Raw genomic sequence first — 57671 nt, forward strand, 5'->3', positions numbered from 1 at the left:
GTTTATCTAATGCTCATACCATTTATGATGGTAATGTAATTTCTCGCGTACGCAATTGGCAAGCAAGCCATGGTTTAAAAGCTACTGGTATTGTTGATTATAATACCTGGACACATATGGGCTTCAGCGGCAAAGATTGGTACGATTTAGATAGTTATGTTGCGCCTTTAAGAACCAATATTAATAGCAGCCGCAGCGATCATATCGAAGCGATGATTGCCCAAGCCAAAGAATATCTAGGTAAACCGTGGATTTCTGGAGCAGCTTCTTCACCAGCTTATGGCGTTGATTGCTCTGGATTAGTCACCCAAGCTCTATATGCTTCTGGTATTGATCCTCAACCTACCAGCAATATCCAGCATGCTCAACCTGGTAATGAATGGAATTGCCAACTCTTATACAGCAGCCCTTATGTTCACAGTGTTGCTTATTCACAAAGACTTCGTGGTGATTTAATTTTCTATCAAAGCCCTTATGATGGCAGCATCTGGCACGTCGGTATCTACTTAGGAAATAATCAAGTCTTAGATTCTTGGCCTGATTCTGTCGCTGTTCGGCCAATTACTAACTGGCAGCGGAACATTGTAGCTAAAGTTGGTCGAGTATTCTATTAAGAAATTTTTACCCAACAAATGTATATGCTCAAAAAGCCCTTAGCATTTTTTGCTAAGGGCTTTTTAGTTATAAAATTTGAACTTTCATGCTAATAATTACCTAGGAAATATACTCATAAAAGTTATATAGAGCTTTTACCTCCACTCTTATAACTAGAATGCGACAACGAATATTATTAGTATTTGCCAACATAATTTAATATTTGTGAGTGTAATTACGACCTGAAATTTAAAAAGCAACAATCTATTAATTAGACTGTTGCTTTTTAGACAGGAGGATATATCATTATTTAATCAATTAGGAGAGGTTCAATTCACCTAAACATTATCCTCTGTAATAGTATCACATTAATTAGTAATACTATTACTGTATTTTATGCTCTTAAATGAGAATTTCAAGCTATTTTTTAATATATTTATAATTTTAAAGCTTCTTATGAAACTTTAAAATCAACAAGAGCCATAGGGACAAGATGATACAGATCACTACAATTATTATCCAAGCAAAAGAAACTTTCATCCATGGCAAACCTACATTCATACCAAAAAAACCAGTTACAATTGTCGGAACTGTTAAAATCAAAGACCAAATTGTTAAAAATTTCATTGTGTCATTCAAATTATTATTGGCAATAACATTAAAAGTTTCTGTGATTCTTTGAACAATATCTAATTCTGTTTCAACCATTTGTTTAACCTGACGACATTCCACTAGAACATCCTCTAACATCTCTGAATTGGCAGTTTCTTGGCTTGTACGCATAAAGGGCGTTTGAGCTAAGCGACAAATAATTGATTCATTTAAAATGATAGCACTAGAAAAAAATGACAATGATTGTTCTAAACGTGAAAGCTCTACTAATTTTTCATTAGTAATTTTTTTGTTAAGCTCTTGATCGAGTTGATTACGCCGATGGGTGATTTGACGGATCACAGGCAAAAAAGTGTCAATCAATTCAAATAATAAAGCCAAAACTACTTTCTCATTAGTAAATTTGCTTAAGTTTAGTTGCAGCTTATTCAAAGACTTCTTGACAATAGAACTGTCACAGGGATTAAAAATAAACAAAGTATCTTGATGAATTAAAAATTCAATTGGCTGGGTGACATAATGCAAATCATCTTTATCTAAAAAACGGGGTATTTGAATGATTAATAATTGATCACTTGTAGTTTTATCGTAGATATAATTAGGGCTTTCATCACGATCAGTTCCATAAGCAATGATTTCATCATCAATATGAAAGTCGCGTTCTAAGTCTGAGATTTCACTGGCAGTTAAGTGGCTGGTATTAATAAATTTATATTGAGGATTCAGCGCAATGTTTTCAATCAATTTTATCACCCTCCATATTTCCCGGGAAATATTAGAAATATTTTTTCCCTTCATTATTTGCTACAATAGCGCCTTGCTATTTAAGGGGCCTCTTTAGTGTTTTAAGTGATTTATTTTCTTTTAAAGATAAATACCTTACTAAAGACATAATTAGCTATCACCACGATGATATTGTCGATTAATTTAACAATGAGGCTATTAGCATGCAGCATGCCAATACCTATTTGTAAAACTACAAAATCAATTAATAGACTCAAAATTCTAAAGAAGAAAAATGCTTCTAATTCTTTTAGTACGGCTTTTTTCGAACTTTGATGCGAATTAAAAACAAATTGTTTATTTGTGATATAGGCAAAAAGTACTGACAATAACCAAGCAACAAAGGTGGCCATTTGATAACCCATTATATGATTCCAAGTGTAAAGTTCATAAAATACTATTAAATTAATTAAGGTGGTTAATCCCCCAAATATCAAATAAGAGATAAGCGCCCAATATTTTTTTATTAAAGTAATTAGCTTCTCCATAAAGACTCCTGTATAATTGAAGAGTTGCTGTATAATGCAGCTTGTAGGTTTATTATGACTATTTTACAATATTTAGACAAGGAGATTCTATGGAAAATCAAAAACAACTGCGTTGGTTTAATATTGCCCTGGTTAGTTTTACAACTGTGTGGGGATTAACTAACGTTGTCAACAATTTTGCTAATCAAGGCTTAGTAGTTATTGTTTCTTGGGTTTTAATTATGTTGCTTTATTTTATTCCCTATACGTTAATGGTTGGACAATTAGGTGCCACCTTTACCACAGACGATGGCGGAGTAGCTTCTTGGATTAAAGAATTGGCCAATAGTAAATTAGCTTATTTGGCAGCTTGGACCTACTGGGTGGTACACGTGCCTTATCTGGCGCAAAAACCGCAGATTATTATTGTAGGCTTTAGCTGGCTACTAAAAGGTAATGGAAATTTTGTCAACCAAGCGCCGGCTTTCTTAGTTCAAACTCTTTGTTTAGTTATTTTTCTAGCCTTTTTATGGCTGGCATCTCGGGGCGTTACTACTTTAAATCGTGTGGGCAGTATTGCGGGGATTGCCATGTTTTCCATGTCCATCCTTTTTATAATTTTGGGCATTGCGGCTCCATTTATGACCAAAATGACCATTCAAACTGCGCAAATGAATCAATTAGACACCTACCTGCCCAAGTTTGATTTGAACTATTTTACTACTATTTCTATGCTGGTTTTTGCTGTCGGCGGTGCGGAAAAAATTTCTCCCTATGTTAAGCAAACTCATAATCCCAGCCGCGAATTTCCTAAGGGAATGATTGCTCTAGCTGTTATGGTGGCCATTTCTGCGATTTTGGGATCATTTTCCATGGGAATTATTTTTAATGCCCATCATATTCCCGATGATTTAATGGCTAATGGTGCTTATTATGCCTTTCAGTTATTAGGGCAATATTTTCATTTAGGCAATATCTTTATGTGGCTGTTTGCATTGGCTAATATCCTCGCTTCTGCTGCTGCTTTGGCCGTGTCAATTGATGCACCCTTACGCATGCTTTTAGATGATGCAGATCGTAATTATATTCCCGCTAAACTTAGCCAAAAAAACCAACGCAATATACCTATCTACGGCTATTTAATGACTGGAATTCTAGTCGCAATTTTGATTATAGTTCCGGCCATTGGTATTCAAGGAATGAATGATCTCTACAAGTGGCTTTTAAATCTAAATTCAATTGTTATGCCATTAAGATATTTATGGGTTTTTGTAGCCTACATGCTTTTAAATCAGCAGCTCAAAACTTATCAAAGCGATTATCTCTTTGTTAAGAATTCTCATGTTGGCTTTGATATTGGTTTGTGGTGCTTTATTTTTACCGCTTTTGCCTGCATATTAGGAATGGTTCCTAAATTGTCATATAATGCTAATCCTCAGAGTTGGTGGTTTCAATTAGGGCTCAATATATTAACACCGTTTGTCTTAATGATTTTAGGTTTGATCCTGCCCGCAATCGCCCGCCGTCAGAAAAATAAAGTTTGATTGTAATTTTTATTGTGCGCTAGCACGCACCGTGTGGGTTTTTATCCTCCTAGCATCTATAAATATATATAAATCCGGGACAAAATACATGTCCCGGATTTTTTCTGTATAGGGCTTAAAAACCAGCTAATGATTAATTATTTTAGTTGACTTCAATGACTGGATCACTAATATTTCCGCCATAACTGCGAATTTCATTAATTAAATCTTCAAGTTGGGCTTTTAACTGTGTTTTATTGCTGTCATCGTTTTGATAAGCCTCTTTGACCTTGTCTAACAAAGGCTGATATTGTTTCATTAGTCGCTCTACTGTGGCTTGTCTTTTAGCTTCTCGTTCCGCCTCAATTTGACTCTTTTGGGCTTCAAAACGGGCTAAACGATTGTTTTCTTTTTGAGCTTGCAGTTGGGCCTGTGTTAAGTTCAATTCCCGCTGTAACTCCATGATAGTCCGATTAAACTCAGCTTTTGCATTCATACGTTTAACATTTTCATTTTTATAACGAATTTTTTGTAATTGGGCAATTTTGTTATCATATTGGGATAACTTAGCAAAAGGCTCCTGTTGATAAGCCGTAATGGCTTGTTGCACAACGCGCTCGCGATTTTGTTCCTGCTTTTTAGTTAGATGATAGATTAAGCGATAATCAAGATTATTCAGCCGCTTTTGATTGGCATTAATTTCCGCACTATTAAAGGCTAAATAATTTTCGGAAATTATTTGCGCAACACTTTTTTGAACAGCTTCTTGACGTACATAAAGATTATCTCCCACCTTACGAATACTGCTAGGAACTTTAAAGTCCGTATTAGGTTCTTTCAAATAATCAACCAAATATTCCCCTTCAGCACGAAATGTTTTAATAGTGAGCTGCAATTGATCATCACTTAATGGCTGTTGATGGTCAAAACCTGTCCAGTTAGCAATGGTAAACCAAGGCGTCATGCCGACGAAATAACTATCATGATTAAAATCTGTAGTTCCGGTTTTGCCTGCCACATGCGCATAATTATGCAAGGCAGCTTCTTTGCCTAACCCATTAGTTACTACACTTTGCATGGCATTAATCATCATGTAACTTGCACTTGAAGTATAGACGCTAACTTGTGTATGGGGGTTTTGATAAAGGGTGCGCTCATTAACAGTGTCTTCAATACTTTTAAGATTGTTGGGTGCAACGAACTTTCCACCCCGGGCAAAAGAACTATAGGCCGAAGCCATTTCGGTAGTAGTTACTCCTTTAGTAAAACCACCCACTGACAGAATAGGATTATTGTCAGCTGGATAAAGTCCTTGAAATTGCATTTTACCTAATAATTGGTAAAAGGATTTTTCTTTATCACTTAAGGCTAATTTAAATGCCACTGTATTAATAGAATCTGCCAGAGCTTGTCTTAAACTGACCGCCCCCCGATAGCCACTATACCAGTTATGAATATTACCTACAGGACCATCTATTACTCGACTTTGTGGTGCATATCCCCGTTCAAAAGCCGGTGCATAAGCAATCAAAGGCTTGGCCGTAGAACCTGGCTGACGGTAAGCATTAATAGCACGATTTAATTGATCGCCTTGAGTGGTGCGACCACCAATAATTGCTAAAACATCACCCGTGCGGTTATCTACAATAGTACTTGCTACTTGTGGTTCTAATTTACCTTCAGCATCACGTTGCTTATAAGCAGCATATTGCTGATCTACAATTTTAACTAGCTGTTTTTGCAAATCTTGATTGATAGTAGTCCGAATAATAAATCCACCATTAAGCAATTCACCATAGTATTTATCATAAATTTGGGAATAGCGGCTGCGATAATCATTTTTTTCTTGATCATTTTGAAAAAGATATTTCATTTCAAATCCATGAACCATCATCAGTTGTTTGACGGCATTGTCTACTGCATAATTCAAAGCATAATCCTGTGAAATATCATTATCATAAGTAAAATTATGAATTTTCAATTTAATAGCAGGCTGCGAATAACGCTGAAAGTCCGCTGCAGAGATTAACTTTTGTTGATACCAAGAATACAATACCGTATTGCGGCGATTTTTAGCAGCAGTTGGATGTACTACTGGGTCATAGAGTACTTGATTGTTGGGAATACCAACTAAAAGTGCAATTTCTCCTATATCCAGCTGATTTTGATCCTTAGAAAAATAATACTGGCTGGCACTGCCGATCCCATAACAGCCGTGTCCTAAATAGACATTATTAAGATAAAATTCCAAAATTTTTTTCTTGGAAAATTTTGCCTCGAGTTGTTGTGCAATGACCATTTCCTTAATTTTGCGGTCAAAACTTTGTGATTGATCTTTTAAAACAATATTTTTAACTAATTGCTGCGTCAAAGTTGAACCACCCTGCACTTGCCGATGCCATAAAGACTGCCAAATGGCTCTTAACACACCTGTTAAATCCACACCATGATGTTGGTAATAACGGCGATCTTCTACGGCAATTATCCCCTTCCGCAAACGCGGATTGATTTGGGAATACGATACATAATTTGCTTGACTGTGAGTGAGAGTCTTTATCGTTTGATTAGAGCCATCTTTAATCGTGGTGGGCTGTTTAGGATGAAAATTATTTTCTCGGATATCGTCACTAATAACATAGCCATCTGTGATATCCTTTTGAACTTCACCTAAATATTTGTGACAAATAAATATCCCTAAAATTACAATTAGTAATAAAAAGATGAGAAAAATATACTTTAAAATCTTTCTTATTGGATGTGCTTGAAAATTCTGCAGCCAATGCCGCCATCTTGCTTGCAATAATATTCTCCTTTGCTCTTAGTTGATAAAAAGTGTTGTTCCGCTATTAACTAAGTTTGTCAGAGTAATCAAATCCGAATTATCCAAGACCATACCATTATTTAAAGCTGATCCGGAACTATAGATAAAGCCCAATCTTTGGTCATTGCTAAATAATATTGAAGTCTGTAATGCAGGATTGTTTTTCAGCCAAAAAGTTGGTTGAGCACGATTATAATCACTCACACTATTAGTAGTAGAATCAACGCTTGTAGCATCAGGATAGTAACGGCCAAAAGTTGCTTGGCTTGGATCTGTTACGACGCCAGCAGTATCTGGGGGATTGATAATTAATTCTTGTAGACGATAAATTCCTCGCGGCACCCGGCTTGCTATTACTTGGATTAAAGAACTTGTAGTGCGATAATGGCTCCCTACTCGCCGCAACAGTGACAACGTTTGATCACTTTGAGAAAAATACAAAACCTGGCTTGCAGTAATACCCGCTGCTGACAAAGTACGATTAGCATCATCAGCCACTTGAACATTGTCAATAATGGTTACATGAGCCGGTTGATAGCTTTGCGTCAAAGGCGCATTTTTTAAGGCTGCCAATTGCTCTTGCTCTTGAGCTAACTGATTTTTATCACGATTACTTTGAGCATTTTTAAAATAGGTCAAGAGCTCTTTAATTTGTGGCTGCCAGTAATGCTGCCAGTGGCGGTTTTTAATTAATTTATAATACGCATTAGCTTGGGAAACCTGCGTCAGATCTAATTGATCATGATTAGTTTGAAATTTTCCCATGGCTGTTTTTAAAAATTTATTGGCATCTTGGGTTTGATCAAACCATACCCGAATGGTATCCAGCCGATTCTTCTGCCGCTGATAGACAGTTTGATTTTTTTCTTTCAAAAGATTGTTATCGGTTCCGTCGAGCCGCTTTTTGCTAACGCGATTAGCATAATAATGGGGACCATCGAAATAACTTTTGACTTGTTCCTCATTTTGACGACGCGCATTTAATAAAAGCGTGATTTTTTGAAAATCACGGCGAGTTTGCTTACTAAAAACCAGATGACCTGCATCTAATTTCATTAATTTGGTAAACATTTGTACTTTTTTAGTATCAACTTGCGTTATTAAAGCTTGATGCTGTTGATTTTGGTACTGATGCCTTACAAAATCCTTAGCAGCCACATCGACTCCTCCACCGGCCAATAGTAATAAAAAAGCAAGTGCTCCCAAAACAAGTATTATTTGGCTGGTGCGTTTTATCAAGCGAAATTTTTCTCTATTAATCTTCATACAAGCCAATCTTTCTCCAAATAATTTTGTTGTCATTAGCCCTTTTGATTGTTGTATAGTATAAAATATTATTAAGGACAAAGCCACAAGCAACATGGCTATTATAATATCATTAACCAAATAATTTCATTGAGGTAACTAACTTGAACAAATTAAAAAAGCATGTCGCTTTATTAAGTACAGTATTAATCCTTCTGATTACTTTAACTACAGTTTATTATAGTCGAAAGCCCCTCCTTCAAGCCACCTCAAACTGGCTAACCGCTCAAACTATTCCTTTTAATTGGTTAGTAAACCCTCAAAAAGTCAATAAAAATATTCACCCACATGCAATTACCTTGAATGAAATAGATAATCAAGAATATCAAACTGAATTAGCTCATGTTGATACGCTCATTCACTCATTTAACCGGCAAAAGCAAAAATCCACCTGGCTTTCACCAGCACAATTCCACCAATTACAAGGCTGGGTCCACCAAAAACCACATCGCTATATCTATAGCGTGACCCCCTTACTAATTGGCTACGATCATCAGGGAAAATATACTGTTTTAAGTGCCAATCGTTATGATGATACCAAGCAAATCCGTAGTTATCGTTATCAAGTATACTTTAGGCAACATCAAGTACTCAAAACATCTTATCTTGGATCAACTAGCAATAATAAGGCTCCTAAATTTATTGGCTTCACTAATAAATTGGGTAACTCTGGCATTTCCAAAGCTCCTAACTTTCTTGATAATATTAACACTACACTTACTAATTCTGATATCATTAACCAGCCCAATGCTTCTACACAACAATATAGTCAATTAGGAAAAAATATTGGTTTAAGTACTCATAGCGGTGCAGCGCTTCAGCGCTATGCGCAAATGGGCACAGCTAATCAAAAAAATAGTGCTATCATCGGTTATGAAATTTCCGATGTTCCACGTGAAACATTTTTCTTCATTACCCAAATTAATAAGGAAAAGACCTATTACTATACCCTGATTTATAACCGTAATCAAAACCGTTTTATTGCTTTTGAACAAGGAAAAAAATCTATTGCAAACCGTCCCTAATCTGCACAGCAGCGATAATTTTCAATGAATCAACTTATTAGACTAGTTTATCTAATTTTCATTCTTAATATCAGTAAAATTAGCGGGGCTGGGACAAAATTACGTCCCAGCCCCGTACTTGTTATCAAAATTGTAACTGCCAAACTCAATTCTTAAACCCAAAAATTAATTTTTAAGATAAACTAATTTTCCCAAATATCTTTTAAAACAATAGTTTCGTCACGATTTGGTCCCACAGAAACGCTCACAAAATCTAAATTAGTTAACTCTTTGATTTTTTCAAGATAATTGCGAGCAGCCTGAGGCCACTTAGTAATGTCAGTCAGTCCACGTAACGGCTCTTGCCATCCCGGGAGGGTAACATAAACTGGTCGACACTGATCTAAAACGTTTAAACTAGCCGGATATTCATCAATTATTTGTCCATTTGGTAATTGATAACCAGTACAAATTTTCACTTCATCTAAGCCACTCAACACATCAATACTATTTAAAGCTAAATCAGTAATTCCAGCTACTCTTTGTGCATGCTTAAGTACCACGGCATCTAACCAGCCAATCCGACGTGGACGCTTAGTTACCACACCGTATTCATGCCCAGCATCTCGAATAAAATCGCCTGTATCATCAGTTAGTTCCGTAGGAAAAGGTCCGGCACCCACACGCGAGGTATAAGCCTTAGCTACTCCCACTACTCGTTTAATTGCCGTCGGTCCGACACCTAAACCAGCAGTAAAGCCGCCTACAGGATTAGAAGAAGTTACAAATGGATAGGTACCATGATCAATATCCAGCATAATGCCTTGAGCGCCTTCAAATAAAACTTTACTACCCTTTGTTAATTCCTCATTTAAAATTTTAGAAGTATCCCAGACATAAGGCCGAAGTTGTTGACCATATTCATAGTATTCAGCAAAAATATCTGCAAATTCTAAGGGCTCACTATGATAAAGCTGAGTGAATTCGCGATTTTTACTCTCTAAATTTGCCTTCAGCTTAGCTGCAAAAGTATCTTTTTCAATTAAATCAGCCATTCTAATCCCGACACGTGCAACTTTATCCATATAAGCTGGTCCAATCCCACGATTAGTTGTTCCAATTTTATGTTGGCCTTTACTTTCTTCTTGTAATCCATCCAATTTAATATGATAGGGTAAAATAACTTGTGCGCGATTAGAAATCTTAAAGTTCTCAAAGCTTACTCCCTGCTCTTTTAAAGCAGCCATTTCCTTAACTAAAGATTGCGGATTGACTACCACGCCATTACCAATCATAGCAATCTTTTCTGAGTTTAAAATTCCTGATGGTACCAAGCGCATTTTGTAAACCTTATCATCAACTTCCACCGTATGTCCAGCATTATCACCGCCTTGATAACGGGCTACGATTTGCGTTTTTTGACTCAAAAAATCGGTAATTTTGCCTTTACCTTCATCGCCCCACTGCATACCAACAACCACTACACCAGTCATTAATCCATCATCCTTTACTAATTAGTTTTTACTTCTCTAGTTTACCAATTAAGAACATTATTGGCAAAGTCTATTTAATTAATTCGGCTTTTGTAAAATAGGAATTTAAATAACCAAAAGTGATTCGAGCAATATCAGTATATTGAACTTCTTTAACTTGTGTTGAACGTGTTTGAAAATTATCAAAGATAGCTAATTTTACACTCTTAGCACTCGCACCTAAACTATAGGCCAAGATATCCGTAGATAAATTACGCAATTGAATCCGCAGCATCGCTTTAGTTTGCGTTAATTGTGTAAAGGCTGATTGCCACAGATTATCCGAAGCAAATTGCATTTTAGCATCCAAAACCGGCTGGACAAACGTATTTTGCTGCTGTTGCCAGCGTCGATAAGTTGCAATCAAACGTAAATAATCTGTTTGTGCCGAAACAAAGCTCACTTCACTAAGCCGAATTACCGCATAACCACCAAAATAGCCATTTTGATCGACCAGCGATAAAGCTATTTCTTGCGGTGTGACATTAGTAACCTTACCTACATAAAAATTACTGTTGGAAGTGTTCAAGTAAATCATTATTAGCGTTTGGCTACCAACTAATTTTTGGAGGCTGGGCAAAAGATAAGAGTTGGCTTTAATGATTAATGGAAGACAGTGAACATGCGGCTGTAAAAAATATTTTGTTGCTTGATTAAGTTCTTGGCCGCCAAATTCCAAAGCTTCTAATTGATCTTGAAAAAAAGTTTCTGACAAATGGTTATAAGAAAAATCAAAAAAATCATAAACTTCAATATTAACCTGTCGTCCAGCTACTTGCTTAATTTTGGCCTGCTGATATTGATAAGCGCTGACCCCAATCGTTAAAACTAGACTTTGCTGTTGGGCTAGATGCTGTAATAATGCTGGCAATAACGGTGACGTCAATTGTGCAAGCGGTTCGTCTACAGGTGCCCATAAATGTTGCTGTTGGGCTATTTGGATTCGTTTTTGAATGCGCTGTAAGTCGGCTCCTTGGCTGCTAATTACTGCAATTGCACGAATTGTCACTAATACATACCCATTAGGCAACCCATAATCACTATAAACCTTCAGGATGATATGTTTCTGATCTAATTGCCAAATTTTGCCCGTATAAATATCTTTAGTTGAGCGCATTACAACATCAATTAATTGGTGTTGATAATAAGCTTGTTGTAATTGGGTGTATTTGCTCATGATTGTCCTTCCGTCAATGGCGAAATAGCAGCAAATTTATTATAAGATTTAACAAATAATAACTTCACTGTTCCCCGAGGCCCGGAGCGGTTTTTACCGATAATAACTTCTACTTCGCCAGCATTCGTATCTTCAACTTGTTCTTCACCGTCAGCATCTTCATTGTAGTAATCATCACGATATAAAAAAGCAACCACATCAGCATCTTGCTCAATAGAACCAGATTCACGAATATCCGATAAAATGGGACGTTTATCCTGACGTTGTTCCACTCCCCGTGATAACTGTGATAAGGCAATAACTGGTACATGTAATTCTTTCGCTAATTTTTTTAATTGCCGTGAAATTACTGAAACTTCCTGCTGCCGATTTTCTTGGCCAGTACCTTCAATTAATTGTAGATAATCGACAATAATTAGGCCTAAATTGCCCGTTTCTTTAGCTAAGCGCCGGCATTTAGCCCGAATTTCTGCCATTTTTACTCCGGGAGTATCATCAATATACATCGACGTCCGCGATAAAATTCCGGTGGCTACAATCAAATTTTGCCACTCTTCATCATTTAAATCACCGGTCCGTAAATGATTAGCATCAATACTTCCCTGAGCACACAATAAGCGACTCGCTAATTGCTCAGCTCCCATTTCTAAACTAAAGATTGCCACCGTCGTTGGAGTATGCACTGCCACATTTTCCGCCACATTCAAGGCAAAAGCTGTTTTTCCGACTCCCGGACGCGCTGCTAAAATTATTAATTCATCTTCATGCAAGCCCGCGGTAACTTTATCTAACTCTGAATAGCCAGTCGATAAACCTGTCACCTGGGAATCTTCTTGGGCACGTTGATCGATACCTTCAATTGTGGCATTTAAGATATCACCAATCTTTTTAAAGCCACCACTAGCCTGCTCTTCACCAACATTCATAATTTGCCGTTCAGCAGTATCTAAAATATTAGTAACATCATCATCTTGTTCTTCATAGCTTTGAGTTACAATATTGGTTGCCGCTTCAATTAAGCGCCGCAATAAAGCTTTATCAGCAACTATTTTAGCGTAATACACCACATTAGCAGCCGTAGGAACTATTGCTGCTAATTCTGCTAAGTAACTAACACCGCCGATATCTTCGAGTTGGTTTTTATCATCTAAAGTGTTTTTAACAGTAACAACATCAATGCCTTGATCATTTTCATTTAATTCAATCATTGCCGCAAAAATTAATTGATGTGCATGCTGATAAAAAGAATCAGCTGTTACATATTCTAAAGCTTCAATTAAAGCCTCGGGCCGCAATAAAATTGCTCCGAGAACAGATTGTTCGGCTTCCTTGTTATTTGGTGGTATTCGTTGAATAAGATCGCTATTCATAAATTAATTCCTCACACTTCTAATTCCTGTTAATTTTAACATAGAACCAAATAGTGAGATAGCAGAGTACTATGTTTTACATTATTGTTTAAAAACGTTACTTAATATGTACAAAAATATTAAAAAGATGGATTTGAGACGAGTTGTTGTCTCAAATCCATCTTTTTATTTTTAATATTATATCTATTAAGCTTAAATGCTCATAATTTTAGCAAAAATTGGAATTACTAAGTTATCAATTACTCCAATTAAAACTACAGCAACAGCTGCCATAGCACCTTGAATAGAGCCCATTTCTAAAGCAAAAGCTGAGCCGACAGTATGACCAGCTGTTCCTAAGCCTAAACCTAGGCCTAGAGGATCTTTTTGCAGTCTAAATATTTTAATAACAAAACTTCCAAAAGCATAAATAGCAACAGAATTTAAAATACAAGCCATGGCAGTAATGGCTGGAATCCCACCCATAGCTTGTGAAAGCGGTAAAGCAATGGCCGTTGTTGCTGATTGGCTCAGCATGGATGCCACTCCAGCACGGCTTAATCCAATTGCTCGGGCCAAAAAAGTAATTGCAAATAAAGAAATAATAACTCCAATAATTAAACTTGCTAAAATAACAAAGGCATTTTTCTTAACTATATCATTTCTTTTATAAAGCGGTACTGCAAAGGCAATAGTTGCAGGTTGGACAAACCAGAAAATAATATCGCCACCAGGTTTATAAGCCTTGGTGTACATTTCACTAATTGAAACGTGAAAAATCTGTGCTAACAATGCTAAAATTGCAATACCAGAAATCATCGCAAAAAACAAAGGCTGAGCTAAAAAAAAGCCTTTGGTCTTTTTAAATAACCATTCACCTAGTTCATAAACAGCAAGGGATAAAAATACACCAAATAATGGGTTCGTTAAATACTGCATTATTGTTCCTCCTTGTTTTGCAAACTATCAGTAGCATTACTCTCTTTATGAAAAATTATATTAATAAGTCCATTGATTAAAAGAGTTGTATAAGCTGTTACTACCAGTAAGATGACGGTTGCTAGCAAAATAACAATAATAATCTTTATCCCTTCAGCTTGCATAACTTTGAGATTGGCAGCTAAGGAAATTCCAGAAGGTACAAACAAGGCTCCAATAATACCAATTAACGCTGCTCCAAACGAATCTACCCATTGCACCTTTATAACTTTAAAAGTCAATAATAAATACATTAAAACTAAACCAACAACTGCTGGCGGTAAAGGAAAGGACTTGGGCATTGCCGTAGATATTAACTGTGCTACAAATAAAATCGTTGCATAAATTAACATTTGAATTAAGATTGGCGCCGATTTTTTTATTTCTTGGGGTTCTTGCATGATAAATCCTCCTCAAGTTATTATTAAACGTTTACATTATAATATTGGAATCGCTTTTATAGAGCAAACTATAGCTAAACTACCGATATTACTATCTAAAATACCATTATTAGTATCTAAACTGCCGTTAAATAGTGAAAAATCACAACAAACGTTATCTTAAAGTTTGTGAATTGTTTATCATTTTCTGAAAATCAGACTATTATCTTGAATAAATATTTCATAAATAGTTTACCTTGAATTGAAGCCAAAATCGTACCTATCAAATCTCATTTTGAACATAGAAAAAGAGAGACCAGGACAAATTTTATCCCAGTCTCTACTAATGGAAAGTCTTTACAGATATTTACTACTACTTTATTAAGTATTAATTACAACCCCATCAAATGGGCAAATACTGGCACAGCTAAGTTATCAATTACCCCAATCAAAACTACAGAAACTGCTGCCATCGCTCCTTGAACTGAACCTAATTGTAAGGCAAAAGCTGAACCTACTGTATGACCAGCAGTCCCTAAACCTAAACCTTCACCAACAGGATCTTGTTCCAGCTTAAACCATTTTACCAAAGACTTGCCCAAAGCATAAATAATAACTGCATTTAAGATGCACGCCATCGCAGTAACCGCCGGATTACCCCCAATACCTGCTGACAATGGCAAAGCAATCGCTGTTGTAGCTGACTGACTTAGCATAGAAGCAACCCCGACTTTGCTTAAACCGATTAACTTCGCCATACCGGTAATTGCAAACAAAGAAATGAAAGTTCCAATTAATAAACTAAATAAAATAATAGCCCCATTTTTTTTGACAACATCGTTACGTTTATAAAGCGGCACTGCAAAAGCAATGGTTGCCGGATTTAAAAACCAAAATATTAAATCACCGCCAGGTTTATAGGCTTGCGTATAAAATTGCGCTGTAGTCATATGAAAGCTTTTAGCCAGTACTGCTAAGATAATAATACCCAAAACCATAGCTACAAACAAAGGCTGCGTTAAAAAGAAACCTTTTGATTTTTTAAAAAGATATTCACCAATTTCATAAACCATTAATGATAAAAACACACCAAAGAGTGGATTAGTAAGAAAATGCATTATTTACTAACCTCCTTTACTTTAGGATTGGTTATTTTGCTTTTTATCATATTCAATATACGTGTAGTATAAGCTGTAACCACCAATAAGATTACTGTTGCAATTAAAATGACAATCACTAATTGTACTCCTTCAGCACGCATAATTTTTAAATTACCTGCTAAAGAAATTCCTGATGGTACAAACAAAAAGCCAATCATACTAATCATTGCTGAACCAAAAGAATCTACCCACTCAACTTTTATCACCTTAAAAGTCAACAGCAAATACAACATCACTAAGCCTATAACTGCTGTCGGTAAAGGAAATGATTTGGGCATGGAATCAGAAATGAATTGCGAAACAAACAAAATCGCGGCATATATCAACATTTGTATTAGTAATGGTGCTGATTTTGCTTTAGTATTTGTTTTTTCCATTATCAGGACTCCCCTCTGATTTATTAACCGCTTACATATTAATCCTAAAACGGCTATTTGCGGGGATTTTCAGAGCCAATTGCCTTAATTATTTTCTAAACTGCAAATATCCAGAAGTGAAATACTTTACTAAACTCCTAAACGACGCTTTAATTCCTTTTGATATGACCGTCCGACTTGAATTTTATCATTATTAGCCATAACTAAAATAGTAGTGTGATTAAACCAAGGTTGAACTTCCTTAACAGCTTCCAAATTAACCAAAGAATTACGGTGCACTTGCACAAACTTGGCCGCAGTTAAACGCTGTTTAATCCAAGTCAAAGTATTTTTGGTTTGATAGCGATTAGTTTTAGTTGTTATAGTTAAAACTCCACTATTCACTGTGGCGGAGATTAAATTGTCCTTTTTAATAACAATATTGCGATCATTAAGCTCAACTGTTAATAAGTTTTCTAATGATTCTTTTTGACTGTCATGCCGGTTTCCTAAAGCTCTAATAGCCTTAGTAAGCGCCTGGTTAATCCGTTCAGGTTCAAAAGGCTTTAGGATGTAATCCAAAGCATCGACACTAAAAGCTTTGACAGCAAATTCATCATAGGCAGTCGCAAAAATAATTAGGGGCGCATAAGGCAGTTGATGTAACTGCTGAGCTAAAGAAAAGCCATTATCTCCATTTAAAGAAATATCTAAAAAAATAATATCAATTTGTTCTTTAATCAAAATCCCCAAACCGGTTTTGACATCTTCACTTTGAAAAAGTTTAATCTCCATGTTTTGCAGACAAGGACTTTTTTTAATTAAATACGATAACTCTGCCCGTGCTAATTGTTCATCATCTACAATTAAAATCTTCATAGATCAATTTCCTCCTTAGATAACTGCCAGGGAATTAAAACTATAAAACTAGTTCCTTTTGCGCTAGTAGTAATTTTTATTTGGCTAATACTACCATATAAACCTAAGAAACGGCGGTTAAGGTTATATAAGGCAGTACCAGTACCATGTGACTCAATAATTGGTTCTTTTAAAATCTGAGTTTGAATTTGTTGTTTGATACCCTGGCCATTGTCACTTACTTTAATTTGAAAATAATCATCATCATAGGGAACAATTTCCACTAGAATTTGATTATTATTTTTCTGACCTTTAAAAGCATGCCTGACTGCATTTTCAACAAATATTTGCAAACAAAAGGCTGGAATTAAGACTTTTGATGATACTTCTACATGATATTGAAGCTGAAAACGGTTAGGAAAACGTAAATTTTCTAAATTCATATAGGCATCCACGTGCTTTTTTTCTTGTTGTAGGGTTACTTCTTTTTCCTGGCCGTTTTGCAGACTAGAACGAAAGAAAATACTCAATTGCATTACTGCCGTTCGGGCCTTATCTATATCTACCCGCATTAAAGCTGCTATTGTATTTAAAGCGTTAAAAAAGAAATGCGGGCTTATTTGGACTTGCAAAGCCTTAATTTCAGCTTCAGTAATTAAAGAAGTTTGTTCCTCGGCGATACCAATCGCTAATTGTCCTGAAAAAATCGTGGCTAATCCGGCAACTAAGTTTTCTTCAACAACTGTCAATTTTTCTGGATCAGTAAAATAGACCTTCAAAGCACCAATTGTCTGCTGATTAACTTGTAAGGGAATAACGATTGCCGCAGCTAAGGGACAATGAGGATGAGGACAACCAATTTCAGCTTTACAATGTGCTAAACGTCGTTTACCCGTTAAAATTACCGTTTTAGATAAATCGGTTAAGACTGGTTCATTAGCAATATGATGATCAGCCCCGGCGCCGACATGAGCTAGAACATTTACTTTATCAGTAATTCCCACCGCGTCAAAGTTAGTATATGTTTTAATAATTTCACAAACATGGTGAGCCGAATCAACATCTAAACCCTTTCGAAAATAAGGTAAGGTCTTATTAGTCAATTCCAAAACATCCTTAGTTTGAACAGCTCGTAATTGACGTTCGTTGGACATATACGTTTTCAAAATTTCAATAAATAAACAAGAACCGACAGTATTTAAAAAAGCCATCGGCACAATAACTAATTTTACCAAATCAAATCCCCGAAAAATACAAATAAAGGCCATTTGAATAAACTCCGCACCTAAGCCTAAGATTCCCACCCAAAAAATCGAAGGATACAACTGTTTGCCTCTTACTTGGTCACCAATTTTACCAACCAAAAAGCCAATCAAAACCGAACTAACTATGTAAAATGAATCTGAAAAATTACTGAAAATAAAACGATGTAATCCCCCTACTAAACCAACAACCATCCCCACACCCGGTCCAGCGGTCAAACTAGCGGTGGTGATTACCAAAGTTCTAGTATTAGCAATAGAATAAGATTGTGACAAATTAGTAATAATTGTGGGCATTACTACTTCTTTCGAATTTGTAATTTCGACACCAGTTAAATTAGATATTATGACAAAAATTGAAAAAATCAGCGTCAGCCAGATTTGTGCCTTAGAATTACGACTTTTAATCAGATTGCGAAAAAAGCTCGTATTCACTAACAAAAACGCTAAAATCATAATAAAGCCTAGACGTTCAGCCAATAGGATTAAAAGGTTAAACACGACAGTCATCCTCCCTTGACAGCTCTTATTCTAATAAACTTTAATTATAGTAATTTCCAGTTAAAAAAAGGATTACTTTTGCTAAGCTGCCAATATTGAAACTTTAACTTCTTTTTTTTAAACCTTAATTACCGCTTTAAAAGAACAAAAAATCTTCTATCAATGCTATATAGCACTTCGAGAAGATTTTTAGCAATTATTTTTCTGAAACATGAACCCGAATTTTAGCTTCAATGCCTGGATATAGTTTAACTGGAACATTAGTATACCCTAAAGTCTTAATCGGCTCTGGCAAAACAATCTTGCGTTTGTCTAAATCAATCTTAAATTGCTGATTTAAAGCTTGCGCAATTTGCTTACTAGGAATAGATCCAAATAATCGACCATCACTGCCCGCCTTGGAATGTAGTTCCACGACCGTCTCATCTTTTTCCAAAAAATTCTTAATCATTTCCGCACTAGCGTATTCCTCATCTTTTTCACGCTGTTGGGCGGCTTGTTGCGCTTGCAGTTCTCTCATGGCTGCGGGGGTAGCTTTTTTAGCTTTGCCATTTTTAATTAAATAATTTTGTGCGTAGCCATCAGCTACTTCCTTTACTTCTCCGCGTTTGCCGCGTCCACGAACATCCTGGGTAAAAATTACTCGCATAAAAGTTCCTCCTAGCTATTACTTTTTTTAGTTATGGACATATGTTTATCTTCCACTTTTTGGTGAATAATTGCAATCAATTGTTGCTTCACTTGAGCAATTGTAGTTGCACTTAATTGGGTAGCCGCATTGGACAAATGACCACCGCCACCCATTTCTTCCATAATGACCTGAACATTAAAGTCTCCTAAGCTCCGTGCCGAAATAGATATTTTATCATCTGCACGCTTAGTGATTACAAAAGCGGCATCAATCTGATCCAACGTTAATAAAGTATCTGCAGCTTGAGCCGCAATCACTGAATCATAAATCTGGTCTTCAGCTCCGTTGCATAGTGCAATATGCGGTGTGACCATCATAATCGAATCAATTAAATGACTCCGTTGAATATAAGAGTCAACTTTTTCCTTTAATAAATTCTGTACTAAAGTGCCATCAGCTCCGACGGAACGCAAATAACTAGCGGCATCAAAAGTTCTCGTACCTGTTCGTAAAGTAAAAGAACGAGTATCAACAGAAATTCCGGCTAACATCGCCGTTGCTTCTAATTTGCTTAAAGAAGGACCTGTTTGGGGTTGATATTCTACCATTTCTGTAATCAATTCACTGGCTGAGGAAGCATAGGGCTCAATATAAACTAAAATAGGATTCGGTGGAAATTCTTCCCCCCGCCGATGATGATCAATTATGACCAAATGTTCCGCTAATTTTTGGCAAAGTTGGGAACTAACTGAAATAGACGGCTTAGAGGTATCAACCATAATCAGCATACTATGTGCAGTTGCTTGTTCTAAGGCGGCTGCTGGTGCAATCAGGTCCGTTTTTAACTCTTGATTTTGCGTGATAAGGTTTAAAAGTCGCGCAATGTCAGTATGCAGATTTTTTTGTTCAACCACAATATGACATTTTTTATTATTCATTTGGGCGATACGATGAATTCCTAGACAAGCGCCTAAAGAATCCATATCTGGATTTTGGTGGCCCATCACATAAATATCATCAACTTGATTAAATAGTTCCCGCAATGCCTGGCTAATCATCCTTGCCCGCACCCGGGTTCTTTTTTCCATAGGATTAGTATTACCGCCATAAAAGCGCGCACGCTCATCACCCATTTTAACTACGGCTTGATCACCACCGCGTCCCAAAGCTAAATCCAGATTTTTTTGTGCTTCGCGAGCTAACTCGCTTAAATCATCCCGTCCATAAGCAAAACCAACGCTTAAAGTTAAAGGATAGTTCTTTTTTGAAGTATCTTGTCGAATCTTATCTAAAATTGCAAAATTGTCCTTTTCTACCTGGATTAAAGAACGCGCATAAGCAATTATAATAAACTGATCTTCGCTCACCCGCTTAATAAACATCGAATTATTTTTTGCCCAATCTGTTAACTGATTTGTTACATAGTTTGTAAGATTAGATTGGTCACGATCAGCCATGGTCTGCGTTAATTCATCATAATTATCTAAAAAAACTTGCCCAATCGCAATTTTTTCATCTTCATATTGCTGCTGAATACGAGCATAATTAGTAATATCCAAAAGATAAATCACTCTTAGGTCAGTTTGGATATAGCACTGAAACTGAGATTCTTTAATCTTAATGAGTCCTTGTGGCTGGTCTTGGGGAGATTTAGCTGCAAGTAATTGCTCTAATTGCGGATTAACTTCTCCTAAGGTCTTACCAATGATATCTTCTTTACCAAAATAATTTTGCAGTTTGGGATTAATCCATTGAACTGTATTTTTAGAATCATCATTGTATAATAACATCCCTAACGGTATGTTGATTAGCGCTTCTTGTTCTCCACGACCCTTGCGAAAGGCCAAATCCTCTAAATACTTATTAGCCTGCTTAAATAAGGTGTCAAAGGCATAAAAACTTATTACTAAAACCAATAATACTAAGACAATTTCTAAGATTGCTAAAAGCGGATGGGCAAAAAATCCCACTACAATCGCAATTGCTGCTAAAAGTAAAACGGCAACTAGACACAATTTTAAAGGCCATTTTAAACCTAATAAACCGCTTCTAGTTAATTTATTTTTATCCATATCTTCCTCTTTTTTAATTAAACCTGCCCTTATTTTACCATATTTAGCAGTTAAACAAAAAAGCCTGCCTCTAGGGCAGACTTTTTAACAAGAGTTATTAAATTGCAATAAATATTAGCGAGTCAAATCCAGTTAAAACAAATTAATCTTCTGCAACAAAAGGCAGTAAACCCATAATCCGGGCACGCTTAATTGCAATTGTTAACCGACGTTGGTTTTTAGCACCAGTACCAGTTACACGACGAGGTAAAATCTTGCCTCTTTCGGAAATGAAACGTTTCAATAAATCAGTATCTTTGTAATCAATATAATCAATATGATTAGCAGCAATGAAGTCAACCTTCCGGCGACGACGGCCGCCACGACGTTGTTGTGCCATAATAAGCCCCTTTCTGTAATACTTTTAAAATGGTAAGTCATCATCTGAAATATCAATCGACTGAGTGTTATCCGCAAACGGATCCTCATTCGGATCAGCTGTCGGTGCCTTAGTCGAATTATTATTGTTATTGCTCGATTGATTAGGATTAGGAATATTATTACTTGATTGTGAAGGATGATTATTGTTAGCAGATTTTGGTTCTAATAAAGAAAAATTATCAACGACAACTTCTGTTACATAAACCCGCTGTCCCTGCTGATTTTCATAGTTCCGAGTTTGAATGCGTCCATCAACCCCTACTAATGAACCCTTATGGGTAAAATTAGCAAAGTTTTCAGCAGCCTTACGCCAGATTACGCAGTTAATAAAATCAGCATCGCGATCGCCATTAGAGTTTGTAAACTGACGATTAACCGCTACTGTAAAAGTAGCCACAGCCGTTCCATTAGCAGTATAACGTAAATCAACATCTCGAGTTAGTCTACCAACCAGCACACTTCTATTAATCATTTATCCGCTCTCCCTTAAAGTGTTTCACATGAAACAATTAGTCTTCGCGTTTAATAATCATATGGCGAAGAATGCTGTCATCAATCTTAGAAAGCCGATCAAATTCGTTGATAGCAGCTTGATCAGATGCTTTAACATTAACAATGTGGTAAGTACCTTCAGTATAACCACCAATTTCATAAGCAAAACGCCGCTTTTGCCAGTCTTTAGAATCCATGACTTCAGCACCGTTATCTTTGAGAATGTTGTCAAAACGTTCGATCAAAGCTTTTTTATCTTCTTCAGCAATATCCGGCTTAATGATATACGTAATCTCATAATGAGTTTGAGCCATATTGCACACCTCCCTTTGGACTAATGGAAAATGAATCTTCTCATTTTCAAGGAGCATTTAACTTTTAAAAAGTTTAATACTCACAGAATAAAATTCTACCATTCTTTCGGATTAATTTCCAGATAAAAAAGCTTTTTGCCTAAATAATTACTAAACGTCTAATTTAGATTACGCAAAAAGCTTTAAATTGTTTATTCTAAATCTAGATTTATTTCAGTTTCCTCATGATCAACTTTCGCCATGGTTGAAACATGAGCATCGTCGCTAATCTTCATCAGCCGAACTCCCATAGTTGCTCGCTTGGTCTGAGAAACTTTGGCTACTTCAAATCTAATTAACACACCATTGCTGGTAATTACCATAATATCTTCGGAGCCGTCAACGGTGGTAATTCCAGCTAAAGGTCCATTTTTAGCGGTAATATTAGTAGTCTTGATTCCTTTACCACCACGGCCTTTAATTGGATATTCTTTAGCGGCTGTCCGCTTACCATAGCCATTTTCTGAAATAACTAGTACTTCACTTTGAGGAGTCAAAATTGCTGAACCGACCACATAGTCCTGTTCGCGCAAACGAATACCGCGGACACCTGCTGCAGTACGGCCCATGACCCGCACAGCTTTTTCAGCAAAGCTAACCGCATATCCTAAATGTGTACCAATTAAGATATTTTGCTGGCCATTAGTCAAAATAACATTATCCAAAGAGTCTTCATCTTTTAAAGTAATAGCCCGCAGCCCATTCTTACGAATATTTTGAAATTCGCTCAAAGCAGTTCTTTTGACCGTACCAAAGCGTGTAACAAAGAATAAATAAGCATCTTGAGGTGATTGCTGACGCTTAATATGAACCACTGTTTGAATACGTTCTTCGCTGGCAATTCCTAAAAGATTAATAATAGGAATCCCCTTAGCACTGCGGCCATATTCGGGAATTTCATAGGCCTTAGAATGAAAAATTTTCCCGGAATTAGTAAAGAATAATAAATCATCATGCGTTGAGGTATAAAGTAAATGTTCAATAAAGTCGTCTTTATTAACACCCATCCCCTTAATCCCACGGCCGCCGCGGTTTTGGACTTTGAAATCATCAGCTGGCAAACGCTTGATGTAACCATTATGTGTCAGCACAATCAACACATTTTCTTCTTCAATTAGGTCTTCATCTTCTAGGCTGAGAACTTCACCGACTAATAATTCAGTCCGCCGTGCATCGCCGTATTTATCGCGGATTTCTACTAATTCTTGATAAATAATCTGATCTATTCGTTCCGGTTTAGCCAAAATATCCTGATAATCATTAATTTTAGCCATTAATTCTTGATATTCAGCTTCAATTTTATCTCGTTCTAATCCGGTTAAGCGCACCATCCGCATATCCAAAATGGCTTGGGCTTGTTTATCCGATAAATCAAATTGAGTCATTAAAGCACTTTTAGCTACTTCAGCGGTTTTAGAACTCCGGATAATATGAATAATGGCATCAATATTGTCAAGCGCAATTCTTAAACCTTCTAAAATATGCGCGCGGTTTTTAGCTTTCTTTAAGTCAAATGCTGTCCGGCGGCGGATAACTTTTTCTTGGTGTTCCAAATAATACTGTAAGATTTCTTTTAAGGATAATACCTTAGGAGCACCATTAACAATAGCTACCATATTAAAGCCAAAAGAAGTTTGTAAGGCCGTAAGCTTATATAAGTTATTTAATACTACTTCGGCGCTCATATCCCGACGTACATCAATGGTAATCCGCATTCCTGTCCGATCCGACTCATCAATTAGGTTAGTGATACCTTCAATTCGATGATCACGAGCTAATTCTGCGATTCGCTCAATTAATTTGGCCTTGTTGACAGCATATGGCAATTCTGTCACAATAATCCGCTCGCGACCGCTTTTTTGAGTTTCAATATCTACTTTAGCCCGCACTGTAATGGTTCCGCGGCCAGTTTCGTACGCTTTACGAATACCTGACTTACCCATAACTACACCGCCCGTAGGGAAGTCCGGACCAGGAATTGCCTGCATTAATTCAGCTGTGGTAATTTCTGGATTTTTCATCAACAGATGAATACCATCGACTACTTCACGCAAATTATGCGGAGGAATATTGGTTGTCATCCCCACCGCAATTCCTGTCGCGCCATTAACTAATAAATTAGGAAAACGAGCCGGCAAAACTCGTGGTTCTTTTTCAGTACCATCATAATTTTCAGTAAAATCAACAGTATCTTTATTAATGTCACGCAACATTTCTGTGGCAATTTTACTCATTTTTGCTTCAGTATACCGCATAGCCGCCGCTGGATCACCATCGACCGAGCCAAAGTTACCATGCCCATCTACTAAAACATAGCGGTAGCTGAACTTTTGCGCCATCCGAACCATTGATTCATAAATAGCTGAATCTCCGTGCGGATGGAATTTTCCCATAACATCACCGACAATCCGGGCTGACTTTTTATAAGGTTTATCAGGGGTAACCCCTAATTCATTCATCCCGTACAAAATTCGCCGATGGACTGGTTTTAAGCCATCACGGACATCTGGTAACGCCCGCGCAACAATGACACTCATTGCATAATCTAGAAACGAGCTGCGCATTGTCTTAGTTAAATCGACCGTTTGAATACGCCGATCATTAGTTTCACTCATAGCACTTACTCCCTTCTAAATTACAAATCTAGTTCTGCATAACGGGCATTTTCTTCAATGAATTCCCGCCGCGGAGCTACTTTATCGCCCATTAACATAGAAAATACTCGATCAGCATCGGCGGCGGCATCACCACTGACCCGATCTAGACGGCGATTTTCTGGATTCATAGTTGTATCCCACAATTGTTCAGCGTCCATTTCTCCTAAACCTTTATAGCGTTGAATTACCGGTTTAGGGCTCGGCTGTAAGGTTACCATTACATCTTTTAATTCTTCGTCAGAGTCAATATAGCGCACCATTTTACCTTGGCGTACTTGATATAGCGGTGGCTTAGCAATATAAACATAGCCAGCATCTAAAATTGGCCGCATATAACGATAAATTAAAGTCAATAACAGTGTCCGAATATGAGCGCCGTCGACATCGGCATCCGTCATAATAATCAGCTTATGATATCGTGCTTTTTGGACATCAAAATCTTCGCCAAAGCCTGTACCCATTGCGGTAAATAACGTCCGAATTTCATCATTAGCCAAAATCCGATCCATGGAAGCTTTTTCCACATTTAAAATCTTTCCCCGAATAGGTAAAATAGCCTGTGTTAAGCGAGAACGTCCTTCTTTAGCGGAACCGCCGGCCGAATCACCCTCGACAATAAACAATTCTGAAATTTCGGGATCTTTACTTGAATTATCTGCCAATTTACCCGGTAAATTACTAATCTCTAATCCTGATTTCTTACGTGTTACTTCCCGTGCTCTTTTGGCAGCGACCCGCGCCCGCGAAGCCAGCATTCCTTTTTCAACAATTTGCCGAGCTTCATTGGGATTTTCCAGTAAGAACTTATTAAAGTGTTCGGAAAACATACGGTCAGTTACCGTCCGAGCATCAGAATTTCCTAACTTAGTTTTCGTTTGCCCTTCAAATTGGGGATCCGGATGCTTAATGCTGACAACAGCAGTCATACCTTCACGGACATCATCACCAGATAATTTTTCACTTTCTTTAAGAATATTATTTCGATGACCATAATCATTAATCACTCGGGTCAAAGCTGCTTTAAAACCCGCTTCATGAGTCCCACCTTCATAGGTATGAATATTATTAGCAAAAGTCATTAAATTGGAATGATAGTCGTCAGTATATTGAATCGCAACTTCCACAGTAATGCCGTTTTGCATACCTTCTACATAAATAGGCTCTGGAAAAATCACATCTTTATTTTCATTCAAATATTCCACATAACTTTTAATACCACCAACGTAATGGAATTCAAGCTTCTCTGCTGTTTCTTTTCGCTTATCAGTAAAAGTTAATTTTAAGCCCTTATTTAAAAAGGCTAACTCTCGAATACGAGTTTCTAGAGTGTGATCATCATAAACGGTTGTTTCCGTAAAAATATCTGGATCAGGCAAAAAGTGAACTTTAGTTCCGTGTTCTTGGGGGTCAATATCGCCCAAAATTTTCATCGGCGTTTTCACTTTACCCCGTTCAAAATCCATATAATATCGGTGACCATTACGATGAACTTCAACATCTAAACTAGTACTTAAAGCATTAACTACCGAGGCACCTACACCGTGTAAACCACCAGAAACCTTATAACCGCCGCCGCCAAACTTACCACCCGCATGTAAAACATTAAAAACCGTTTCTAAGGCTGGTCGGCCAGTTTTGGCTTGAATATCAACGGGAATACCACGGCCATCATCAGTGACAGTGACACTATTATCCGGTTCCACCTCAATATTAATCTCGGTTGCAAAACCTGCCAAAGCCTCATCAATACCATTATCAATAATTTCCCAAACTAAATGGTGTAATCCTTGCGCACTAGTTGATCCAATATACATTCCAGGCCGCTTCCGTACTGCTTCTAGACCGGAAAGTACCTGGATTTGACTAGCATCATATTCTTTTGCTCGTTGAGCGAGACTTTCTTTTTTAATTTCCGGTAAATCTTGTTCACTCATATTATTCCTCCAGCTTTGATTGTAAAAATCTTGGGTTGCTTAATAGCTGACAAATCAACATTTTCCAAACTTGTTGTGGTGATAAAGGTCTGGATCCGATTTTGAATTGTTTGCAGTAAGTGGGTTTGGCGACATTGATCTAATTCGGATAAAACATCGTCCAACAGCAATAAAGGATAATCGCCGACTTCCTGCTTAAACAAATCCAATTCGGCTAATTTCAAACTTAAAACAGCACTACGTTGTTGCCCCTGGGAACCAAATTTTTGTAGGTTGGTCTGGTTAACCACAAAAGAAAAGTCATCCCGATGAGGGCCAATACTAGTTGAACCTGTAAAAATATCATGTTCTTTTTGTTGATTGATTTGCTTCAACAATTCTTGATAAATTGCTTCAACACTTTGCTGATGCGCATCTAGAGCCGTTTGATATTTAAGGGCGATTGTCTCTTGGCCACCAGTAATTTCTTGGTGCAGCGGTTGTAGATAATGCTGAATATTTTCTAAAAACTGTTGGCGGGCGCAAATCACTTCCGCCCCATATCCGGCTAACTGGTCCGAAATAACATCTAAATACACTAAGTCATGCGTTTGCTTTTTTTGCAGCCGTTTTAAATAATTATTTCTTTGACGTAAAACCTGCCGGTAACGGGCACTATTCATCAAATAGGCTTGATTAATTTGACCTAATTCCATATCAATAAAATGACGTCGAATATTGGGTGGCCCTTTGACTAGATTTAAATCTTCTGGAGCAAATAAAACTACATTTAACTTACCCACATAAGTAGATAATTTTTTTTGCTCTAAATGATTTAAGGCAGCCTTTTTTCCTGCCTTACTTAAAATTAATTCCAAAGTTAAATGCGTTGTGGCGCGTTGAATTTCTCCGCTTAATTTACTAAAGTCACAATTCCAGCGAATTAATTCTTGATTATTGTTTGTGCGATGAGACCGCACTAATGCGAGCACATAAATCGCTTCTAACAAATTAGTTTTTCCTTGGGCATTTTGCCCAATAAAAATGTTAGTTTGCGGAGAAAATTCTAAAAATAGCTGTTGATAATTGCGAAAATTACGCAAGTTAATATTTTTAAGATACATATTAAATTATCTTCAAAATTTGATCGGATGCGACCTGGACAACATCTCCAGGATAAAGTTTTTTCCCACGTCGATTTTCTTCTTGTCCATTAACTAAAACTTGATTTTCTTGTAAAAACCACTTGGCCTGACCGCCCGTACTAATAATTCCGCTATCTTTGAGCGCTTGGGTCAAAGTTATATAATCTTTTTTTATTTTAATCTCAGTCATTAAATTCACATCCTATCAATTAGACTGTCACAATAATAATTATAGCGCTTTTTAATTTATATGGCAATTTTAAGGGAGTTTAAGCAATTTTAATAAATTCTGGTATAAAAGGTCTAAATTACTTTTTTTAGCTCTATCTGCCCTTAAATTGCAAAATAACTGTAATATTGAAACGATAATAGAGTATATTAACGTCAAAAGAGCCTTGGCATTGTTGCCAAGGCTCTTTTGATAGAATTTTTTAATATTATTGCTAGAAAGTACGAACTGGGGTAATTAGCTGAATAAAGTTCTCAGCATCACTCAGTGGCTTTAAAGTAAAAGGATGTAACGGCGCAGTAAATTCCAATTTAATCTTGGTGTCACCAAAGGCCCGCAAGGCATCTTTTAAATAATCAGGATTAAAGGAAATTTCTAAATCATCACCGCTAATTTGACTAGGCTGTAAAATTTCTTCTACCGCCCCCACTTCCGGTGAATTGCCGTAAATAGTAGCTTTTTTAGTCCCTGTTTCAATGACTAAGCGCACCACATTGTTGCGGCTGGCATGTGCCAAAAGTGACGCTCTTTCAACTGCTGCCAAAAGGTTTTTCGCTTCAAATTCCAATTGGGTAGTGGATTGATCGGGAATAAGTCGGTCAGTAGCTGGATAATTGCCTTCTAAAAGACGCGAATAAAAAAGTGTTTTGGCAAATTCAAATAAAACTTGGTTTTCCGAAATAGAAATTTTAACGTCTTGTTCACCATTATTAAAACTACGGACTAATTCCGTTAAACTTTTGGCAGGAATAACAATGTCATAATCAGCTTGATTTTGATTGGCGATGGTAACTTTTCTTTGGGCTAAACGGTGGCTATCAGTAGCCACAGCTAACAACTGATTGCCAGAAATTTTCAAATGCAAACCGGTTAAAATGGGCCGATTTTCTTGGGTTGAAGCGCTAAAGACAGTTTCATTCACTAATTGCCGCAGAATTTCAGCAGTTATGGTTAATTGATCGCTATTTTCGACTTCAGGTAAGTGAGGATAATTATTAGCATCTAAGCCATTTAAGGTAAATTCAGAATTACCTGAAGTAATAATTGTTTGATTGTTTTCCACAATTTTTAAAGAAAAGTCCTCACCGGGTAACTTTTTAATAATTTCATTAAAGAAACGGGCTGGTAAAACAATCGCGCCGGGAGTAACAATATTTAAATCATTATCTGGATCACTTTGCTCAATTAAAGTTTGTACAGAAATGTCCACATCACTACCAGTAATAATTAGTCCTTGCTCGGTCGCGACTAACTTCATTCCGGTCAAAATGGGAATTGTTGTTTTAGATGATATGGCACGTTGAACATTATTTATTTGATTAATGAAACGAGAACGGTTAATTGAAAATTGCATAGTTAACTCCTTATTATTAATAATAAAAACTTAGTAGTAATAGTAGTAGGACTTGTTAATTCTGTGGATTACATAAAACAGACTAGTTTTAGTCTAACATTTTTGGTGGATAACTTGGGGAAAAATCTCGTGGAAAATCCAATAGTTTTCCCCAGGATCCTCAATTAATTTTTGAGGCTTGCTTTTAAATTCGTAATATCGTGTTGTATTGACAAATCGTTTTCTAATAATTTGGTAATTTTATCGCAAGAATGTAAAACCGTTGTGTGATCTTTACCGCCAAAATCTTGACCAATTTTAGGCAAGGAACTATCAGTTAATGTTCGGGCTAAATACATGGCGATTTGGCGGGGTAAGACAATGGCCTTATTACGCCTTTTTCCTTTGAGATCAGCGACTGTTACTTTATAGTATTTAGCTACTTGGCTTTGAATTTTGTCGATGGTCAGTCCAGCTTGATGTTTAGCATCTTTAAGATCTTTTAATGCTTCGGCTGCTAAGCTGATGGTAATATCAGCGTTATTCATAGTTGAATAGGCTTGAACTCGGACTAAGGCACCCTCTAATTCTCGGACATTACTGTCAATTTGGCTGGCAATATATGAAAGTGCATCATCAGGAATTTCTAAATTTTCAGCAATTGCTTTTTTTCTCAAGATGGCAGTTCTGGTTTCTAGATCGGGCGCTGTAATATCGACGGATAGCCCCCATTTAAAACGGGAAACTAATCTTTCTTGCAGCTTAGGAATTTCATTAGGTAAACGATCGGAAGTTAAGACAATTTGTTTTTTAGTATTATAAAGCGTGTTAAATGTATGGAAAAATTCTTCTTGTGTTCCTTCTTTATCGGCAAAAAATTGAATATCATCTACTAAAAGCAAGTCAACTGTTCGATATTCATTACGAAAACTTTCTTGTGTACGATTTTGAATGGAATTAATAAAATCATTAGCAAAGGATTCACTTGAAATATATTTAACATTAGCTTGCGGATTGCGGTCTAATAACCGATGGCCAATGGCTTGCATCAGATGAGTTTTTCCTAAACCGACCCCGCCATAGATAAACAGCGGATTATACATTGTTCCGGGTTCTTCCGATACTACTAATGCTGCAGCATGAGCCATCTGATTACCAGTACCTGTAACAAACGAATCAAACGTATATTTGCTATTTAAATGCGCTTTTTGCAGTGGAGATTGCGGACCAGTTTTTCTGATATTAGTCGAATCAAGTTGTTTTTGATGGTCTGTTTGTTTGTTTAAGTCCTCTTTAAGCAAAACTACGGGAACAATTTCTTGGTTTCCATACTCATAGGCAGCTTCAACGACTTTTGTACTGATATTTCTTTCCCAATATTCTTTGTGTAAAGCTGAAGGTACCGTGATATAAATTTTTTGTTGCTCTAATTTTATGGGCTGGGCGCTTTCAATCCATGTTTGATAGCTGACAGGAGCAAATTCTTGTTTAAATTTTTTTTGTAAGTAACTCCAAAAGGAATCGAGTTCACCATTTGTAATTTCTGCCACTGGATTTCCTCCCCCGTAAAATAAAATCCTTAACTGTGACATTCTAGCATTATTTATAAAAGTTTTCCACAGATGAATAACTTTTATTAACTTTTCCCTTAAATAAACAAGTGTAAATAATAAATATTTTTAGAATTGTGGATAAATTTAATTTATAAAAGTTTATCCACAAATTGTCAGGCTTCGTTAATACTTGAAATATGAGCAAAAAAACCACTTAATCACAATTGTGGATAAACTGTTAACAACTGTGTTGATTGGGGATTTTATTGGAAGTTATCTTGTTTAAAACTTGAGCAGTAAAAAATATAAAAAAGTTTTCCACTGCTTTTTTCAACAGGTGGAAAACTAAATATAGGTAATATTTGAAAAATATATTTGCTTTCAAGGTAAATTATGATAAACTGTTTAGGTGATTATCTTAGACTAGTACAGTGACAGCACGGTTGACAAAGTTATGGAGGTGTTACAAACATGACTACAAAAAGAACTTACCAACCTAAAAAACGCCATCGCGAGCGGGTACATGGTTTTATGAAGCGTATGAGTACCAGCAACGGTCGGAAGGTTTTAGCACGGCGTCGTAAGAAAGGCAGAAAAGTTTTATCCGCCTAGGCCACTGAATATTCAGTGGCTTTTTTATTATGATAACGAGATGATGAAGGACTAATTATGAAAAAAAGCTACCGTATTAAAAAAGAAGCAGAGTTTCAAACAGTATTTGATTATCATCAATCTGTGGCGAACCGGACTTTTGTTCTTTATCAAATGCCCAAACAAGGTCAAAAACATTTTCGTGTAGGAATTTCTGTCGGAAAAAAGATTGCTCATACAGCTGTTCAGCGTAATCAAATTAAACGTTACATTCGCCAATCTTTGTTAGAATTAAAGCCGCAAATACCGCCAGAAATGGATTTTTTAATTATTGCCCGGAAGCCAGCGACGGAATTAAATATGGCAGAAACTAAAAAAAATCTGTTTCATCTTCTAAAATTAGGTAAAATACTGTAGAAGACTATTAAATGCTAAAGGAAAATTGTTATGTCAAAAAAGAAAAAACGCCTTTTTTTAATGTTTACCCTCTTATTCTTAGTTGTACTAGTTGTCAGTGGCTGCAGTAATATTAATGATCCGATCACTAAAAGCAGTCCTGGCTTTTGGAATCACTATGTGCTTTATCAATTTTCACGCTTTATTTTATGGTTGGCAAGCTTAGTTAAAAATAGCTATGGCTGGGCAATTGTTATTTTTACAATTGTGGTGCGGATTGTTTTGCTGCCTTTAAATTGGTGGCAAATTAAAAGCATGAATAAGCAAATGCGTATCCAACCTCAAATGAAGGCCTTGCAGCAAAAATACTCTGCTAAAGATTTAGAAACACAACAAAAATTACAAGAAGAAACGAAAAAATTATATGCTGAAGCTGGTGTCAATCCAGTTGCCGGATGTCTGCCGTTAGTAATTCAATTACCTGTTATGTGGGCTTTATATCAGGCTATTTATCGGACGACAGAATTACGTAATGGTCATTTTTTGTGGATGGAGTTAGGGAAGCCAGATCCGATTTATATTTTGCCAATTCTGGCAGCTCTTTTCACCTTTTTAAGTACTTGGATTGCCAACTTATCCCAGCCTGATCAGCCTCAAGCTACTAAAATGATGATGTGGCTGATGCCCATTATGATTTTAATTCCGGCAATCTCCATTTCTTCAGCTATTTCAGTTTACTGGGTAGTATCTAATGCTTTTCAAGTGCTCCAAACTCTCTTGTTACAGAATCCCTTTAAGTTTAAGCGCGAACAGCAAGAAAAATTAAAACAACAAAAGCAACGGGAAAAGGCCTTGCGCAAGGCCAAAAAACGTGCTTTTAAAAAGCATTAAGCTAATTTTGGAGGAGTTTGAAAATTTATGACCGAATTTCAAGGAACAACAATTCAAAATGCCATTGACCAGGGCTTAAAAGCACTCCATTTAGAGAGAGAACAAGTAGCAGTAGATGTAATTAGTGAAGGCCGTAAAGGCTTTTTAGGTATTGGCCGTAAGCCAGCCCGTGTCGAAGTGAAACCTCTAAGTAACGTTAAATCCTTAATTACACAAACTAATACCACTCATGAAAAAATTGCGCAAATTCAAACTTACTTAAAAGCTATTGTGGCGGCCATGGATTTTGACCAGCAAGTACAATTAATCAAAAATGCTGATAATTTAAAGTTTGAAATTCAAACTCAAGAACAAAACCAATCACGAGTAATCGGCAAGCATGGTAAAAATATTAATGCCTTACAGACGATTATCCAAGAATACGCCTATTATTTAGATTTTCGTGAAGAACCTATTTTATTAGACTGCGGTGGTTATCGCAAGAGGCGGCAAGAGGCTTTAATTGCTTTATCTACTTTTAAGGCAGAGCAAGTACAGGCTACTCATAAGCCTACATATTTGGATCCCATGCCAGCTTTAGAACGCAAAATTATTTATGAAAATCTAGCAGCTAATAATCAAGTGATTGTGCGGACTCAAGGGCGCGGTTTAGATAGATATTTAGTAATTAAACCGGCTTAATTATCACAAAATTGTATTTTCATAGCAGTGATGATAATTGAAGAGAATTTTTTTAACATTATAAAGTTATTAAAAGAGTATTTATGAATTAATCTGCATAAATACTCTTTTGTTTGATAATTTTTCGTGATTAATTATTGTAATCTTTATCCAACGCTACATAAGGGAGTGTAAGTATGAATTTTTTGAAACCGCCAGCAGCTAAAAAACAAGTTGCTGCCGAGCAAATTGATCCCACCTATAAGCGTTTACGCTGGCAAGTTTTCTTGGGAATTTTTATAGGCTATGCAGGCTATTATCTTTTAAGAAATAATTTTTCCATTGCTATGCCACAATTAATTCGTGCAGGCTTTACTAAGTCACAATTAGGCTGGGCTTTTTCGGCCGTTTCGATCGCCTATGGTATTAGTAAGTTTGTAATGGGAACTGTTTCTGATCGCAGCAATGCCCGCATTTTTTTGCCGCTAGGATTAGTGCTGACGGCAGTAGTGAACTTGTTTTTTGGACTGGTACCAGCCTTGACTCAGTCTTTAATGGTGATGTTTATTTTACTATTTTTGATTGGCTGGTTTGAAGGTATGGGCTGGCCGCCGTCGGGGAGGATTTTAACACATTGGTTTTCAATTAGTGAACGTGGTAGTTGGACTTCAGTGTGGAACGTTGCGCATAATGTCGGTGGTGCTTTTAGGCTCCCTTAGCCAGTGCGGGAATTGCCTTTGCTGCAGCACATTTTCTGGGATTAAAGTCATTTACAGGTGCTTTTATTATTCCTGCAGTGGTGGGACTTGTTATTGCTGTGGTGGCTTATTTATTAATTCGTGATACTCCTGAATCAATGGGACTGCCGCCAATTGAAGTGTATCGTAATGATTACCCTAATCAAGAGCATAAGTTGTATGAAGAAGAGCTGACAACTAAAGATATATTATTCAAATATGTTTTAAATAATAAATGGGTGTGGCTTATAGCCTTTGCTAACATTTTTGTTTATTTTGTCCGTTATGGGGTAGAAAATTGGGCTCCCGCTTATTTAACGGAGATTAAGCATATTACTCTGGCATCTTCCAGTAATTCTTATTTTTTGTATGAAATTGCGGGCATTCCAGGTACAATCTTTGCTGGTTGGGTCTCAGATAAAATTTTCCATGGTCGTCGGGGACCAGCTGGATTTGTCTTTATGCTGACTGTTAGTGCTTTTGTGCTATTATATTGGCGTGCACAAAGTATGTTGATGGTTAACTTTTCGTTAGTAATGATTGGCTTTTTGATATATGGCCCTGTAATGTTAATTGGTTTACAGGCCTTAGATTCAGTACCGAAAAAAGCTGCCGGTACGGCTGCCGGCTTGACGGGTCTTTTTGGCTATTTATTTGGTTCAGTTGCAGCAAATGCAATTATGGGGATGATTGTTGATCATTTTGGCTGGTCAGTAGGTTTTTTGACAATTTTTGCCTCAGCTTTAATTGCGGCACTGATTTTTGCTTTAACCTGGAACTTACGTGGACAAGAAGCCAGCAAGTAATTTTTTTTGACAAATCTTAAAGAACAGGTTATATTTTTTATTAGTTATTAAAAAGTAGTCAAAGTGCTTTTTATCTAGACCTAAATGGGATAGATTAATGGCGCTTTTTTTGTGTTTTTAGGAGGATTAAGAGTAAAATGGCACAACTTACAGAATTTGACACCATTGCTGCTATTTCGACACCTATTGGCGAAGGCGCTATTTCTATTGTACGGATGTCAGGTGAACAAGCCGTGGCAATTGCTAATAAAGTGACGCGAGGTAAAGATCTCACGCAGGTTGCCTCGCATACCATTAATTATGGGCATGTTATTGATCCTAAAACGCAACAAAGTATTGATGAAGTAATGATTTCTGTAATGCGTGCTCCCAAGACGTTCACGCGCGAAGATATTGTTGAGATTAATACCCATGGTGGCATTATGGCTACGAATTTGGTCTTGCAAACTTTGTTGAGTAATGGAGCGCGCTTAGCCGAGCCAGGGGAATTTACCAAACGTGCTTTTTTGAATGGCCGCATTGATCTTACACAAGCAGAATCAGTAATGGACATTATTCGCGCCAAGACTGACAAGGCAATGCAGCAAGCTTTGAACCAATTAGATGGCTCCTTAGCCCACTTAATCAAAAATTTACGCCAAGAAATCTTAGAAGTGTTGGCTCAAGTAGAAGTGAATATTGATTATCCCGAATATGATACTGATGAGATGACTACAAAGATGCTTTTAGAAAAGGCCCAACAAGTTGCAAAGCAAATCGACGGACTTTTAAAAACAGCGCATGAAGGGCAAATTTTAAATCAAGGCATTAAAACAGCCATTATTGGCAAGCCTAATGTGGGTAAATCTAGTCTATTAAATGTTTTAACACATCAACAACGGGCCATTGTTACTGATGTGGCTGGAACCACGCGCGATGTGATTGAACAAATGGCCAATATTAATGGGATACCTTTGCAATTGGTGGATACTGCTGGTATTCATTCTACAGATGATAAAGTAGAACGCTTAGGAGTTGACCGGAGCTTGCAGGCAATTAAAGATGCGGATTTGGTCTTATTAATACTGGATGGCAGTCGTCCATTAGATGAACAAGATTATCAACTTTTAAAATTAACGCAAGCGAAAAAAAGAATTGTTATTATTAATAAAAAGGATTTACCACAAGTTTGGCAGTCAGATCAATTGCTAGCAGAACTTAATCCAAAAGAATTAGTGCCGATTTCTGCTGTTGCTCAACAAGGAATTGAACAAATTGAACAACAAATTGAACAGCTCTTTTTTGCGGGTATTGAAAATAGTAATTCTACAGCCGTAGTAACAAATGCACGGCAAGTGGGACTTTTGAAGCAGGCCCAAAAAGCATTAGCTGATGTTCAGGCGGGAATTCAGCAACAAATGCCAATTGATTTAGTTCAAATCGATATGACTAATTGCTGGAATATACTAGGCGAAATTACCGGTGAAAGCGCGCCAGATGAGTTAATTACCCAATTATTTAGTCAATTCTGTTTAGGAAAATAAAACTTTTAAAAGAGGTCGTAATTAATGCGAGAATATGATGTGGCAGAACATTATGATGTAATAGTGGTAGGAGCCGGGCATGCAGGCTGTGAGGCAGCTTTAGCTGCTGCTCGAATGGGTCAAAAAACTTTATTGCTGACTATTAATTTGGATATGGTAGCCTTTATGCCTTGTAATCCGTCTATTGGCGGTCCGGCTAAGGGGATTGTTGTACGCGAAATTGATGCTTTAGGCGGTCAAATGGGCCGCAATATTGATGCGACTTATATCCAAATGCGCATGCTGAACACAGGTAAGGGTCCAGCTGTCCGCGCTTTAAGAGCACAAGCCGATAAAAATGAATACCATCAGGTAATGAAAGCTACTTTAGAAGCAGAACCTAATTTAACCTTACGGCAAGGCTTAGCAGAAAAATTAATTGTTCAAGACAATGTTTGCCAAGGTATTATTACGAATACTGGTGCTCGCTACCATGCTCAAGCAGTCGTCTTGACGGCGGGTACTTCTTCACGCGGTAAGATTATTATTGGTGAATTAATGTATTCTTCTGGACCTAATAATTCATTGCCTTCAATTAAGTTGTCGGAAGACTTGGAACGTTTAGGCTTGAAATTAAGACGTTTTAAAACTGGGACTCCTCCCCGAGTTAATAAAGATTCAATTGATTTTAGTAAGATGGAAGAGCAGCCAGGCGATACTACCCCACGGGCTTTTTCCTATGAAACTCAGCCGCAAGATTATTTGAAAAATCAAATATCTTGTTGGATGACTTATACTAATGCTAATACTCACCAAATTATTCGTGATAATCTAGATCGGGCGCCGATGTTTTCTGGTATTATTAAGGGTGTTGGCCCTCGTTATTGTCCATCAATTGAGGATAAGGTAGTGCGGTTTGCAGATAAACCCCGCCATCAGCTTTTTATTGAACCTGAAGGTAAGAATACCAAAGAGTATTATGTGGGCGATTTTTCCACGTCGATGCCTGAAGAAATTCAGCAACAAATGCTGCATTCTGTTGCTGGCTTAGAGCAGGCGCAAATGATGCGTCCCGGCTATGCGATTGAATATGATATTATTGAACCTTGGCAGCTAAAACAGACTTTAGAAACTAAAAAAATTAAAAATCTCTATACTGCTGGCCAAATGAATGGGACTTCCGGTTATGAAGAGGCTGCTGGCCAAGGTATTATTGCAGGAATTAACGCGGCACTACGCGTACAAAATAAGTCACCGTTTATTTTAAAGCGTAATGAAGCATATATTGGAGTTATGATTGATGATTTAGTCACTAAGGGGACTAATGAGCCTTACCGGCTTTTAACCAGTCGGGCGGAATATCGCCTAATTTTACGGCATGATAATGCTGATTTAAGACTAAGTGCTCAGGGACATCAATTAGGCTTAATTAGTGATGAGCGTTTTGCCCATTTACAGCAAAAGCAGCATGAAATTGCAATAGAAACCCAACGTTTACAAACAACACGGATTAAACCAAATGCGCAAGTAAATGACTTTTTGGCACAAAAACAAATGCCACCACTTCAAGATGGTGTCTTGGCTGCTGATTTTTTGAAGCGTCCGCAAGTGCACTATGAAGATATTATTGATTTAATTGGGCCCGCTCCTGCGCCAATTAGCAGTGCTGCGCAAGAACAAGTTGAAATTTCCATTAAATACGCAGGTTATATCAAAAAAGAAGAGGCCCAAATTGCTCATTTAAAGAAATTAGAAGCTAAGAAAATCCCTGAAAACATCGATTATGATGATGTTAGTGGATTGGCAACAGAAGCCTTACAAAAACTGAAAAAAATTAATCCTACAACGATTGCTCAAGCTGAGCGTATTTCGGGCGTTAATCCTGCAGATATTAGTATTTTAATGGTTTATATTCAACGGGGACGCATTGCTAAAACGACAGCAAAATAGCTGCTTTAAAGAGTAAAGCAACTGTCAACGAGTGATTTTAGAAAACAAGCTTAGATGAATCTTAAATATATAAAAACGACCGCCAATTAATCGCGGTCGTTTTTTGTTGGGGAATTTTTAATTTAATTTAGCTGCTGCAGCTTCGTCAACAATAAGGGTTACCTGTGGATGTTGTTGCAAAATGCTAGCTGGACAAGCTGTGGTTACTGGACCCTTAACTGTTTGATAGATAGCTTCGGCTTTATTGGCGCCCCAAGCCATTAAGATAATATGCTTACTTTGCATGATTGATGCAATCCCCATAGAGATAGCTTCTTTAGGCACTTCATCTTGATTATCAAAAAAGCGGGCATTAGCTTCAATAGTTGATTGAGTCAATTGAACACGGTGCGTGGTACAGTCAAATGGAGTTTGTGGTTCATTAAATCCAATATGGCCATTTTGACCGATACCTAAAATTTGGATATCAATAGGATTTTCTTTGATTATTTGGTCATAGCGCTTAATTTCAGCTGAAATATCTGCTGCCACCCCATTAGGAATATAAGAGTGTTGAAATTTTTTATATTGAAAGAGGTGTTGATTCATAAAATAATGATAGCTTTGCGGATTATCAGCAGGTAGACTAACATATTCATCTAAATTGATTGATGTGTTTTTTGAAAAATCGAGGTCACTTTGAACCATTTCTTGATAGAGCATTACTGGGGTACTGCCGGTAGCTAAACCCAAGACTTTAGCGCCATCTTGTAAACCGTTTTTGATTAAAGCAAAGGCTTTTTGACTGCCGCTTTTTTGATCTGGAACTGTAATTATTTTCATCATAATCGCCCCTTGATATTGGTATAGTCCAATGATAGCGCATGGGAAATTAAAAGTCAATTGTAATAAGAGTTCACACCGGAGTTAATAAAATAAGCTTGTAGGGAATATTAAAAAATCCGTAAAGGTTAAATCTGCCTCAACGGATTTCATTAATTTTATTAATTTTATTAATTTAAAGAAGATCAACTATGGTTTTTTTAAGCCCTTAATGCCTGCAACTTCAAACAATACTTGCTCAAAAGATGCCCGCTTAGCTAGAGAAGCTGTATGGCCCTTGAGCTTGAGATGAGGTTTAGAAGTTTCAACAATACCATGGTTAGGACCTAAGGAAGCTACTGTGCCTAAAGACTTGTAAACAAACTTCTTTTGAGGAGCATTATTTAAAGCGGCGGTAATATTTTCGGCAGCAACTCGTGCTTGTGCTAAGGACAATTGTCCAGTTGTTGGCAAAGGCCGGCCTGATTTTGGATCCATGGAAGCAGAATCATCACCTAATACATAAATTTCCGGATGATCTTCTAGATTCAAATAATCAGTAACCACAATACGATTACGTTTAGCATTAAATCCAGATTCTTTAATTACGTCACTGCCACTAACACCAACGGTCCAGATGATAGAGTTAGCGTATACGCGTTGTTCTTCATCACTATCACCTTTGGTATAAACGACAGCATTTTGTTCAATTTTCTTAATTTTAGCACCAGTTAAGATTTTAATACCATTTTTAGTTAAAAAGTCATAAGCATATTGGGCTAATTGGGAATCAAACATTGGCAAAATTTGAGGAGCCATTTCTAAACTGGTAATGTTAATTTCAGGAACATTATATTTAGCTTTTAAGACTTTAGCAGTATCAATTAATTCTCCTAATAACTCAATACCTGTAAAACCGGCACCACAAACAGCAATGTTTAAGTCGTTAGGATCTTGGGATTGCTTATAGTCGCGAATATTAGAATTAATTACTTGATAAATTTTTTCGGCAGTAGGGATATCTTGTAGTTTGTAAGAATATTGATCGGCACCTTCCATGCCGAAGTTCTCTGAACGAAAACCTAAACTTAATACCACGTAATCATAAGAAATATCTACATGATCTTCAAATTCGACTTTCTTGTTTTCGTAGTCTACTTTTTTCACAGTAGCTTGAATAAAGTTAACATTATCTGGGATTACTGCACTGATATCAAAACTAATATCGTCTGCTTGAGCTGTTCCTGCTGCTACTCGATAAAGTTGAATTGATTCCACATGCTTAGTATTACGATCAATTAAATCAATGGTTGTTCCTTCCGGAGCAATTTTTGCTAATTTTCTTGCCGTACCTAACCCTGCATAACCAGCGCCTAAAATTACGATGTGAGCCATAAATTTGATCCTTCCTTCTTCTCTTATGTAATCTACTTATATTATATGCTTAAATTTAGCCCCTGAAAACAAATATACTGTATTTTTTACTAAAAGATCACATAGTTGTTAATAAATATTTTGTGCAAACGATTGCTCTAGCGTATAATTTGAATATACGAATGAAAGAGGTGTCTATTATGTTGTTTATGGCGATAAACGCCGGAAGCTCCAGTTTAAAATGGCAGATTTATGATATGCCTAGTGAAAAGCGAGTTGCTAAAGGAATGATTGATCGTCTTGGTAAACAAGATGCAATTTTTAAAGCTAGTTACGGTGAAGGGCAAAAATTTGAACAACAAGAACCCATTGTATCAAAAGAAAAAGCCGCTGCTTTAATTCTTACTCGGCTTAAGAGTTTACAAATTGTCGATCGTTTAGAAGATATTAAGGGCGTGGGACATCGGGTTGTTTCTGGTGGAGAAGTTTTTGAGCACTCAACAGTTATTACACCAGAAGTATTATTACAAATTGAAAATTTATCAGAATTGGCGCCTTTACATAATAGTATTGAAGCTTATTATGTTAGTGTTTTTGCTAAATTGTTACCGCATTCAAAACAAGTAGCTGTTTTTGATACATCATTTTTTACTACTTTGGCCCCTGTTAATTATCTTTACCCTATTGAAACTAAATATTACAATCAATACGGAGTGCGTAAATACGGCGCTCATGGCACTAGTCACCGCTATGTGACCCAGCGCACAGCAGAAATTTTACAAAAGCCTTTAGACCAACTGAATTTAATCACCCTGCATTTAGGTAATGGTGCTTCGATTTCAGCTATTGAACATGGCAAAGCAATTGATACATCAATGGGCTTTACTCCATTAGCGGGATTAATGATGGGAACGCGTTCTGGTGATGTTGATCCTTCAATTATTCCCTACATTATGGAAAAAGAACATTTACAAACGGCTTCTCAAATGATTAAAATTTTGAATAATAATTCTGGTTTGCTAGGGGTGTCAGGTGTTTCCAATGATAAGCGGGATATTGATGATGCAGCAGCAACTGGCAATCATCAGGCCCAATTGGCTCAAGAAATGTTTGTCAATCGCATTGTTAAATATGTCGGCTCTTATTTGGCCTTGTTAGATGAGTTACCGGATGCTTTAGTCTTTACTGCCGGTGTCGGGGAAAATGACCAGCCTGTGCGGCAAGCGGTTTGTGAGCAGTTGCGCCATTTCGGTGTCAAAATAGATACTGAGAAAAACCAAGTTAAAGGTCAAGAAACATTAGTCAGCACACCAGATTCTACTATCAAAGTTTTAGTAGTACCGACTAATGAAGAATTAATGATTGCTCGTGATACTTATAATTTGACTCAAAAGTAATTGAATAAATATAAAAAACGGTTCTAAGTCCTAAATACTTAGATCCGTTTTTTATTCCGCGGGACAAATAGAGTTTAGTTTTTACTGGAACGCGTTTCACGGTCTATAATGAAATTAGTCTTGGATAGAGTGAGGTTAAGCAGATGGCAACTATTCGCGATGTGGCTCGTTTAAGCGGCTACTCCATAACAACAGTTTCTCGAGTTCTAAATCACAGTGGCTATGTTTCCCAAAAGGCCATCCGTAAAATTAAACAAGTAATGGAACAATTAGACTATGTGCCTAATGCCATTGCTCGAGACTTGAGCAATGGCCGCACCCATAAGATTGGAGTCATTCTACCCCAAATCCGTGCTCCTTATTTTGGTCAAATTTTAAACGGCATTGCTGAAGCAGCTTTTTCAACAGACTATTCTATTACTTTGCTGCCTTCGGAATATGATGAAGCTGCTGAAATTTATTATTTAGAGCAATTACGTCGTAAAGAATATGACGGTTTAATTATTACTTCTCATGGTCTGCCTTTAGAAAAGCTAGCAGCCTATAATAAATACGGCCCGCTTGTTTGTTGTGAAGATCCGGGAACCTTGCCTTTAGCAGCTGTTTTTACCGATCGTTATAGTGCCTTTGTTCAGTTATTCCAATGGCTGCAAGATCAACAAATTAATCGAGTGGCTTGCATGTTTTATCGTGGAGCTCAATTAAGTGCTACGACACGCTTAACATTGGCAGCGTACCAAAAAGTTTATGGACAGAAATTGCCGGATGATTTATTGATGCCTAAAATCACATCCACTAAGGCTGCCTATTTGGGGGTTCAAAAGACTGCTCAAACTGTTCAAAATTTACAGGGTATCTTTGCTAATAGTGATGGAAATGCTATTGTAGCGCGTCATTATTTTCTTAATCACCATTTAAAATTACCCCTTATTATTGGACAAGGTTACGAAATATCTAGTTTAGCTGTGAAAATGCCTACCATTGATTATCATCTCTATGAATTAGGCCGTAAGGCATTTAAAATGGTCCTCTCAGTTCCTCAAACTCCTAGCAAAGTTAAGTTGCCCGCAGATTTTATTATTCAAAATAATCAATTGGCAATTTAACTTTTAAAAAATTAATCCAATTGCAAAGCTAATTACTTGAGTGGCTGTAATAATAAAAAGATTTTTGACTGCTAGAGGGAAAGTTTGTTTTTTGATATGGACGGCAAAAAACTTAGTAGTATTGCGATAAACTATAGGAATAACTAAAAGGGTTAATAACATTGTCCAAGGCAAGATATTCTTAACAATGGCAACTATTAATAAAAGGTAACCTAAGACTAATAAAAGGGCGTAAAAACCAAGACTATTTTTAACTCCCAAAAAACGGACAATAGTATGCCGCCCTAGGTCAATATCTTCTTGATAATCACAAATATTATTAGCTAGAAGTAAAGATGCAATCGCGCATTGTGAAAGGCCTGACGCCAGCAAAATAGGCGCAATAAACTGCCAATTAAAGGTGACAGTTTGGGCAACGTTGATATAAACTGCAATGAGAAAAATAATAAAGCCCATTGTAAATCCAGAAAAGAATTCGCCTAAAGGCAATGAATTAATGGGGCAGGGTCCGCCAGCATAAAAAAAGCCTACGGCAAAGCAAAATAATCCCAAGGCCAATAAAATCCAACCCACACGGGCAACCAAAAAAAGTCCAATTAAGGCGGCAACAGCTGCCATAATAAAATCTAACCACCCAATTTTTTTAATATTAAGGTGATGTACGCCGATTACATTAGTTTGTTTTTTAAATTCCTCTTGGCCAGTGGCATTTTGGTAATCCCAGTAGTTATCATTAACATCTACTGACATATTAAAGAGCAGCATGGCAATAAAAAATAGAATTAGATTTAACCAATTCAAATGTTGAAAATGATAGGCAGCATAAAAAGTGCCCAGTAAAAATGGGAAAATACTGGCAGTTTTGGCTTTAATTTCGACTAATTCTAAAAATACAGATAGTTTCAAAGTTTTTCTAAACCTCGTTTCCGTTTTTGATATACTATAATAGATTATAATACAGAAAAAGGTGTAACCAATGATTAACTCCTTGTGGGCTAAAATTCCTGAATTGAATGAGCAATTAGAACAGGTACAAGAAACTATTTTAGAGCAAATTAAACCACTTAATGAACCCATTGCTGGCCTAATTAAGCAGCAAATAACGAGCGGCGGAAAGATGATTCGTCCGGCTTGTCTATTATTGTTTAGTGAATTTGGACCATATCAAAATACTAAACAAAAACTGCAAGCTGCTGCAGCCATGGAAGTTTTACATTTGGCAACTTTAATTCATGATGATGTGATTGATGATTCTAACCTACGGCGAAATGTACCCACCATTCAGGTACAATTAGGCGATCGCAATGCGGTATATGCGGGTGATTATTTATTGACGGTTTACTTTGAATTAATTAGTCAGGTAGCTAATCAACAACAAGAAGTTGTTTATAATGCCCGAAGTATTAAAAAGATTTTGCGGGGAGAATTAGACCAATTACAAATTAATCGTAACATTGACGCAACCGTCAAGATGTATCTTCGAGAAATTTCCGGCAAGACAGCACAATTAATTGAATTAAGTGCTCAGTTTGGGGCAATGTTGGCGCAATCTAATCAGCATATTATTCATAAAGCGCGTTTTATTGGTCATAATTTAGGGATGGCTTTTCAAATTCAAGACGATATTTTGGATTATTCTGGTTCGGCTCATTTGGGTAAGCCCCGCTTGGAAGATTTAAAAAATGGCGTTTATACACTGCCTTTAATTTATACTTTGCGGCAAAAAAATAGTCAGTTACCTCAATTCTTAAAACAACACCCACAACTGACGGATACTCAAATACAGCAAATTGCCCAAATTGTGGTTGAACAAGGAGGAATGCAGGCTGCTCAAGCTTTGGCACGTAAATATACCAATAAAGCCATTGCCTTAATTGCGGAATTACCGAATAATAAATATCGTTATTATTTAAAGCAAATTACTAAAGAACTACTCCAGCGACAGCAATAGCGTTATTTTGTGTTCGGACATACAGTGGTTTTAAATTAGCGTGTTAAATAGTCATTAAGAAGCATTGTTGGGTTTACTTTCAGTTGGTTTTGAACAGCTGATTGTAGCAAAAACAGTGCTTCTTTTAATTTATCTGAATAGCTGCTGCAAATAAAAAAGCGTTGATATGAACAATATCAACACTTATACATTAATTTAATACATTTGCTAGATAGTTAGCGTTTAATTAAAATACCCTGATCCATTTTGTACAATTCTTGAAAATGACGATTATTTTGATATAAATCTTGCGGATGTCCTTGCATTTCAATATGACCTTGATTTAAGAAAATCACTTGGTCAACATTTTTGACGCCCTGCAAATGATGAGTTACCCAAATAATTGTTTTATCAGCTAATACTTGAAAGATAGTCTGCAACAAATCATTTTCTGTTATTGGATCTAAGCCTACTGTTGGCTCATCTAAGAGCACAATAGGAGCATCCTGGAGCAATATCCGGGCGAGAGCTAAACGCTGCTGTTCACCACCAGAAAAGCGGGATCCAGCCTCTTGTACGGGGGTATTATAGCCTTGAGGCAATGAATCAATTAAATCTTGGAGCTTAACTGCAGCAAGAGCTTTTTGAACTTCCGTATCGGTTTTTTGTTCGTTACCCAGACGGACGTTATTAATAATTGAAGTATTGAATAAAAATGGTTGCTGGTTTAAAAAGGCGAATAGCTTTTGACGTTCTTTCTGCAAAGCCAAAACATTAATATCATTAACTAAAACTTGGCCTTTTTGAGGAGCTAAATCACCATTAATTAATTGTAATAAGGTAGTTTTGCCAGTACCGCTAGGACCAATTAAAGCTAATTTTTCACCCCGATTAATGGTTTGATGAAAATCCTTAATTAAAACTGGAGAATCTGCATCGTATTCAAATTGGAGATGATCTAATACTAACTTTTGAAAATTTTCTGGTTGTAGGTGCTGTTGCTGTGGTAGTTTTTGAGGAGTTGGGTGCAGATTATTTAATCTAATGATGGAATCCTTATAAGTGGGATACTCTTCAAACCCTTGACTAATAGGAATAATAGTTTCACCAACCGGGGCGATCGCCAAGACAAAAGCAGCCACATAGTTAGCTCGTTCCGCATTATTTGTGAAACATAAGTTAGTAAATATTAATAAAACAATAAAAATTATTCCCAAAACCGCCTGCAAATAGAAATCTCGCCGCCAGCGAAAATGTTTGCTGTGATTGGTAGATTTGTTGAGTTCAGCTACAGTTTTTTGGGTAGTTTGCTTAAAATCTTGTTGACGTCCTGATAAAACCCAATCGTTAGCACCAAGGATATTATCAGTTAGATTAGTATATAAGTGGTCTTTGAGCTCCTTTTGCTGCTGGCGCCTTCCTGCTTCAACAGCGACAGAAATCAAGGGTGCTATTAACACTTCAATAGCTAATAACAATAAAATCAGCAATCCAAACCAAAGGTCAAAATAACCAATACCAATGACAATGATGAGGCATAATAAAATACCAACAACTGTCGGGAAAACAGTCCGTAAATAAAGATTTTGTAGATGAGCAATATCTTCAGAAAGCAGTCCTAAGATATTACCTGTTTGATATTTTTCATCGAAAAAAGCAGCATCTTGCTCAACTGTTTTATAAAGGCGCGTCCGTAGTTTGGAGGTAACTCTTAGTACCCAATTATGGCTTTTTAACCGTTCCACATACTTAAAAGTAGGTCGGCCGATTCCAAAAGCTCGCGTCATTAAAATTGCCGGATAAATCAATAAAATGTTATAAGGATGTGTAGCAGATTTATCAATAGTATAACCGGAAGTAAACATTAAAGCGCCGCCGCAAAAAGTTGTCAGTACACCTAAAATTAAAACTAAAGCTAGTAAAAATTTATATTGCTTAAGATAGGGCTTAACCCACGTATCATGATGCCACATTATTGATCACCTCGCATGTGAGCACTTAATTCAAAGAATGGACCCGAAGTTTCTGTCAGCAATTGTTGAGCTGGACCTTGTTCAACAATCCGGCCGTGATCCATGACAATAACATAATCCATCTGTGCCAACCAGTGTAATCGATGAGTGGCAAAAATTACTAAATGGTTATCAAATAAGGGCAGCATGGTCTGTTTTAAAGAGTATTCCGTTTCAATATCTAAGTGAGCAGTGGGTTCATCAAAAATTAAAATATGACGTTCACTCGCTAAAAATGCTCGTGCTAACATAATTCGTTGGGCCTGTCCACCGGAAATACCGCGTCCTCCTTGGCCAACTTTAGTAGCTAAACCTGCTGGCAAAGACTGGATAAATTTACTTAAACCCGCCTGAGTAATCGCCGCCTTGACAGCTGCATCAGAAGCCTCTGGTGAATAAAAGCGAATATTATTAGCAATTGTATCACTAAATAAATAAGGCTTTTGGGGTAAATAGGTAAATTGCTGCTGCCAGTTATCTTGGGCTAAATGCGGTAAATCTTGACCGTTAACTTTGATTTTTCCACCCTGGGGAATTAAAAAACCACTGAGAATATCTAATAAAGTAGATTTTCCAGCTCCTGATTGACCCACAATAGCAATACGTTGGTAGCCCTGTACTTGCAAATTAATATCCTGAAGATTATTTAAACTTTGATTGTGTTCATACTGGAAATTAATTTTTTGCAATTCAAGGGTACTGTCCTGATTCCAAGTCAATGAGGGCAATAATTGGCGCTGTTTAGTAGATGGTAAAGTTAGAATTTTCATTGTTGCAGTAAAAGCATTTTTACCATTTAAAGTAGCATGATAATCATTGGCAAAATTACGCAAGGGCAAAAAATACTCTGGTGCCAATATTAAAGTTACCATTGCTGGATAAAGCGGAAGAGTGCCCTTAATCAAAGCCAGGCCTAAAAATACTGCCAAAATTGCGATAGATAAGGTGGTAAACCAATCCAAAGCAAAAGTTGATAAAATCGCGATGCGTAAGGTACTCAAGGTTTTTTTGCGGTATTGCTCACTAACAGTATAAATATTATGGGCATACTCTTTGCTGAGTCCTAACATTTTTAAGGTGGTTAAACCCCGCAAAGCATCGACAAAGTGGTTGGATAAGACAATGTATTCAGCATATTGTGAATCCGCCTTATCTTGGGCAGCATACCCTAGAATAATCATAAATAGAATAATAATAGGAAATACTAAAATTAAAACAATTCCAGAAGTAATATTTTGAAAGAAAACAAAAATCAAAATAATCCAAGGAATAATCATCATATTCATAAACTTAGATAAAATTAAATTTAAGTAGTTATTAATTTCATCCATGCCATCGAGCGCATTAGTGACAATGTTACCCGAGCCCGCTTGGGAAATCATTTGTGGACCAGTGGTATAGACTTTATCTAGTAATTTACCACGAATATCCTCTGTTGTTTTAGTAGCATATTTATCTAAAATCGCATCCTTAACCCAGGTTAAAAAATGTCGACATAAAAAGGCAATAATGAAATAGATCGTCGGGTGAACAATATTATTTAAACTTTGTCGTTGCCAAGAAATTACTAACGCTTCGGCTAAGAATTTAGCTTGCAGTAATATCATAAATGCTTGCAAGATAGTTAATCCTGCAAGCATTCTAAAGAGCGGTTTAATTCCAGGCAATTGAAATAAACGCTTATCTATCATTTTTATTCCATAGCTTTCTTGTGTGAAGGTGTTCTTTTAGTAAAAATCCAATATGACCAAATAAAGTAAATTAAGACAATTGGCAATAAGATGCAGACTACGACTGTCATTACCTTTAAAGCTGTCGGTGAAGAAGATGCATCCTTAATTAAAATATCATGCACCGGATTAGTAGCAATCATTACTCTAGGGAATAAGCCATTAAAGATTAAAATTACTACAAATGCTAAAGATAAACCACTGCCAATTAAACTCCAACCCTCACGCTGCTTGTAAACTCCCCAAGCACCAAGTAAGGACATCACAACTATTAAAAGTGTAATTATTAAACTAGAAGTAAATTTTTCTTTGAAGAAATCGGTTTGGAAAAATACCAGCAGGGCAAAGACTACTTCACCAACAAAAAGAACGGGATACAAGATGCGATTTAAGTTTTCTGCACGTTCACGCAAGATTCCTGTGGTGGATAAGCGCACGTAGTTTAAACCGTGAATCAAAGACATTAAAACACCAGCAATACCGCCAACTAATGACAGCCAGTTGATAACATCAAAGAAGCCCAAACTTAAATCACCATTACCGTTGATCGGAACACCTTGAATCATACTAAAGAAAATAATACATAACATTAATGGCGCTAATAAACTGCCGATCACAAAAGTGTTATACCAAAAGTGGCGTCCCCGTGAAGTTTCCGCATGGTTAGCAAACTCAAATGAAACTCCGCGAATAATCAATCCCACTAAGACTAGAAGGAACATGATGTAATATCCAGAAAATAAACTAGCATACCACATTGGAAAAGAAGCAAACATCGCACCACCAGCAGTCACTAGCCATGTTTCATTAACAACCCAATGAGGGCCAATAATACCCAGCATAACTGACTTTTCTTCATCAGTCTGGGCAATAATTCCGGAGGCCATACCTACACCAAAGTCAAATCCTTCCAAAAAGAAGAAACCAACAAAGAGGACACAGATTAAGATAAACCAAATAAATTGTAAGACACTCATTAGTTAAAAGCCTCCTTTGAAAATGGATCGGAGTTAATGGCGGCGCTATCGGTTGCACTAGGCCCTGAAATCGCATCTAATCCCTTGTGTAAAGTACGACGAGAATAATAAATCATTACACCGCCAAGAATGGAGAAGAGTGCGAAATAGACAATATTACTAAAGATTAGTTGTCCCGCTGTTGTAGAAGGTGAAACTGCATCAGCAATAGTGTAAAGACCATAAACAATCCACGGATAACGTCCTAATTCAGTAACTAACCAGCCACAAGTATTAGCGAGAAATGGTACCCAGATCATTAGTCCTAAAACATACAAGAACCAACGTTTATCACTAATAGTATTCTTGCTTGGACGTGTCCAAATTAAACCTAAGATAGCAGCTAAAATCATTAAAAAGCCAAACCCAGCCATAAATCTAAAACTCCAAAAGAGAGTATTGACTGGAACATAATAATTTTTGATATCACGGATACTCTTACTTTTATTGTTATCAAATTTTTGTTTTAACTCTTTGTTGAGAGTATTCATACCCTTAACTGAACCAGTAGTTTTATGATAAGTTAGTAAACTTAACATGTATGGTACAGAAATATCATGAGTCGTTTTATGATTTTTAGTATCAAAAGTAGCGACAATCTTCCAAGAAGCTGGTGAACCAGTGTCTTTATACTCACCTTCAGTAGCTGCAAACTTCATTGGCTGATCTTGAACAATCTCTTGAGTCTGTAAATCACCAGCAGCAACTACGCCAATAGCAGCAATTAGGCCTACCCATAGGCCAAAGCGCATTGACTTTTTGAAAAAAGCACCATCTTTTTGTTTGCGCCATAAAGCCCAAGCGCTCATTCCGACAACAACAAAAGCGGCTGAACAGAAGGCTCCCAAAATTAAATGTGGAAAGACCTTCCAAAGCTGCGGGTTACTAATTAACTCTGAGAAACTACTCATTTGTGCTCGATGAGTTTGAGAATTAATAATAAAACCAGTTGGATGCTGCATAAAGCTATTAGCAGCCAAAATCCAGATAGCGGATAGCATTGTTCCAATTGAAGTCAACCAAATAAATAAAGCATGAATCCCCGGTTTGAACCGATCCCAAGTAAACATCCAAACTCCAATAAAGGTGGATTCGAGGAAGAAAGCCAATAAGGCTTCAATTGCTAAAGGCGCTCCAAAAATATCACCCATAAAACGGGAGTAATTAGACCAATTCATACCAAATTGGAATTCTTGAATAATACCAGTAACAATCCCAACGGCGAATCCCAAAAGAAAAATCTTTCCCCAGAATTGAGCCATTTTTTTATAAACTTCATCTTTTTTAACCGCATAAATAGTTTCCATGATTGCGACCAAAAAGCCTAGGCCAATGGATAACGGTACAAAAAAGAAGTGGAAGACAGTTGTCATCGCAAACTGAAAGCGGGCTAATGACAAAAGTGAAACTCCCATACTTAACATAACGCTCACACTCCTTAATGTATGTACTCTACTTAATTTATAATACTTTTAAATTACTATAATTACAAATAAAAAGTGGCAAAAATTCCCTAGAGTACGCATAAGTTGGGAATTTTGCCAGCAAATGCACTGAGTTTTTTTAGTTCGTAATCGAATCATTGAAAATGCTAATATTTTTTTAAGTTAGGCTAAAAAAAGCAGCAGCAATGTACATTGCTGCTGCTTTCGGAGGAGTAAGGATGTGAATACAATTTATATGTTCTAGTCAATCTTTCAACTGACTATACATTTAGTATAAAGGCCAATTATGACAAAACTGTGAAGAAAAGATGTTTTAAGTTAGCCTTTAGAATTATACCGATAGTTATTAGTTACCCGACCTTGTTCCCCAGCTTTAAATTGACGTTTACGCGGCTGAGGTCGAGAAGCAGGATTAGGAGAATAATTTTGTGGATTTTGATAATTGTTCGAAGGGTAACTATTATTGTTGGGTGTAGGTACCGATGGTTGAGCTCCAGAGTTAATGGGCGGTTGGGGATTGGGATAAGCCGGAGGTACTGGCTGATTGTTTGCTTGCTGTGGCGAATAATAAGTTTGGTTATTAGGAGCAGAATAGTTAGGATTAGGACTAACATTATTATTAGGATAGTTATGATTGTTATTGGGAACATTTGGATAATTGTTATTAGGAATATTTGGCGTTGAGGCATTTGGTTGGGGAGTTTGTGGATTAGCAGCAGGATAATTATTATAGTTGCTAGGAGCAGCAGGGGGTGTAGTTGAATTGGGATTAGTTACTGGTTGTTGACCAGGATAAGGAGGTTGCGAGCCATAACTAGAATTAGGAGGCATATTACTATTGTAAGCATAATTATTAGTGGGTTGACCTGTTGGTGTTGGTGGATTAGGAGTGGAATTGTAAGGGGCATTATAGTTATTAGGTTGGGGATTAGGATACTGGTTAGAATTATTGTCGTAATAACTATTACTTTGGGCATTGCCATACTGGTCCACAGCAGGTTCAAAGAAATAATCTAAGACAATTGTCACAATAGCCATAATTAAACCAATAACAATACCTGCCCAAGACCAAAGCATTAATCCAGGAAATCGAGTAGCATTAAAAATACCCATAATGCCTCCTAAGGTTACAATAATAAAGCTAATAATCGGCGGCAAAATACTGGTGCTCGAATGGCAAATAATATAAATGGCACCGGCAATTAAGAGGGCAATTGCTAATAAAATACTAGCGGTAGCACCAAGATCTGCATACCCTAGTAAGGCTTGGATAAAACTGTCAAATTTAAATTGGAACATTACAACAACAGCCATCACCACCAAGACAGCACCCGTTATTAATTTAGTTATTTTCATAATTGGGAAAAGCCTCCTTAAAACTTGTAGTAAATTCAATTTTGTAAAAAAGAAGTATAGGAATTAATTAGTTGTTAATAAAGAATTTTAAATAAATATTCTATAATAAGCTTACATCACTACTAGCATTTTAACGCATTAGTTAGCATGAAACCAATAATTAAGCAAATCTTAAAAAAAAGGGCATTAATTATTCGCATTTCCGCATTAAAAAAGAAAAAAGTGGTAAATTGAAGAGAATAATAAATTAATAATTGAGGTGTAAAATAATGAAAATAGGTTTTGTAGGGGCTGGCAAAATTGGGCAAGCGCTCATTAAGGGCTTTTTAGCAGCAGGAATTAATAATCAAGACATAATGGTTTTAAAAAGCCATCATCAAACGGCTCAAACCATTGCAGCTCAATATCAACTCCAATTAGCTGATGATTATGCTGATTTGAATTTTAGTGACTTAGTAATTGTGGCTGTTCCAGCAAGGGCGTTCGCTGATGTGATCGACAATTTGAAGACTAACTATCACGGTATGATTGTTTCTGTTTCTGGTGGTAATTTAGCAGCTATTAAGGCACAATTACCTGTTGATACTAGTTTTGTTAAAGCGGTTCCTAACACTCCAGTCCAGCTGCAGCAAGGAATTACAGCAATTAGTTTTGCAGAGACGGAAACTGCTGCTAATCGTTCCTTAGTGGTCGAACTATTTAAAAAAGTTGGACAAGTTTATGTTGTAGAAGAAAGTTTATTAGGAATTTATGGTACAGTTGCCGGTTGTACACCAGCTTTTGTTAATCTAATGATGGAGGCCTTAAGTGATGCTGCGGTTATGAACGGAATGACACGGGAACAATCATACCAAATTATTACTCAAATGCTTTTAGGAACTGCACAATTAGCACAAGCAAGCAATCAGCATCCTGGAGAATTAAAAGACGAAGTAACTACTCCAGGTGGATCTACGATTCGGGGGGTGGCTAAGCTGGAAGAAACAGGTTTTCGCAACGCTTTAATTCAAGCCGTCAATGCCGCTAATGAATAATTAGATTTTATTCGGAACGTAAAGCTTCGGCGGCATTTTTACGGGCGGCCATGCGTGCTGGTATATGGCCACCGAGTACAGTTAAAATTGTACTTATAATGACTAATAAGACTGCATGTATGGGATTTAACTGCGCAACATTTATTAAATTGGTCATTTTATATAAAATAATATTCGCAGGAAATGTTAATAGCCAGGCAATAAAAATTCCTAAAATTCCTGATCCTAAGCCTAAAAGGGTAGTCTCAGCATCAAAGACACGTGTGATATCTTTTTTTCTGGCGCCGAGAGCTTTGAGAACACCAATTTCTTTGGTGCGTTCAATGACGGAAGTGTAGGTAATAATAGCAATCATAATCATGGATGTTACTAATGAGATCCCAGCAAAACCTACTAGTACATAGGTAATGGCCTTCATTAATCCGCCAGTAATGCTAGTAATGTTGCCTGCTAAATCTAAATAAAGAATTTTCTGCGCTTGTGGTTTAGTGCGGTTGTAGTGGTCGAGGTAGTTGGTAATATGATCTTTTTGCTGAAAACTATTGGGATAAATCTGAATGGAACTGGGATTTTTATCTGCCCCCAAAGAGCTTAAAAGTATTAATTTTTGTGTTGCAGTTAATTTAGCGCCGCTAATAACATTGCTGGCGCTCTTTTTTTGGGCTAAAGCAATTTTTGAATTGCGATTTTGCTGGGAAATTTTTTGTGTGAGTTGATCGCTATAAGCAACGCCATTTGAAAGTAAACCATCTGAATTCTTAGATTTTGTTCTGAGAATACCAACAACATGTAAGGTTTGACTATTTGCAGTTGCGGCCATGTGGTCGTAATTTTGATTAGGAATAAAATTACCTAAAGGCTCATTTTGATAAAAATCATCGTTAGAAATAACTTTGATGCGTGTTTGTAAAAGGCTTTTTGGTGATAACTTTTCTTTATTATGAACATCAATTCCTAAATTGTGAAGGGCATTTAAGTTGATATGATTGCGCTTATTAGCAATTAATACGACTTCGTTAGCATTTTGTGGATAGCGGCCATGTAAGACACGATAATTTTTTTGTAAAAAGTTCCTGTGACCTCGCTTATTAGCTGGATAAATACTCCCACCAACACCTAAGTTACTACTTAATACATTATCGCTGTTCAGGCTATTATTAGTGGCAGTGGAAAAGCTGACTGGTTGATAATGGCCATTAATTTGGCGCAATAGATTTAAATTCACATTATAGCTAAAGGAGATATTTTGAGCGTCGCTGGTCTTGATTTTTTGGAGATAGTGCACATATTGAGGAGTAATGAGATTGATATGCTGGGCAGAATTAAGCGGATTATCCTGGGCCCAAAGGGTTTTGCTATGGGTGAGTTTTTGTTTACTGTTGGTAGTATTATCACTTTTTTGCAATTGCTTTTGATCAGCAGTAATTTGGGAAATGGTAATTGGAAATTGGGATAAAGCCTCCGATTGTGTGGCATCAATTTGTTTTTGAAAACCATTGGATAAGGCTAAAACTACGCCAATACTAATAATTCCAATACTTGATGCTAGCATTGTTAAAAAAGTACGGCCTTTTTTAGTAGCAATATTAGTAAAAGAAAGTTTTAACGCGGTCCAAAAATTCATCTTAGTTTGACGCGGATGAAAATTTTCCCGAGACGAACTGGCGGTGAGAGGATGTGAATCGGCAATGATTTTGCCATCCGAAAATTGAATAATTCGATCTGCATATTGCTGCGCCAATTGCGGATTATGGGTGACCATAATAACAAGGCGTTCTTGGGCCAATTCTTTAATGAGATCCATAATTTCTTGGCTAGTAGTAGTATCCAGTGCTCCCGTGGGTTCATCGGCTAATAAAATTTCGGGATTGTTGGCTAAGGCACGGGCAATGGCTACCCGTTGTAGTTGGCCGCCGGAAAGTTGCCCTGGTTTTTTATACATATGGTTCTTTAGGCCCACGCGTTGCAGAGATTGCTGGGCGCGTTTTTGCCGCAGTTTACTGTCGACTCCACTTAAAGTCATGCCTAAAGTCACATTATCAATAATATTTAAATGATTAATAATATTATAATCTTGAAAAATAAAACCCACAGTGTTGTTACGATAAGCATCCCAATCTTTTTCTTGAAAATGCTGTGTGGACTTACCATTAATAATTAAATTTCCTGAGTCATAACGATCTAAACCGCCGATAACATTTAATAAGGTTGTTTTACCTGAGCCAGAAGTTCCTAAAATTGCCACGAATTCTTGATCACGAAAATTGACACTAACATCATCTAAAGCCTTAGTAGTAGTTGGTCCAACGTGATAATATTTTTTAAGATGTTGTAAATTCAGCATAGCCTTACTCCTAGTCTCTTTATTGAGGTTATCATAACAGACTCTACCCTAAAATACTGTATAAAAAGCTATGAATCGAAATTAAAGATTTAATAGCCTTTAAAAATTATAGCCGCCTTCAAAAGAGCCTTTTAATTAAGGTAAAATCTTATTTGTGTGTTAGATGGTTTGTCTGAGTTTATATAATTAAAAAAGAGTGAGACCCAATTTTGTCTCACCCCATGTTTAAATATTTATAATAAATTATTTCCACCACAATTTAACTAAAGCTTGAGTACCTAAATTGCCTAATTTTTGTTCATCGACTAATTTTTCATAGAGCTGTTTAGCTTGTTTAGTCGCTGGCAAGTCTAGTCCCATAGCTTGAGCTGTATCTAAAGCAATACGTAAATCTTTTAAGAAATGTTTACTGAAAAATCCCGGTGTATAATCCTCTTTAAGAATACGTGGCCCATAATTAGATAAGCTCCAATTAGCTGCGCTGCCAGCACCTACAGTATCTAAAACTTTTTGAAGATCTAGCCCTGCTCCTTGGGCGTAAACTAACATTTCGCTCATGCCAGTCATTGTGCCAGCAATCATGATTTGGTTAGCCATTTTAGTGTTTTGACCTGCGCCGGACGGGCCAAAGAGTTGGGCCTTAGAACCAACAGCGTCAAAGAGGGGCTTGCATTCATCAAATACGGTTTGTAAACCACCTACCATGATAGTTAAAGTAGCATTTTTAGCGCCTACGTCACCACCAGAGACAGGTGCATCTAAAACTTTTGCTCCTAGTTCTTGACCAGTTTGTGCAATTTTCTGAGCTAATTGTGGCTGCGAAGTAGTCATATCTATCAAAGTTTTACCGGCAACATCTGCTGCAAAAATACCCTTTTCACCGTAGTACACCTGCTCGACATCTTGAGGAAAGCCCAACATCGTAAAAATAATTTCAGCAGCATTGACCACAGCTTGAGGACTGTCACACCAAGTAGCACCAGCTGCTACTAGGTTGTCGGTTTTAGATTTAGTGCGATTATAAACCCATAAATTATGACCAGCCTTTATTAAATTGCTGGCAATAGCATTACCCATTACACCAGTACCAATAAAACCAATTTTCATCAAATTACCTCCCTTTAAACTAAATG

At 36.8% G+C, this 57671-nt stretch carries 50 protein-coding genes (2 of these 50 running past the window's edge); 15 read left to right on the top strand and 35 right to left on the bottom strand.

What is annotated here, in order from left to right; all coding sequences use genetic code 11:
• Nucleotides 1–614, top strand: the 3' end of a protein-coding gene (locus EQ827_RS00500) for a C40 family peptidase (RefSeq protein WP_181189032.1). The gene continues 619 nt to the left of window position 1, outside the view; only the last 614 of its 1233 coding nucleotides appear in the window; its start codon lies beyond the left edge, outside the window; it ends in the stop codon at nt 612–614.
• A gap of 424 nt (nt 615–1038) precedes the next feature.
• Here EQ827_RS00500 and EQ827_RS00505 read toward each other — a convergent pair whose 3' ends face one another.
• Nucleotides 1039–1950, bottom strand: coding sequence for a magnesium transporter CorA family protein (locus EQ827_RS00505; protein ID WP_181189033.1), 912 nt, complete (start codon nt 1948–1950; stop codon nt 1039–1041).
• Between the two features lie 110 nt (nt 1951–2060).
• Entirely contained in the window at nt 2061–2477 is a 417-nt protein-coding gene (locus EQ827_RS00510) for a GtrA family protein (protein WP_181189034.1), read from the bottom strand.
• Nucleotides 2478–2566: 89 nt separating this feature from the next.
• On the opposite strand from EQ827_RS00510, the gene EQ827_RS00515 reads away from it, so the two are divergent.
• The gene (locus tag EQ827_RS00515; RefSeq protein WP_181189035.1) at nt 2567–4000 is read left to right on the top strand and encodes an APC family permease; all 1434 of its coding nucleotides are present in this window, start codon (nt 2567–2569) and stop codon (nt 3998–4000) included.
• A 142-nt stretch (nt 4001–4142) separates the two neighbouring features.
• Here EQ827_RS00515 and EQ827_RS00520 read toward each other — a convergent pair whose 3' ends face one another.
• Both EQ827_RS00520 and EQ827_RS00525 read right to left on the bottom strand, forming a co-directional pair.
• Complete coding sequence (locus EQ827_RS00520; protein WP_258231758.1) at nt 4143–6779, bottom strand: transglycosylase domain-containing protein; 2637 nt, start codon at nt 6777–6779, stop codon at nt 4143–4145.
• Nucleotides 6780–6797: 18 nt separating this feature from the next.
• A complete protein-coding gene (locus tag EQ827_RS00525) occupies nt 6798–8066 on the bottom strand; it encodes a hypothetical protein (protein WP_181189036.1) in 1269 nt (422 codons plus the stop codon).
• Between the two features lie 143 nt (nt 8067–8209).
• Between EQ827_RS00525 and EQ827_RS00530 the strand changes: the two genes are divergently transcribed.
• Complete coding sequence (locus EQ827_RS00530) at nt 8210–9130, top strand: hypothetical protein (protein ID WP_181189037.1); 921 nt, start codon at nt 8210–8212, stop codon at nt 9128–9130.
• Nucleotides 9131–9312: 182 nt separating this feature from the next.
• Here the strand turns inward: EQ827_RS00530 and EQ827_RS00535 are convergent, their stop codons facing one another.
• The 20 genes from EQ827_RS00535 to dnaA form a co-directional block, all read right to left on the bottom strand.
• Nucleotides 9313–10602, bottom strand: a complete 1290-nt coding sequence (locus tag EQ827_RS00535; protein WP_181189038.1) for an adenylosuccinate synthase — start codon at nt 10600–10602, stop codon at nt 9313–9315.
• Between the two features lie 70 nt (nt 10603–10672).
• Nucleotides 10673–11818, bottom strand: a complete 1146-nt coding sequence (locus tag EQ827_RS00540; protein WP_181189039.1) for a hypothetical protein — start codon at nt 11816–11818, stop codon at nt 10673–10675.
• Nucleotides 11815–13188, bottom strand: a complete 1374-nt coding sequence (dnaB, locus tag EQ827_RS00545) for a replicative DNA helicase (protein WP_181189040.1) — start codon at nt 13186–13188, stop codon at nt 11815–11817. Before dnaB ends, EQ827_RS00540 begins: the two co-directional genes overlap by 4 nt.
• Before the next feature lie 192 nt (nt 13189–13380).
• Nucleotides 13381–14106, bottom strand: coding sequence for an LrgB family protein (locus EQ827_RS00550; RefSeq protein ID WP_181189041.1), 726 nt, complete (start codon nt 14104–14106; stop codon nt 13381–13383).
• Entirely contained in the window at nt 14106–14546 is a 441-nt protein-coding gene (locus tag EQ827_RS00555) for a CidA/LrgA family protein (protein ID WP_181189042.1), read from the bottom strand. The genes EQ827_RS00550 and EQ827_RS00555 overlap by 1 nt, the downstream gene beginning before the upstream one ends.
• A 371-nt stretch (nt 14547–14917) precedes the next feature.
• Nucleotides 14918–15643 carry an LrgB family protein gene (locus tag EQ827_RS00560; RefSeq protein WP_181189043.1) on the bottom strand — a complete coding sequence of 242 codons (726 nt, stop codon included), beginning with the start codon at nt 15641–15643 and terminating at the stop codon, nt 14918–14920.
• Nucleotides 15643–16062, bottom strand: coding sequence for a CidA/LrgA family protein (locus EQ827_RS00565; RefSeq protein WP_181189044.1), 420 nt, complete (start codon nt 16060–16062; stop codon nt 15643–15645). Before EQ827_RS00565 ends, EQ827_RS00560 begins: the two co-directional genes overlap by 1 nt.
• Nucleotides 16063–16191: 129 nt before the next feature.
• On the bottom strand, nt 16192–16920 hold the full coding sequence (locus tag EQ827_RS00570; RefSeq protein ID WP_181189045.1) for a LytTR family transcriptional regulator DNA-binding domain-containing protein: 729 nt from the start codon (nt 16918–16920) through the stop codon (nt 16192–16194).
• A complete protein-coding gene (locus EQ827_RS00575) occupies nt 16917–18671 on the bottom strand; it encodes a LytS/YhcK type 5TM receptor domain-containing protein (protein ID WP_181189046.1) in 1755 nt (584 codons plus the stop codon). The genes EQ827_RS00570 and EQ827_RS00575 overlap by 4 nt, the downstream gene beginning before the upstream one ends.
• Before the next feature lie 187 nt (nt 18672–18858).
• A complete protein-coding gene (rplI, locus tag EQ827_RS00580; RefSeq protein ID WP_181189047.1) occupies nt 18859–19311 on the bottom strand; it encodes a 50S ribosomal protein L9 in 453 nt (150 codons plus the stop codon).
• A gap of 11 nt (nt 19312–19322) precedes the next feature.
• A complete protein-coding gene (locus tag EQ827_RS00585) occupies nt 19323–21365 on the bottom strand; it encodes a DHH family phosphoesterase (protein WP_181189048.1) in 2043 nt (680 codons plus the stop codon).
• 142 nt (nt 21366–21507) lie between these two features.
• Nucleotides 21508–21744, bottom strand: a complete 237-nt coding sequence (gene rpsR / locus EQ827_RS00590; RefSeq protein WP_181189049.1) for a 30S ribosomal protein S18 — start codon at nt 21742–21744, stop codon at nt 21508–21510.
• A gap of 24 nt (nt 21745–21768) precedes the next feature.
• The gene (gene ssb / locus EQ827_RS00595) at nt 21769–22257 is read right to left on the bottom strand and encodes a single-stranded DNA-binding protein (protein WP_181189050.1); all 489 of its coding nucleotides are present in this window, start codon (nt 22255–22257) and stop codon (nt 21769–21771) included.
• 37 nt (nt 22258–22294) lie between these two features.
• Entirely contained in the window at nt 22295–22591 is a 297-nt protein-coding gene (gene rpsF / locus EQ827_RS00600; RefSeq protein ID WP_181189051.1) for a 30S ribosomal protein S6, read from the bottom strand.
• A 191-nt stretch (nt 22592–22782) separates the two neighbouring features.
• Nucleotides 22783–25245, bottom strand: coding sequence for a DNA gyrase subunit A (gene gyrA, locus EQ827_RS00605; protein ID WP_181189052.1), 2463 nt, complete (start codon nt 25243–25245; stop codon nt 22783–22785).
• Nucleotides 25246–25265: 20 nt separating this feature from the next.
• Nucleotides 25266–27221, bottom strand: coding sequence for a DNA topoisomerase (ATP-hydrolyzing) subunit B (gene gyrB, locus EQ827_RS00610; RefSeq protein ID WP_181189053.1), 1956 nt, complete (start codon nt 27219–27221; stop codon nt 25266–25268).
• Entirely contained in the window at nt 27218–28324 is a 1107-nt protein-coding gene (gene recF / locus EQ827_RS00615; RefSeq protein WP_181189054.1) for a DNA replication/repair protein RecF, read from the bottom strand. The genes gyrB and recF overlap by 4 nt, the downstream gene beginning before the upstream one ends.
• Nucleotide 28325: 1 nt before the next feature.
• Nucleotides 28326–28535: a S4 domain-containing protein YaaA gene (gene yaaA / locus EQ827_RS00620; RefSeq protein WP_181189055.1), complete on the bottom strand. Its 210-nt coding sequence runs from the start codon at nt 28533–28535 to the stop codon at nt 28326–28328.
• A 253-nt stretch (nt 28536–28788) separates the two neighbouring features.
• Nucleotides 28789–29928, bottom strand: a complete 1140-nt coding sequence (gene dnaN / locus EQ827_RS00625) for a DNA polymerase III subunit beta (protein ID WP_181189056.1) — start codon at nt 29926–29928, stop codon at nt 28789–28791.
• A gap of 164 nt (nt 29929–30092) precedes the next feature.
• A complete protein-coding gene (gene dnaA, locus EQ827_RS00630; protein ID WP_309109317.1) occupies nt 30093–31448 on the bottom strand; it encodes a chromosomal replication initiator protein DnaA in 1356 nt (451 codons plus the stop codon).
• Nucleotides 31449–31931: 483 nt separating this feature from the next.
• On the opposite strand from dnaA, the gene rpmH reads away from it, so the two are divergent.
• From rpmH to mnmG, 8 genes are all read left to right on the top strand, one after another.
• A complete protein-coding gene (gene rpmH / locus EQ827_RS00635) occupies nt 31932–32072 on the top strand; it encodes a 50S ribosomal protein L34 (protein WP_025085419.1) in 141 nt (46 codons plus the stop codon).
• Nucleotides 32073–32129: 57 nt separating this feature from the next.
• The gene (gene rnpA, locus EQ827_RS00640) at nt 32130–32468 is read left to right on the top strand and encodes a ribonuclease P protein component (RefSeq protein ID WP_181189058.1); all 339 of its coding nucleotides are present in this window, start codon (nt 32130–32132) and stop codon (nt 32466–32468) included.
• A gap of 30 nt (nt 32469–32498) precedes the next feature.
• A complete protein-coding gene (gene yidC, locus EQ827_RS00645; protein ID WP_181189059.1) occupies nt 32499–33338 on the top strand; it encodes a membrane protein insertase YidC in 840 nt (279 codons plus the stop codon).
• Between the two features lie 27 nt (nt 33339–33365).
• The gene (gene jag, locus EQ827_RS00650) at nt 33366–34019 is read left to right on the top strand and encodes an RNA-binding cell elongation regulator Jag/EloR (RefSeq protein WP_181189060.1); all 654 of its coding nucleotides are present in this window, start codon (nt 33366–33368) and stop codon (nt 34017–34019) included.
• A 176-nt stretch (nt 34020–34195) separates the two neighbouring features.
• The gene (locus EQ827_RS09035) at nt 34196–34717 is read left to right on the top strand and encodes an MFS transporter (RefSeq protein ID WP_258231759.1); all 522 of its coding nucleotides are present in this window, start codon (nt 34196–34198) and stop codon (nt 34715–34717) included.
• Between the two features lie 68 nt (nt 34718–34785).
• Entirely contained in the window at nt 34786–35541 is a 756-nt protein-coding gene (locus EQ827_RS09040) for an MFS transporter (protein ID WP_373563500.1), read from the top strand.
• 215 nt (nt 35542–35756) lie between these two features.
• Nucleotides 35757–37064, top strand: a complete 1308-nt coding sequence (gene mnmE / locus EQ827_RS00660; RefSeq protein WP_373563501.1) for a tRNA uridine-5-carboxymethylaminomethyl(34) synthesis GTPase MnmE — start codon at nt 35757–35759, stop codon at nt 37062–37064.
• A gap of 24 nt (nt 37065–37088) precedes the next feature.
• Nucleotides 37089–38993: a tRNA uridine-5-carboxymethylaminomethyl(34) synthesis enzyme MnmG gene (gene mnmG / locus EQ827_RS00665; protein ID WP_181189062.1), complete on the top strand. Its 1905-nt coding sequence runs from the start codon at nt 37089–37091 to the stop codon at nt 38991–38993.
• Nucleotides 38994–39110: 117 nt separating this feature from the next.
• Here the strand turns inward: mnmG and nagB are convergent, their stop codons facing one another.
• Complete coding sequence (nagB, locus tag EQ827_RS00670; RefSeq protein ID WP_181189063.1) at nt 39111–39815, bottom strand: glucosamine-6-phosphate deaminase; 705 nt, start codon at nt 39813–39815, stop codon at nt 39111–39113.
• Between the two features lie 189 nt (nt 39816–40004).
• The gene (locus tag EQ827_RS00675) at nt 40005–41189 is read right to left on the bottom strand and encodes an NAD(P)/FAD-dependent oxidoreductase (protein ID WP_181189064.1); all 1185 of its coding nucleotides are present in this window, start codon (nt 41187–41189) and stop codon (nt 40005–40007) included.
• A 176-nt stretch (nt 41190–41365) separates the two neighbouring features.
• Between EQ827_RS00675 and EQ827_RS00680 the strand changes: the two genes are divergently transcribed.
• Entirely contained in the window at nt 41366–42565 is a 1200-nt protein-coding gene (locus tag EQ827_RS00680; RefSeq protein ID WP_181189086.1) for an acetate/propionate family kinase, read from the top strand.
• A gap of 143 nt (nt 42566–42708) precedes the next feature.
• Nucleotides 42709–43671: a LacI family DNA-binding transcriptional regulator gene (locus tag EQ827_RS00685; protein WP_181189065.1), complete on the top strand. Its 963-nt coding sequence runs from the start codon at nt 42709–42711 to the stop codon at nt 43669–43671.
• A 3-nt stretch (nt 43672–43674) separates the two neighbouring features.
• Here the strand turns inward: EQ827_RS00685 and EQ827_RS00690 are convergent, their stop codons facing one another.
• The gene (locus EQ827_RS00690) at nt 43675–44577 is read right to left on the bottom strand and encodes a 1,4-dihydroxy-2-naphthoate polyprenyltransferase (RefSeq protein ID WP_181189066.1); all 903 of its coding nucleotides are present in this window, start codon (nt 44575–44577) and stop codon (nt 43675–43677) included.
• 70 nt (nt 44578–44647) lie between these two features.
• Here EQ827_RS00690 and EQ827_RS00695 point away from each other — a divergent pair, with 70 nt between their 5' ends.
• A complete protein-coding gene (locus EQ827_RS00695) occupies nt 44648–45622 on the top strand; it encodes a polyprenyl synthetase family protein (RefSeq protein ID WP_181189067.1) in 975 nt (324 codons plus the stop codon).
• A gap of 215 nt (nt 45623–45837) precedes the next feature.
• Here EQ827_RS00695 and cydC read toward each other — a convergent pair whose 3' ends face one another.
• From cydC to EQ827_RS00720, 5 genes are all read right to left on the bottom strand, one after another.
• Nucleotides 45838–47574: a thiol reductant ABC exporter subunit CydC gene (gene cydC, locus EQ827_RS00700; RefSeq protein ID WP_181189068.1), complete on the bottom strand. Its 1737-nt coding sequence runs from the start codon at nt 47572–47574 to the stop codon at nt 45838–45840.
• A complete protein-coding gene (gene cydD, locus EQ827_RS00705) occupies nt 47574–49304 on the bottom strand; it encodes a thiol reductant ABC exporter subunit CydD (protein WP_181189069.1) in 1731 nt (576 codons plus the stop codon). Before cydD ends, cydC begins: the two co-directional genes overlap by 1 nt.
• A 2-nt stretch (nt 49305–49306) precedes the next feature.
• On the bottom strand, nt 49307–50320 hold the full coding sequence (gene cydB, locus EQ827_RS00710) for a cytochrome d ubiquinol oxidase subunit II (protein WP_181189070.1): 1014 nt from the start codon (nt 50318–50320) through the stop codon (nt 49307–49309).
• Nucleotides 50320–51783: a cytochrome ubiquinol oxidase subunit I gene (locus EQ827_RS00715; protein ID WP_181189071.1), complete on the bottom strand. Its 1464-nt coding sequence runs from the start codon at nt 51781–51783 to the stop codon at nt 50320–50322. The genes cydB and EQ827_RS00715 overlap by 1 nt, the downstream gene beginning before the upstream one ends.
• A 339-nt stretch (nt 51784–52122) precedes the next feature.
• A complete protein-coding gene (locus EQ827_RS00720) occupies nt 52123–53160 on the bottom strand; it encodes a hypothetical protein (protein ID WP_181189072.1) in 1038 nt (345 codons plus the stop codon).
• 269 nt (nt 53161–53429) lie between these two features.
• Here EQ827_RS00720 and proC point away from each other — a divergent pair, with 269 nt between their 5' ends.
• The gene (gene proC, locus EQ827_RS00725) at nt 53430–54194 is read left to right on the top strand and encodes a pyrroline-5-carboxylate reductase (protein ID WP_181189073.1); all 765 of its coding nucleotides are present in this window, start codon (nt 53430–53432) and stop codon (nt 54192–54194) included.
• A 7-nt stretch (nt 54195–54201) separates the two neighbouring features.
• Here proC and EQ827_RS00730 read toward each other — a convergent pair whose 3' ends face one another.
• The 3 genes from EQ827_RS00730 to thiD all read right to left on the bottom strand — a co-directional run.
• Nucleotides 54202–56538 carry an ABC transporter ATP-binding protein/permease gene (locus tag EQ827_RS00730; RefSeq protein ID WP_181189074.1) on the bottom strand — a complete coding sequence of 779 codons (2337 nt, stop codon included), beginning with the start codon at nt 56536–56538 and terminating at the stop codon, nt 54202–54204.
• Between the two features lie 243 nt (nt 56539–56781).
• A complete protein-coding gene (locus tag EQ827_RS00735) occupies nt 56782–57645 on the bottom strand; it encodes an NAD(P)-dependent oxidoreductase (protein WP_181189075.1) in 864 nt (287 codons plus the stop codon).
• Nucleotides 57646–57659: 14 nt separating this feature from the next.
• Nucleotides 57660–57671 carry the 3' portion of a bifunctional hydroxymethylpyrimidine kinase/phosphomethylpyrimidine kinase gene (gene thiD / locus EQ827_RS00740; RefSeq protein WP_181189076.1) on the bottom strand. The gene runs 786 nt beyond the window's last position, so only the last 12 of its 798 coding nucleotides appear in the window; the start codon falls outside the window, past its right edge; the stop codon is at nt 57660–57662.

This window comes from Bombilactobacillus bombi (assembly GCF_013607485.1).
GTDB classification, from domain to species: Bacteria; Bacillota; Bacilli; order Lactobacillales; family Lactobacillaceae; genus Bombilactobacillus; species Bombilactobacillus bombi_A.

What these genes read in the sequence shown, in the direction of transcription:
- cydB (WP_181189070.1), bottom strand. Translation starts at nt 50,320, where the DNA reads ATGAGTGTCTTACAATTTATTTGGTTTATCTTAATCTGTGTCCTCTTT.
- recF (WP_181189054.1), bottom strand. Translation starts at nt 28,324, where the DNA reads ATGTATCTTAAAAATATTAACTTGCGTAATTTTCGCAATTATCAACAG.
- EQ827_RS00510 (WP_181189034.1), bottom strand. Translation starts at nt 2,477, where the DNA reads ATGGAGAAGCTAATTACTTTAATAAAAAAATATTGGGCGCTTATCTCT.
- EQ827_RS00585 (WP_181189048.1), bottom strand. Translation starts at nt 21,365, where the DNA reads ATGGATAAAAATAAATTAACTAGAAGCGGTTTATTAGGTTTAAAATGG.
- rpsF (WP_181189051.1), bottom strand. Translation starts at nt 22,591, where the DNA reads ATGGCTCAAACTCATTATGAGATTACGTATATCATTAAGCCGGATATT.
- rpsR (WP_181189049.1), bottom strand. Translation starts at nt 21,744, where the DNA reads ATGGCACAACAACGTCGTGGCGGCCGTCGTCGCCGGAAGGTTGACTTC.
- rpmH (WP_025085419.1), top strand. Translation starts at nt 31,932, where the DNA reads ATGACTACAAAAAGAACTTACCAACCTAAAAAACGCCATCGCGAGCGG.
- EQ827_RS00695 (WP_181189067.1), top strand. Translation starts at nt 44,648, where the DNA reads ATGATTAACTCCTTGTGGGCTAAAATTCCTGAATTGAATGAGCAATTA.
- yaaA (WP_181189055.1), bottom strand. Translation starts at nt 28,535, where the DNA reads ATGACTGAGATTAAAATAAAAAAAGATTATATAACTTTGACCCAAGCG.
- EQ827_RS00540 (WP_181189039.1), bottom strand. Translation starts at nt 11,818, where the DNA reads ATGAGCAAATACACCCAATTACAACAAGCTTATTATCAACACCAATTA.
- yidC (WP_181189059.1), top strand. Translation starts at nt 32,499, where the DNA reads ATGTCAAAAAAGAAAAAACGCCTTTTTTTAATGTTTACCCTCTTATTC.
- EQ827_RS00575 (WP_181189046.1), bottom strand. Translation starts at nt 18,671, where the DNA reads ATGACTGTCGTGTTTAACCTTTTAATCCTATTGGCTGAACGTCTAGGC.
- cydC (WP_181189068.1), bottom strand. Translation starts at nt 47,574, where the DNA reads ATGTGGCATCATGATACGTGGGTTAAGCCCTATCTTAAGCAATATAAA.
- dnaB (WP_181189040.1), bottom strand. Translation starts at nt 13,188, where the DNA reads ATGAATAGCGATCTTATTCAACGAATACCACCAAATAACAAGGAAGCC.
- EQ827_RS00735 (WP_181189075.1), bottom strand. Translation starts at nt 57,645, where the DNA reads ATGAAAATTGGTTTTATTGGTACTGGTGTAATGGGTAATGCTATTGCC.
- gyrA (WP_181189052.1), bottom strand. Translation starts at nt 25,245, where the DNA reads ATGAGTGAAACTAATGATCGGCGTATTCAAACGGTCGATTTAACTAAG.
- EQ827_RS00730 (WP_181189074.1), bottom strand. Translation starts at nt 56,538, where the DNA reads ATGCTGAATTTACAACATCTTAAAAAATATTATCACGTTGGACCAACT.
- EQ827_RS00525 (WP_181189036.1), bottom strand. Translation starts at nt 8,066, where the DNA reads ATGAAGATTAATAGAGAAAAATTTCGCTTGATAAAACGCACCAGCCAA.
- gyrB (WP_181189053.1), bottom strand. Translation starts at nt 27,221, where the DNA reads ATGAGTGAACAAGATTTACCGGAAATTAAAAAAGAAAGTCTCGCTCAA.
- EQ827_RS00560 (WP_181189043.1), bottom strand. Translation starts at nt 15,643, where the DNA reads ATGCATTTTCTTACTAATCCACTCTTTGGTGTGTTTTTATCATTAATG.
- rplI (WP_181189047.1), bottom strand. Translation starts at nt 19,311, where the DNA reads ATGCGAGTAATTTTTACCCAGGATGTTCGTGGACGCGGCAAACGCGGA.
- EQ827_RS00715 (WP_181189071.1), bottom strand. Translation starts at nt 51,783, where the DNA reads ATGTTAAGTATGGGAGTTTCACTTTTGTCATTAGCCCGCTTTCAGTTT.
- EQ827_RS00675 (WP_181189064.1), bottom strand. Translation starts at nt 41,189, where the DNA reads ATGGCTCACATCGTAATTTTAGGCGCTGGTTATGCAGGGTTAGGTACG.
- mnmG (WP_181189062.1), top strand. Translation starts at nt 37,089, where the DNA reads ATGCGAGAATATGATGTGGCAGAACATTATGATGTAATAGTGGTAGGA.
- nagB (WP_181189063.1), bottom strand. Translation starts at nt 39,815, where the DNA reads ATGAAAATAATTACAGTTCCAGATCAAAAAAGCGGCAGTCAAAAAGCC.
- EQ827_RS00570 (WP_181189045.1), bottom strand. Translation starts at nt 16,920, where the DNA reads ATGAAGATTTTAATTGTAGATGATGAACAATTAGCACGGGCAGAGTTA.
- EQ827_RS00515 (WP_181189035.1), top strand. Translation starts at nt 2,567, where the DNA reads ATGGAAAATCAAAAACAACTGCGTTGGTTTAATATTGCCCTGGTTAGT.
- EQ827_RS00550 (WP_181189041.1), bottom strand. Translation starts at nt 14,106, where the DNA reads ATGCAGTATTTAACGAACCCATTATTTGGTGTATTTTTATCCCTTGCT.
- EQ827_RS00555 (WP_181189042.1), bottom strand. Translation starts at nt 14,546, where the DNA reads ATGCAAGAACCCCAAGAAATAAAAAAATCGGCGCCAATCTTAATTCAA.
- rnpA (WP_181189058.1), top strand. Translation starts at nt 32,130, where the DNA reads ATGAAAAAAAGCTACCGTATTAAAAAAGAAGCAGAGTTTCAAACAGTA.
- dnaN (WP_181189056.1), bottom strand. Translation starts at nt 29,928, where the DNA reads ATGCAATTTTCAATTAACCGTTCTCGTTTCATTAATCAAATAAATAAT.
- EQ827_RS00535 (WP_181189038.1), bottom strand. Translation starts at nt 10,602, where the DNA reads ATGACTGGTGTAGTGGTTGTTGGTATGCAGTGGGGCGATGAAGGTAAA.
- mnmE (WP_373563501.1), top strand. Translation starts at nt 35,757, where the DNA reads ATGTCAGGTGAACAAGCCGTGGCAATTGCTAATAAAGTGACGCGAGGT.
- ssb (WP_181189050.1), bottom strand. Translation starts at nt 22,257, where the DNA reads ATGATTAATAGAAGTGTGCTGGTTGGTAGACTAACTCGAGATGTTGAT.
- jag (WP_181189060.1), top strand. Translation starts at nt 33,366, where the DNA reads ATGACCGAATTTCAAGGAACAACAATTCAAAATGCCATTGACCAGGGC.
- cydD (WP_181189069.1), bottom strand. Translation starts at nt 49,304, where the DNA reads ATGATAGATAAGCGTTTATTTCAATTGCCTGGAATTAAACCGCTCTTT.
- EQ827_RS00565 (WP_181189044.1), bottom strand. Translation starts at nt 16,062, where the DNA reads ATGGAAAAAACAAATACTAAAGCAAAATCAGCACCATTACTAATACAA.
- EQ827_RS00685 (WP_181189065.1), top strand. Translation starts at nt 42,709, where the DNA reads ATGGCAACTATTCGCGATGTGGCTCGTTTAAGCGGCTACTCCATAACA.
- EQ827_RS00720 (WP_181189072.1), bottom strand. Translation starts at nt 53,160, where the DNA reads ATGAAAATAACTAAATTAATAACGGGTGCTGTCTTGGTGGTGATGGCT.
- EQ827_RS09035 (WP_258231759.1), top strand. Translation starts at nt 34,196, where the DNA reads ATGAATTTTTTGAAACCGCCAGCAGCTAAAAAACAAGTTGCTGCCGAG.
- proC (WP_181189073.1), top strand. Translation starts at nt 53,430, where the DNA reads ATGAAAATAGGTTTTGTAGGGGCTGGCAAAATTGGGCAAGCGCTCATT.